At 37.2% G+C, this 57,671-nt stretch carries 48 protein-coding genes (2 of these 48 cut by a window edge); 31 read left to right on the forward strand and 17 right to left on the reverse strand.

Features of this window, described 5'->3' with window-relative positions:
• Window positions 1-891: the 3' portion of a homoserine dehydrogenase gene (locus B3D94_RS07255; protein WP_291756117.1), read on the forward strand. Its footprint begins 96 nt before the window's first position; 891 of the gene's 987 nt are visible here — the last part of the coding sequence; its start codon lies beyond the left edge, outside the window; it ends in the stop codon at window positions 889-891.
• 65 nt (window positions 892-956) lie between these two features.
• On the opposite strand, the gene B3D94_RS07260 is transcribed toward B3D94_RS07255, so the two are convergent.
• Window positions 957-1,187 (reverse strand): excisionase, encoded by a 231-nt coding sequence (locus B3D94_RS07260; RefSeq protein WP_069479871.1) that lies wholly within the window; start codon window positions 1,185-1,187, stop codon window positions 957-959.
• A gap of 145 nt (window positions 1,188-1,332) precedes the next feature.
• Here B3D94_RS07260 and B3D94_RS07265 point away from each other — a divergent pair, with 145 nt between their 5' ends.
• From B3D94_RS07265 to B3D94_RS07280, 4 genes are all read left to right on the forward strand, one after another.
• Window positions 1,333-2,211: a DMT family transporter gene (locus B3D94_RS07265; RefSeq protein WP_291756120.1), complete on the forward strand. Its 879-nt coding sequence runs from the start codon at window positions 1,333-1,335 to the stop codon at window positions 2,209-2,211.
• A 76-nt stretch (window positions 2,212-2,287) separates the two neighbouring features.
• Window positions 2,288-2,980 carry a response regulator transcription factor gene (locus B3D94_RS07270; protein ID WP_012292612.1) on the forward strand — a complete coding sequence of 231 codons (693 nt, stop codon included), beginning with the start codon at window positions 2,288-2,290 and terminating at the stop codon, window positions 2,978-2,980.
• Window positions 2,958-3,113, forward strand: a complete 156-nt coding sequence (locus B3D94_RS07275) for a hypothetical protein (protein WP_008176206.1) — start codon at window positions 2,958-2,960, stop codon at window positions 3,111-3,113. Before B3D94_RS07270 ends, B3D94_RS07275 begins: the two co-directional genes overlap by 23 nt.
• Window positions 3,114-3,128: 15 nt before the next feature.
• Complete coding sequence (locus B3D94_RS07280; protein ID WP_036122707.1) at window positions 3,129-5,333, forward strand: MFS domain-containing histidine kinase; 2,205 nt, start codon at window positions 3,129-3,131, stop codon at window positions 5,331-5,333.
• Between the two features lie 40 nt (window positions 5,334-5,373).
• On the opposite strand, the gene B3D94_RS07285 is transcribed toward B3D94_RS07280, so the two are convergent.
• Window positions 5,374-6,522: an acyl-CoA dehydrogenase family protein gene (locus B3D94_RS07285; RefSeq protein WP_069479874.1), complete on the reverse strand. Its 1,149-nt coding sequence runs from the start codon at window positions 6,520-6,522 to the stop codon at window positions 5,374-5,376.
• Between the two features lie 306 nt (window positions 6,523-6,828).
• Between B3D94_RS07285 and B3D94_RS07290 the strand changes: the two genes are divergently transcribed.
• The 4 genes from B3D94_RS07290 (at window position 6,829) to B3D94_RS07305 (ending at window position 11,610) form a co-directional block, all read left to right on the forward strand.
• Window positions 6,829-7,908 (forward strand): metallophosphoesterase, encoded by a 1,080-nt coding sequence (locus tag B3D94_RS07290; RefSeq protein WP_069479875.1) that lies wholly within the window; start codon window positions 6,829-6,831, stop codon window positions 7,906-7,908.
• Window positions 7,909-8,011: 103 nt separating this feature from the next.
• Window positions 8,012-8,845, forward strand: coding sequence for an undecaprenyl-diphosphate phosphatase (locus tag B3D94_RS07295; protein WP_012292617.1), 834 nt, complete (start codon window positions 8,012-8,014; stop codon window positions 8,843-8,845).
• Between the two features lie 291 nt (window positions 8,846-9,136).
• Window positions 9,137-10,429 carry a globin-coupled sensor protein gene (locus tag B3D94_RS07300; protein WP_291756136.1) on the forward strand — a complete coding sequence of 431 codons (1,293 nt, stop codon included), beginning with the start codon at window positions 9,137-9,139 and terminating at the stop codon, window positions 10,427-10,429.
• Window positions 10,430-10,647: 218 nt separating this feature from the next.
• Window positions 10,648-11,610 carry a 2-hydroxyacid dehydrogenase gene (locus B3D94_RS07305; RefSeq protein WP_291756138.1) on the forward strand — a complete coding sequence of 321 codons (963 nt, stop codon included), beginning with the start codon at window positions 10,648-10,650 and terminating at the stop codon, window positions 11,608-11,610.
• Window positions 11,611-12,182: 572 nt separating this feature from the next.
• On the opposite strand, the gene B3D94_RS07310 is transcribed toward B3D94_RS07305, so the two are convergent.
• Window positions 12,183-12,365, reverse strand: coding sequence for a hypothetical protein (locus B3D94_RS07310; protein WP_175422973.1), 183 nt, complete (start codon window positions 12,363-12,365; stop codon window positions 12,183-12,185).
• 198 nt (window positions 12,366-12,563) lie between these two features.
• Between B3D94_RS07310 and B3D94_RS07315 the strand changes: the two genes are divergently transcribed.
• Window positions 12,564-12,794, forward strand: coding sequence for a hypothetical protein (locus tag B3D94_RS07315; protein WP_291756140.1), 231 nt, complete (start codon window positions 12,564-12,566; stop codon window positions 12,792-12,794).
• Between the two features lie 533 nt (window positions 12,795-13,327).
• Here the strand turns inward: B3D94_RS07315 and B3D94_RS07320 are convergent.
• Complete coding sequence (locus tag B3D94_RS07320; protein WP_012292620.1) at window positions 13,328-14,128, reverse strand: TIGR00266 family protein; 801 nt, start codon at window positions 14,126-14,128, stop codon at window positions 13,328-13,330.
• A 413-nt stretch (window positions 14,129-14,541) separates the two neighbouring features.
• On the opposite strand from B3D94_RS07320, the gene B3D94_RS07325 reads away from it, so the two are divergent.
• From B3D94_RS07325 to B3D94_RS07340, 4 genes are all read left to right on the forward strand, one after another.
• A complete protein-coding gene (locus B3D94_RS07325) occupies window positions 14,542-16,020 on the forward strand; it encodes an aldehyde dehydrogenase family protein (protein ID WP_291756142.1) in 1,479 nt (492 codons plus the stop codon).
• 26 nt (window positions 16,021-16,046) lie between these two features.
• Window positions 16,047-17,219: a saccharopine dehydrogenase family protein gene (locus B3D94_RS07330; protein ID WP_069479880.1), complete on the forward strand. Its 1,173-nt coding sequence runs from the start codon at window positions 16,047-16,049 to the stop codon at window positions 17,217-17,219.
• A gap of 9 nt (window positions 17,220-17,228) precedes the next feature.
• Complete coding sequence (locus B3D94_RS07335) at window positions 17,229-18,422, forward strand: acyl-CoA dehydrogenase family protein (protein WP_069479881.1); 1,194 nt, start codon at window positions 17,229-17,231, stop codon at window positions 18,420-18,422.
• A 133-nt stretch (window positions 18,423-18,555) separates the two neighbouring features.
• The gene (locus B3D94_RS07340; RefSeq protein WP_291756147.1) at window positions 18,556-20,652 is read left to right on the forward strand and encodes a beta-propeller domain-containing protein; all 2,097 of its coding nucleotides are present in this window, start codon (window positions 18,556-18,558) and stop codon (window positions 20,650-20,652) included.
• A gap of 57 nt (window positions 20,653-20,709) precedes the next feature.
• Here B3D94_RS07340 and B3D94_RS07345 read toward each other — a convergent pair whose 3' ends face one another.
• Window positions 20,710-22,116: a polysaccharide deacetylase family protein gene (locus B3D94_RS07345; RefSeq protein WP_069479883.1), complete on the reverse strand. Its 1,407-nt coding sequence runs from the start codon at window positions 22,114-22,116 to the stop codon at window positions 20,710-20,712.
• Between the two features lie 326 nt (window positions 22,117-22,442).
• Between B3D94_RS07345 and B3D94_RS07350 the strand changes: the two genes are divergently transcribed.
• Together B3D94_RS07350 and B3D94_RS07355 are read left to right on the forward strand one after the other, a co-directional pair.
• Entirely contained in the window at window positions 22,443-23,195 is a 753-nt protein-coding gene (locus B3D94_RS07350; RefSeq protein WP_069479884.1) for a threonine/serine exporter family protein, read from the forward strand.
• 12 nt (window positions 23,196-23,207) lie between these two features.
• A complete protein-coding gene (locus B3D94_RS07355) occupies window positions 23,208-23,684 on the forward strand; it encodes a threonine/serine exporter family protein (RefSeq protein ID WP_036122739.1) in 477 nt (158 codons plus the stop codon).
• 53 nt (window positions 23,685-23,737) lie between these two features.
• On the opposite strand, the gene B3D94_RS07360 is transcribed toward B3D94_RS07355, so the two are convergent.
• Window positions 23,738-25,762, reverse strand: a complete 2,025-nt coding sequence (locus tag B3D94_RS07360; protein WP_258269785.1) for a GGDEF domain-containing phosphodiesterase — start codon at window positions 25,760-25,762, stop codon at window positions 23,738-23,740.
• Window positions 25,763-25,948: 186 nt separating this feature from the next.
• Here B3D94_RS07360 and B3D94_RS07365 point away from each other — a divergent pair, with 186 nt between their 5' ends.
• The 4 genes from B3D94_RS07365 to B3D94_RS07380 all read left to right on the forward strand — a co-directional run bounded on the left by B3D94_RS07365 (window position 25,949) and on the right by B3D94_RS07380 (window position 31,696).
• Window positions 25,949-26,842: a DMT family transporter gene (locus B3D94_RS07365; protein ID WP_291756154.1), complete on the forward strand. Its 894-nt coding sequence runs from the start codon at window positions 25,949-25,951 to the stop codon at window positions 26,840-26,842.
• Between the two features lie 66 nt (window positions 26,843-26,908).
• Window positions 26,909-28,630: an ABC transporter ATP-binding protein gene (locus B3D94_RS07370; RefSeq protein WP_291756156.1), complete on the forward strand. Its 1,722-nt coding sequence runs from the start codon at window positions 26,909-26,911 to the stop codon at window positions 28,628-28,630.
• On the forward strand, window positions 28,630-30,462 hold the full coding sequence (locus B3D94_RS07375) for an ABC transporter ATP-binding protein (protein WP_291756158.1): 1,833 nt from the start codon (window positions 28,630-28,632) through the stop codon (window positions 30,460-30,462). The genes B3D94_RS07370 and B3D94_RS07375 overlap by 1 nt, the downstream gene beginning before the upstream one ends.
• Before the next feature lie 367 nt (window positions 30,463-30,829).
• A complete protein-coding gene (locus tag B3D94_RS07380; protein ID WP_036122751.1) occupies window positions 30,830-31,696 on the forward strand; it encodes a GNAT family N-acetyltransferase in 867 nt (288 codons plus the stop codon).
• A gap of 257 nt (window positions 31,697-31,953) precedes the next feature.
• On the opposite strand, the gene helD is transcribed toward B3D94_RS07380, so the two are convergent.
• Window positions 31,954-34,182, reverse strand: coding sequence for an RNA polymerase recycling motor HelD (gene helD / locus B3D94_RS07385; protein WP_291756161.1), 2,229 nt, complete (start codon window positions 34,180-34,182; stop codon window positions 31,954-31,956).
• Window positions 34,183-34,334: 152 nt separating this feature from the next.
• Between helD and B3D94_RS07390 the strand changes: the two genes are divergently transcribed.
• Window positions 34,335-35,051: a glycerophosphodiester phosphodiesterase gene (locus tag B3D94_RS07390; protein WP_069479890.1), complete on the forward strand. Its 717-nt coding sequence runs from the start codon at window positions 34,335-34,337 to the stop codon at window positions 35,049-35,051.
• An 87-nt stretch (window positions 35,052-35,138) separates the two neighbouring features.
• On the opposite strand, the gene B3D94_RS07395 is transcribed toward B3D94_RS07390, so the two are convergent.
• Window positions 35,139-36,161 carry a DUF2804 domain-containing protein gene (locus tag B3D94_RS07395; protein ID WP_291756163.1) on the reverse strand — a complete coding sequence of 341 codons (1,023 nt, stop codon included), beginning with the start codon at window positions 36,159-36,161 and terminating at the stop codon, window positions 35,139-35,141.
• Window positions 36,162-36,342: 181 nt separating this feature from the next.
• On the opposite strand from B3D94_RS07395, the gene B3D94_RS07400 reads away from it, so the two are divergent.
• Together B3D94_RS07400 and B3D94_RS07405 are read left to right on the forward strand one after the other, a co-directional pair.
• Window positions 36,343-36,837, forward strand: coding sequence for an amidase domain-containing protein (locus B3D94_RS07400; protein ID WP_069479891.1), 495 nt, complete (start codon window positions 36,343-36,345; stop codon window positions 36,835-36,837).
• Window positions 36,838-36,932: 95 nt separating this feature from the next.
• The gene (locus tag B3D94_RS07405; protein WP_069479892.1) at window positions 36,933-37,505 is read left to right on the forward strand and encodes a nitroreductase family protein; all 573 of its coding nucleotides are present in this window, start codon (window positions 36,933-36,935) and stop codon (window positions 37,503-37,505) included.
• A gap of 67 nt (window positions 37,506-37,572) precedes the next feature.
• Here B3D94_RS07405 and B3D94_RS07410 read toward each other — a convergent pair whose 3' ends face one another.
• The 4 genes from B3D94_RS07410 to B3D94_RS07425 form a co-directional block, all read right to left on the reverse strand.
• Window positions 37,573-38,955 carry a dipeptidase gene (locus B3D94_RS07410; RefSeq protein ID WP_291756171.1) on the reverse strand — a complete coding sequence of 461 codons (1,383 nt, stop codon included), beginning with the start codon at window positions 38,953-38,955 and terminating at the stop codon, window positions 37,573-37,575.
• A gap of 256 nt (window positions 38,956-39,211) precedes the next feature.
• Window positions 39,212-40,138, reverse strand: a complete 927-nt coding sequence (gene epsC, locus B3D94_RS07415) for a serine O-acetyltransferase EpsC (protein WP_025115502.1) — start codon at window positions 40,136-40,138, stop codon at window positions 39,212-39,214.
• A gap of 292 nt (window positions 40,139-40,430) precedes the next feature.
• Window positions 40,431-41,174, reverse strand: coding sequence for an SDR family NAD(P)-dependent oxidoreductase (locus B3D94_RS07420; protein WP_025115501.1), 744 nt, complete (start codon window positions 41,172-41,174; stop codon window positions 40,431-40,433).
• Window positions 41,175-41,195: 21 nt separating this feature from the next.
• The gene (locus B3D94_RS07425; RefSeq protein ID WP_258269779.1) at window positions 41,196-41,951 is read right to left on the reverse strand and encodes an SDR family NAD(P)-dependent oxidoreductase; all 756 of its coding nucleotides are present in this window, start codon (window positions 41,949-41,951) and stop codon (window positions 41,196-41,198) included.
• Between the two features lie 193 nt (window positions 41,952-42,144).
• Here B3D94_RS07425 and B3D94_RS07430 point away from each other — a divergent pair, with 193 nt between their 5' ends.
• Window positions 42,145-43,278, forward strand: a complete 1,134-nt coding sequence (locus B3D94_RS07430; RefSeq protein ID WP_291756175.1) for a LuxR C-terminal-related transcriptional regulator — start codon at window positions 42,145-42,147, stop codon at window positions 43,276-43,278.
• 319 nt (window positions 43,279-43,597) lie between these two features.
• Complete coding sequence (locus tag B3D94_RS07435) at window positions 43,598-44,146, forward strand: RNA polymerase sigma factor (RefSeq protein WP_008176154.1); 549 nt, start codon at window positions 43,598-43,600, stop codon at window positions 44,144-44,146.
• Window positions 44,147-44,259: 113 nt separating this feature from the next.
• On the opposite strand, the gene B3D94_RS07440 is transcribed toward B3D94_RS07435, so the two are convergent.
• From B3D94_RS07440 to B3D94_RS07460, 5 genes are all read right to left on the reverse strand, one after another.
• A complete protein-coding gene (locus B3D94_RS07440) occupies window positions 44,260-44,706 on the reverse strand; it encodes a MarR family winged helix-turn-helix transcriptional regulator (protein WP_008176151.1) in 447 nt (148 codons plus the stop codon).
• Window positions 44,707-44,729: 23 nt separating this feature from the next.
• Window positions 44,730-45,134, reverse strand: coding sequence for a transcriptional regulator Spx (gene spx / locus B3D94_RS07445; protein ID WP_008176149.1), 405 nt, complete (start codon window positions 45,132-45,134; stop codon window positions 44,730-44,732).
• 409 nt (window positions 45,135-45,543) lie between these two features.
• The gene (locus B3D94_RS07450; RefSeq protein WP_025115498.1) at window positions 45,544-47,109 is read right to left on the reverse strand and encodes an ABC-F family ATP-binding cassette domain-containing protein; all 1,566 of its coding nucleotides are present in this window, start codon (window positions 47,107-47,109) and stop codon (window positions 45,544-45,546) included.
• A gap of 34 nt (window positions 47,110-47,143) precedes the next feature.
• The gene (locus B3D94_RS07455; RefSeq protein ID WP_008176146.1) at window positions 47,144-47,329 is read right to left on the reverse strand and encodes an SE1832 family protein; all 186 of its coding nucleotides are present in this window, start codon (window positions 47,327-47,329) and stop codon (window positions 47,144-47,146) included.
• A gap of 204 nt (window positions 47,330-47,533) precedes the next feature.
• Window positions 47,534-48,580: a PseG/SpsG family protein gene (locus B3D94_RS07460; RefSeq protein ID WP_291756184.1), complete on the reverse strand. Its 1,047-nt coding sequence runs from the start codon at window positions 48,578-48,580 to the stop codon at window positions 47,534-47,536.
• A 221-nt stretch (window positions 48,581-48,801) separates the two neighbouring features.
• On the opposite strand from B3D94_RS07460, the gene B3D94_RS07465 reads away from it, so the two are divergent.
• From B3D94_RS07465 to B3D94_RS07490, 6 genes are all read left to right on the forward strand, one after another.
• Window positions 48,802-49,647, forward strand: a complete 846-nt coding sequence (locus B3D94_RS07465) for an oxidoreductase (RefSeq protein WP_291756186.1) — start codon at window positions 48,802-48,804, stop codon at window positions 49,645-49,647.
• A gap of 120 nt (window positions 49,648-49,767) precedes the next feature.
• Window positions 49,768-50,322 carry an NADPH-dependent FMN reductase gene (locus B3D94_RS07470; RefSeq protein WP_069479900.1) on the forward strand — a complete coding sequence of 185 codons (555 nt, stop codon included), beginning with the start codon at window positions 49,768-49,770 and terminating at the stop codon, window positions 50,320-50,322.
• Between the two features lie 112 nt (window positions 50,323-50,434).
• Window positions 50,435-54,217: a DEAD/DEAH box helicase gene (locus B3D94_RS07475; RefSeq protein ID WP_291756189.1), complete on the forward strand. Its 3,783-nt coding sequence runs from the start codon at window positions 50,435-50,437 to the stop codon at window positions 54,215-54,217.
• Window position 54,218: 1 nt separating this feature from the next.
• Entirely contained in the window at window positions 54,219-54,968 is a 750-nt protein-coding gene (locus B3D94_RS07480) for a hypothetical protein (protein WP_193830823.1), read from the forward strand.
• Window positions 54,969-55,100: 132 nt separating this feature from the next.
• Complete coding sequence (locus B3D94_RS07485; RefSeq protein WP_291756193.1) at window positions 55,101-56,171, forward strand: glycosyltransferase family 2 protein; 1,071 nt, start codon at window positions 55,101-55,103, stop codon at window positions 56,169-56,171.
• Between the two features lie 491 nt (window positions 56,172-56,662).
• Window positions 56,663-57,671 carry the 5' portion of a DNA topoisomerase III gene (locus B3D94_RS07490; protein WP_069483230.1) on the forward strand. Its footprint extends 1,181 nt past the window's final position, so 1,009 of the gene's 2,190 nt are visible here — the first part of the coding sequence; the start codon lies at window positions 56,663-56,665; the stop codon falls past the right edge of the window.

Below are 57,671 nucleotides of genomic sequence, written 5' to 3' on the forward strand. Positions count from 1 at the left end.
TTAGGTATTGAGTTGGAAGTAGCGAAGATTCTTGTAACAGATGCTAGCCGTGAACGTGTGCCAGGCACAGCACATTTGATGACTACAAGCATGGATGATGTATTGGCTGAACCAGGCATGCAAGTTATATTTGAAGCAATTGTGAATGAAGAGCCTGCATATAGCTATTTAAAGAGAGCGGTAGAGCATAAATTTCATGTTATTACTGCCAATAAAGTAATGTTTGCAAAGCGTGGATTAGAGTTACAAGAACTTGCAAAAGCAAATGGTGTTTTTGTAGGCTTCGAGGCTACAACTGCTGGAGGAGTACCTGTTATTAAAACGATGAAAAATATATTACTTGTTAATGACGTTAGCCGTATACAAGGTGTTTTAAATGGTACTTGTAATTATATTTTAACTAAAATGCGAGCAGAGGGCTGGTCATTTGATACGGCTTTAAAAGAAGCGCAAAGTTTAGGCTACGCTGAGGCAGATCCGTATAATGATGTTTCTGGTCAGGATGCCTTTAAAAAGTTAATGATTTTAAGTGCCTTAGCATTTGGAGAACAACCTGATTGGGCGGATGTAGAAGTTATTGGCATAGATAGTATTTCAGCTTCGCAGGTCCATGAGGCATGTGAAAAAGGTTTACGTTACCGTCATGTAGCTGAGGTGGAAAAACTAGCTAATGGGAAAATTGTAGCAAAGGTTGGACCACAACTGGTTGATAAAGAACATCCACTTTATCCAGTCGATGATGTGTTCAATGCAGTTGCATTAGAAACAAATTATATTGGCACTTTAACCTTAGTAGGTCCTGGTGCTGGAATGTACCCAACAGCAAGTGTGATGGTAGAAGATTATGCTGAAATTATCGGGAAAAGGGCAGGATTTGTTGTAACGATTTAATCATTATTATTTTATAAAGTTAACCCGCCATTCAACAATGTTCTATTGTTCGAATGGGGGGCTTTTTAATCCTCGTCTTTTACGTCAATATCCTCTGGTATAGGGGTAGATCTCCATATTTCAATCTCCTCTTTAATACGTTCTAATTGATTAAAATACGTACTAAATTGTCCACTATTTATGAGTATCATATTTCCATCGAAAACGGAACGGATGCGTCCCTCATAGACTAGGCGTAATATTTGTTCTTCATGCATACCTAGTTCAATTGCTGTCTCTTCAATTGTTTTGTACATACAACTCGCTCCTTTAGCTGTATTCATTATAACGTCCATTTAACCGAATGCATACTGGAGTGAAAGAAAAAGTAAAAATGATAATTGTTTGATTTTGGATAAATATGTATGATTAGTATTGAAAGGAATAAGGTTGGGGGTCTATATGTTAAATCCATTATTTGTATTGTTGGCAGCTATTTTATGGGGGATGACAGGAACTGCCCAAACATTTTTAGATAATAATGTATCTCCAATTGCAGTCGCCACTATTCGTTCTGCCATTGGTGGCGGGCTTCTCTTAGCTATTACAATTTTTTTGAGAAAAATTAATTTTCTACATTGGTCGTGGAAATGGACGATTTTAGCTGCTGCTAGTATTGCCCTTTTCCAAGGTTTTTTCTTTTCATCAATACGTCTAACAGGTGTAGCAATTGGAACTGTCGCGACCATTGGAAGTGCACCGGTATTTTCAGGCATTATGGAATGGCTTATATGGAAAAAACGGCCGTCTGCTATTTGGGGAGTAGCTACAATGATAGCGATCATGGGCTGTCTTTTATTGTTTATCAATAATGGAGAAGAAGCTGTACAAATGGGTGGCTTTGGTTTAGCGCTTTGTGCAGGGTTATCTTTTGCCTTTTATACAAATATTAGTAAGAAATTAATGGCGCAAGAAGATGCTTTACCAGCAGTTGCTATGACATTTTCGCTTTGTACTTTATTTTTACTACCATTTTCACTGTCTACTGGTTTTGCTTGGTTAGAAAATGTGCAAAATTTATGGACGATCCTATTTATGGGAACTATGTGTACAAGCGTAGCTTATTTACTGTTCTTAAACGGTTTGCAAAATATAAATTCATCAACAGCTGTAACTCTATCTTTAGCTGAGCCATTAACAGCCGCAATACTGGGCGTTTTTCTAGTTGGAGAACAATTAAGTGGAGTGTCCTGGCTAGGTGTAGCAATGCTATTAGGCAGCATTGTTGTGTTAACGATAGGTGGGAGACAAAGAAGGCTTCATAATAAGCTGAAACCTTAAGAAATTCTTCATTTTTTTACTAGCTGGTTTTTAAGATTTGAAAGATACACTTATATTTGAGAGCGAGGTGTCTATCATGACGAAACTAACAGTTCTTGTTACAGACGACGATCAAGATATTCGTGATGGTATTGAAATTTATTTGAAAAATGAAGGCTACAATGTTATTAAAGCAGCAGATGGCTTAGAAGCATTAGACAAGCTAGAAAATAATGAAGTACATTTAATAATCTTAGATATAATGATGCCAAATATGGATGGGATTACTGCGACATTTAAAATTAGAGCAGAGCGCAATATTCCTATTATTATGCTTAGTGCAAAGGCAGAGGATGGCGATAAAATTCATGGACTATCGGTAGGCGCAGATGATTATGTAACAAAGCCCTTCCATCCATTAGAGCTATTAGCACGAGTAAAATCACAGCTTAGACGCTATGTACAACTAGGAACGTATAGTGAAGGTGCAACAAAAGTAGAAATTGACGGACTTATTCTTGATGAAGATGCTAAAGAGATTATATTAGAAGGAGAACCAGTTCGACTAACACCAATAGAATATAAAATTACAGAATTATTAATGAAAAATGCAGGGCGTGTTTTTTCGATTCGTGAAATTTATGAACGAGTTTGGAATGAGGAAGCCTACAATGCTGAAAATATTGTAGCCGTACACATTCGAAAAATTCGTGAAAAAATTGAAGCGGACCCAAAAAACCCACGCTATCTAAAGGTGGTATGGGGCGTTGGCTATAAAATGGAAAAATAAAATAGAGAAGTATATGACTATTGCAGGATTCATTGCAGGTGTTGTTGGACTTATTTATTTTGGCGTTTATGCTTATCAAATCGTCGATTCTCGCTCCTCAGAGGTTTTACAGTTACTAGAAAGAATTTTTTAGAGGAGTGTTAGAGGTATGATAAAAAAATGGAAATCCCTACTGGTGTTAATGAGTCTCATTTGGACTATTTTCGGCATCTTTACTTTTTGGCATGTGGGCTATCAGTATATTGGTAAGTCCTATTTCGAATCAGAAAATTTCCAACATGAAATCGATAATTTTACTTCAGAACTTGGGCCGTTAGTAATAAATTTACCGAAGGCTGAAGACTTAAAAGGGAAAATAGAGATTACGCAGTCTCAAATAGAAGAGCATCGTAATTATTATGGTACATTAGGACAGCAAATCGATAATATTAAACAACAATATGAACAGCGAATTCAGGAAGCAATGGATGCCAATGCGGGAGAATTACAATTAAAGTTAGAGACTGAACGAGATAATAAAATTAAAGACATTACGGCAAATTTTGAAAACGATGAACATGTACGAAAGAAGATTCTTGCTGGAGAAGAAGCACTCATCGATAAATATATAAAAGCAGCACAGAGTGAAGCTAAAAACTTTAAAAAGTCTTATGATTACTGGTCTTATGAGTTGACGAATACGGAAACAGGAGAAACATACCGTGCAGGTGATGTTTCAGAAAGTAGTGCCTATAAAATAAAGTATTCTGAGCGAAATCCATTGTATGTGGGGAATATTAGTAATAATGTAAGGGATATTTTTTACCGGACAGAAACTTATGTGGATGTCGATAATCTTTATGAAACAACTGAATATACAGGTGTCTTAACCATCTCTAAAAAAGCAGTTCAATCATTAGGTGTTATGCAGGATTATAATCGTTTTCACCGTAATCAATATACCTACTTCTTTATATGGCTCACTAGCATAATAACAGCAATTTTTGCTTGGAGAGGTCGTAAGGATGTACTGCAAACGGTTAGAGGAATGAAGGAAAAAGACGTTTTAAATAAGGTGAAATTTGATTTTCAAGTTGTTTTAGTGTTGATCACAGGGTTTATGTATCTTATTTCATCTCAAATTGTTTTTGAATCGATTGAATACACTTACGATTACAATTTCCAATATAATTATGTACGCTCTATACTAGATTTCGCCTTTAAATTAGGTGTGTTAATTATTATAGGAATTGCTTTCTTTATTCAATTAATTTGGCTTTATACAAGAATAGATACGTTGAAAAAGTTAGAGCAAAATGTGAAATCCAGTTATTTATGGTCACTCGGGGATTCGATTACGGATTTATTTATTAATCGCTCTATAGCGATGCACGCATTGTTCATGTTAGGGGCAGCCTTCTTTGGAGGAGGTAGCCTTGTCGCTTCTATGCTAAGAGGAGGAGCTTTCCCAGTACTTGTTCTAGGTGTATGTATGTTCGTAGGGTTTCCAACCTTGATTGTTTTCTTATCAAGAATGGGTTACTTAAACCGTATTATGAAGGATACGAAAGATATGGCCAATGGGCGACTGAATCGTGACGTGAAAGTGAAAGGGAAGTCCCCGCTCGCTAGTCATGCTGAAAATCTTAATCATTTACGAGAAGGCGTTCGAACATCTATGCATGAGCAGGCTAAAAGTGAACGATTAAAAACAGAGCTTATTACCAATGTGAGTCATGATTTACGAACTCCGTTAACTTCGATTATTACGTATACGGATCTTTTGAAAAAATCTAATCTTACAGAGGAAGAACGTCAACAATACATTCATATTCTCGATAAAAAATCAGAACGATTAAAAGTATTGATTGAAGATCTCTTTGAAGTATCGAAAATGGCTAGTGGTAATATCGAACTTCAACGAAGTCGTGTAGATTTGACCCAACTTATTCAGCAGGCAGTAGGGGAGCATAAGGAAGATTTATTACAGTCCCGTTTAGATTTACGAATGACGATGCCTCATGAGCCTATATATGCCTATGTGGATGGTCAAAAATGGTGGAGACTCATTGATAATTTAATTGTTAATGTATTGAAATATGCATTAGAGGGTACCCGCGTCTATGTGACGTTAAAACGAACAGCAGATGGTGATGCTGAATTAACGGTAAAAAATGTAGCGAAGTATGAAATTAATGAAGATGCTGAGGAGCTATTTGAACGTTTTAAACGTGCAGATGCTTCACGTCATACAGAGGGATCTGGACTTGGATTAGCCATTGCCCAATCCATTGTTGATTTGCATGGTGCTCGAATGACAATTGATGTGGATGGCGATTTATTTAAAGTGACTGTTCGAATTTCAGCAGTTTAAGGAGAAGATGGTGGCAGAGGATTGCCACCATCTTTTTTCATTATAAGCCTAAGTTCTTGGCGATGATTACTTTCATGACTTCATTCGTGCCTGCATAGATGGACATAACAGGAATGTCTCTGTACCTTCGTGCAATCTTATATTCCTCCATATAGCCATAGCCACCATGAAGTTGCATGCATTGCGTGGCTATCTCACGGGCATTTTCAGTTATCCAGTATTTTGCCATGGATACTTTCGTTACCACATCTTTTCCTGCAAGATGCTCTTCAATCAACGATTCCAAAAATGATTTACCAAGCTCCATTTTAGTAGCCATTTCAGCTATTTTAAATTGTGTATTTTGAAAGTCTCCAATGGACTTGCCAAACGCTTGGCGTGATTTTACATAGTCTAGTGTTAAGGCAAGCATATCCTCAGTTGCTGTTTGTGCAGCAATTGCCACAGCTAAGCGCTCTTGTTGAAGTTTTTCCATCATATAAACAAAGCCCTTACCTTCTTCACCAAGTAGGTTTTGCGTTGGCACACGGCAATCTTCAAAAAATAGCTCAGCTGTATCTTGAGCATGCATACCGACCTTTTCCAGCTTCCGCCCTTTTGTAAAGCCTGGTGTACCTTCTTCAATGACAAGTAGACTAATACCTTGGTGTTTTTTTTCAGCGGACGGATTTGTTTTCACGGCGACAACCGCTAAGTTGGTATGAATTCCGTTTGTAATAAAGGTCTTTTGGCCATTTACAATATAATGGTCTCCATCACGAATAGCTGTTGTTTGAATATTTGCTAAGTCTGAACCTGTACCTGGCTCAGTCATGGCGATCGCTGTAATATAGTCGCCTGAAATACATTTTGGCAGCCACCGTGATTTTTGTTCATGTGTACCGAAGGATTCAATATAAGGTACGACAATATCATTATGCAGACCGATCCCAATAAGACTTGAACCTATACGCTCAAGCTCTTCTTGAATAATAACACCGAAACTAAAATCAAGACCTAGTCCACCATATTGCTCTTCTACTTGAGGGCAAAGATAGCCCATATCACCAAGTCTTCGCCAAAATGTAAGCGGGATAAGATGATCTTTTTCCCATTGCGCATAATGTGGCTCGGCTTCTTCTGCTAAAAACTTACGAAAAGTTTTACGAAATAACTCATGCTCTGTTGTTTCAAATTTATAACGTGTCATTTGAATTAGCACCCCTTTTTGCTCGTAAATACGTAAATTTTCTCTATCATCTATTATGTTACTGGAATATTTGTGAAAATAATAGTAGCTTTTTATACTAAAATGACGAAATTGTCATTTATGTCCAGTGAAATGTCATGTAAAACAAAAGAATGATACGAAATAATAAGCTATGCTTACAATGTAGTGGTTAAAGCAGTTAGTCCTTATTTTCTTTAGAAGATTATTCAAGTACTTCATCCAATATGACTGTTACATATAAATGATATAATCAACTAAATATATAGGAAAGTAGAGGACGAAGTTATGCCAAAAGTAATCGGTGGTATACTTTTAATTAGTATTTATAGTGCGTTGACTTTCTATTTGGGGTGGGGAGTAAAGCAGTGGCTAGGGGCTATGGGATGGTTCCGTTACCCACTCTTATATTGGTTAGTATTGTACCTTGTCGCTTTCAGTATTGTTATAGGAAGATTACATGAGTCCTTACGATTCTTTTCAGTTATTGGTGATTACTGGATGTTTGTTTTTGAATACGGTTTATTGCTATGCTTAGCTGCACAATTGATTATTTGGCTAACACCCTTTAAAAATGTACAAATAATTGGTAGTATAGCAGTTGCTGTATTATTTATGCTAAGTATTATCGGTTCTTATTTAGCCTATTCTCCAGTCATTCGTCATTTAGAACTAACTGTTGATAAGAAGGATAGTGAACTGAAGTCATTGAGAGTTGTTATGGCATCTGATTTTCATTTAGGTGTTTTATCGCATAAAAGGCATTTACAACGTTTTGTTAACTTATCGAATGAAGCGCAGCCGGATATTGTGTTGCTAGCCGGAGATATTGTCGATGATGATCCAAAATGGTTTGTTCAAGGGGAAATGGCAGATGTCATGAAACAATTAACATCTACATATGGAACTTATGGCATATTGGGTAATCACGAATATTATGGTAAAAAAATTCCTGAGTTTATAAAAGAAATGAAAAATGCCAATGTAAATATACTACTTGATGAAACAATTCGTATAGATGATGCGTTTATATTAACAGGGCAAGAGGACAGGACGAATAATGATAGAAAGTCACTAGAAGAGTTAAAGTCTTCCGAAAGCTTACCATGGCTCGTAATGAATCATACGCCTGACGATTTGTTAACCCCTTCAAAACTAGGGGTGGATTTACATATGTCAGGTCATACGCATAAAGGTCAACTGTGGCCAAATCAGTATATTACCGCTCGAGTGTTTGAACTGGATTATGGTTATAAGTTGAAAGACCAGATGCATACACTTGTTTCATCAGGCTATGGCTTCTGGGGTCCGCCTATGAGGATCGGTAGTAGGTCAGAGCTTTGGATAGTGGATTTGAAATTTCGTTAATGGCTAGAGCTGTGGGTGACTTATAGGTGAAATAGCAGTAGTATATGAAAATGGAGTAATTTATAATAAGTGAGTATTTGATTAATAAAGGTAAGGTGACAAGGTGGAAATTATAGAGTTATTAAAAGCACTGATTTTAGGCTTTGTTGAAGGTATGACAGAATTTGCCCCGGTATCTTCAACTGGCCATATGATTATTGTTGACGATATGTGGTTAAAAACAGAGGAGTTTTTAGGTAAATATCCTGCCAACACATTTAAAATTGTTGTACAATTGGGCTCCATTTTAGCTGTTATCGTGGTGATGTGGAAGCGAATGTTAAGCCTAGTTGGCTTATACAAAATTGACGGTCAGTCTCAGTCCATTAATAGACGTTTTAACTTATTGCATGTTATTGTCGGTATGCTACCAGCAGTTGTCTTAGGGTTTGCATTTAAGGATTTTATTGACGATCATCTGTTTAAAGTAGAGCATGTTGTTTATGCACTAGTAGCAGGGGCAATCCTAATGATTGCAGCGGATAAATTAGCACCAAGAAAACCAAAAGTAGATTCTTTAGATAAGATTTCATATGGTTTAGCCTTTAAAGTTGGGCTAGTTCAATGTTTATCTTTATGGCCAGGATTTTCACGATCAGGTGCGACCATTTCTGGTGGGGTATTATTTGGTATGAGTCACCGTGTTGCAGCCGATTTTACATTCATCATGGCGGTACCTATCATGGCAGGAGCTAGTTTAGTATCTGTTTTGAAAAACTGGGATACATTATCGATGGATTATTTCGGATTCTACGCTGTCGGATTTATTAGTTCATTTATCTTTGCATTACTATCAATCAAGTTTTTCTTAGCACTTATTTCAAAAGTGAAATTAATGCCTTTCGCAATTTATCGTTTAGTTTTAGCAGCAGTTCTTTGCGTAATTATTTTCATGTAAACAAAAAGTCACTCTTCTTTCACAAGAAGCGGTGGCTTTTTTGTCTTAAATTTATTGGTTTTTCAATCCATCTTTCAATTAAAATGAATAAAAATAGGTACATAGTATTGTTTTTAGGGTAAATGTAATATTGTATTTAATAAATACAGACAAAATTTACCCATATATTGTTCATTTGGTAGGTTTGGGATTATAATTGATACATAAAGTATCTACTTATTTGTTGTTTTTTAATAGCATGTAGGATTATAGACTTAGTTCGGTATATGATTATAATATGAGGTGGATAAAATGTTTCAAATTGTAAGTAGATCTAAGATAAATACAATTGAAATAAGTAATGAAGCTAATATAGGCATTTTTATTAAAGATCCTGATCGTTTATTGCAATTGAATCTTGTGGAATTAAGCGTATATGATCTTCAATTAATTAATAGTTTAAAGCCATATGTGGAAAGAAACGTTGTGGGAGTTGTAGCGGCATTTTATCATGCAATTGAAAGTGTGCCAGCATTACGTGAAGTTATTCAAAGGCATAGTTCCAGTGAGCGCCTACGTCAAACATTACGCCATCATATTATTGAAATGTTCGAGGGGAGAATAGATGAAGCTTTCCTTGAAAAGCGTAGACGCGTGGCAAAAATGCATGTGAAGATCAACTTATATCCGAAATGGTATTTAGCAGCCTTTCAAATTCTAGAAAAATCTTTACGTAAGATAATTTTTGAACTTCGTTTATCTAAAGGGGAGGAAGAAAAATTTTGCGATGCAATCAGTAAAATATGTAATTTTGAACAACAAATTGTTTTAGAGGAATACGATAACTATGCAAATACATTAATTGAGGAACAACGCAATAACGTTCGAGAGCATGTAAAGGATGTAATAGGTGGGATTTCTACTGACATAGAGGCTCAATCACAAAATACATCGGATACAGTAACAGAGCTCGTTAATAGTGCCCAAAAGGTGAACGATTCATTGAAGGATAGCATTCATGAGGCAGAATCGATGCAAAAGGTTTCAAGTGAAGGCTATGCCAAGATTGTTTCTATTAATGAACAAACAGGGAAAATTCATCATAAGACATTTGAAATGGCTAATATGGTGGAGCAGCTGGACGAATCCTCTTCAAAAATCAATGCTGTGGTTGAAATGGTTAAAAGTATTTCGGGTCAAACAAACTTATTGGCATTAAACTCGGCAATTGAGGCGGCGCGTGCTGGGGAGCATGGCAAAGGTTTTGCGGTTGTTGCCAATGAAGTACGTAAGCTAGCGGATCAGACGAAAAGCTCAGTTGAGCAGATCGCTGATTTAATTCAGATGTCGAATGGTATTACAACACAAGTAGTTCAAGCTATACAGGATATACAAGAGCTCGTAAATAATAGTATTGAACGGAATGCCGAGTCCTTAAAGGCATTTGATGCAATATCTACCTCCGTGGAGGATTCCATTTCAAATTTCCAAAACGTAGGAAAGCAAATATCAGATTTAGCAAATATTATTGAGACAATTGGTGAATCCTCTGAGGAATTAGAGAGAGTTGCCAATCGTTTAAATACGACCATTAGAGAATTTTAAATGAGATGTAACTATGCATACAGCTTATGCATAGTTTTTTTATGCTTGTAAAGTGGATAAAATGATTGATTTCACGGATAAACAAAGTCTTTAGGCTGATGAAAAGGGAAATTACCGATTAATATAGAAGGTTGCAAACTAGAAACCTCTAGAAAATGCTTCCCTTAAGTGTTACGCTATAGGCGAATTAGGGAAATGAGTAGAGAGGTGTTTGGAACATGAAAAAGAAATTATTTATTACACGTAAGTTTCCTGCACATATTGTTGAGCCATTAAAAGAGTTTTATGAAGTTTCTCAGTGGGAAGAGGAGGAGATTGTCATCCCCCGCGATAAACTACTTGCATCTGTTGCTGATTGCGAAGTGTTGTGGGTAACAATTGCAGATCAAGTGGATGAGGAATTACTTTCGCAAGCACCAAACCTAAAACTAGTAACAAATTTAGCAGTTGGTTTTAACAATATAGATGTGAAGGCTTTACGAAAAAGAGGTATTATGGCGACAAATACGCCTGGTGTCTTAACGAATACAACGGCTGATTTAGTATTTGGCTTACTGCTTGCAACTGCTCGTAGAATTCCAGAAAGTGAGAGATATTTACGAGAGGGGAAATGGAAAAGCTGGTACCCGATGCAGCTGGTTGGTAAAGACGTATCAGGGGCGACGATTGGAATAATAGGGATGGGCCGAATTGGTCAGGCTGTTGCTAGACGAGCAAAAGGTTTTGAAATGAAAATTTTATATAATAATCGAAGACGTCGACATGAGGCGGAAGAAATGTATGGCTTTCGGTATGTGTCATTAGAGGACCTCTTACAACAATCTGATTTTGTTGTAATTATGACACCTTACAATAGTGATACTGAGGGTCTCATTGGCGTACATGAATTAGCGTTAATGAAAGAGGATGCTGTCTTAATAAATGCATCACGCGGTGGAATTATTGATGAGGCAGCTCTATACGATGTCTTGAAAAGTGGCAAGTTATGGGCAGCAGGGCTAGATGTCTTTGAACAGGAGCCTGTTGCTATGAATCATCCATTGTTGACACTCCCGAATGTAGTGGCACTGCCGCATATCGGTAGTGCGTCCTTAGAAACAAGAACAGCTATGCTCATGTTAAATGTGAAAGCATTGGCTGCTTATGGACAGGGCAAGGCCATTTCAAATCGAATTGATTAAAAAATGGAGCATATTGTAGATTTAAAATAAAGTTGTACCGTTTATAAAAAAGATGTATGGTTTAAAATAAAGTTCTACTGTTTTTAAAAAAGTTGCACCATTTTGTCCCTTTTTGATGTAAGAATTCTAAGTGAGTTTTAATCAAACTTTTTTATAAAAAATAACTCCTTCACAAAATTAAATCCATCCATTGTGATTAATCTTTTTTCAAAATGGATGGGTTTCTTCTATTGTAAAATCAGCATTTGTAGCACGGTTTTAATTAAACTTTATTTTAAACCAACACAAAATGGATTCTTCTTATTTACCGTAAAATACGGGTTTGTAAGGTGTTTTTAATTAAACTTTATTTCAAAGTAACAAAAAGCTTTTATAATTGCCAACAAAAAAACCGATCTATCCACGGAAAAGCTCGGAATAGTTCGGTTTTTCTATTTATTGTGTTTTGGTAATTTAGAGATTATTCGGCTTTATGAAGGAACTAATTAGTTATGTCCCAGCCTCACTTCTTTTTCTTACATTCAAATTTATATCCACCTGCTTTAGTTGCAGCTCCACCATCAGTGGTTCCTTTAGCTAGCTCCTGCTTTGTCCTTTGAATCAATTTCTGGATAACCACCGTTAGCGTAACACTTATCAATTAGGGTCATTTTTTCTTTATGAGAAAAGTAAAGGGCAGAAAAGATAATACCACCAGCAACAATAATTGCACCAACTACTATTGGAACAAACCAAACGATGTTTGCGTTTATCACCGTTTTCTTTAGAGTAGTTTTCAACATTCTGAATCTTTAAATTCCAACTATCCTTGTTTTCATTGTTAGTACAAGCATTTAAGAAAAATAAACTAATAAAACACATGAGAAATAATTTTGATTTTATAGAGATTCCTTCCTTTAATACAATATTTTGGATAAAATCTAATTAGTTATAGCTTAAAGGGGGAGATTTATGTGAAGAATGTTAATGGGGATTATAATTGTATTCAAATTGCCATAATAATTGTTTTTACTTTGTTACTGGTATTTGCAATATTAATTGCTGTAAAAAGTTATTTTAATAACAAAGAAATAGGCTTGCTTTCTTCAGGGTGTTTAAAAAAAGATGGAGAGTACGAATTAGTAATTACTAATAAGTTAACTCAGAGTTATGAGTTTTCTTGTAATGAGAAAGAGGAACAGTAAAGTTTCTAAGAGTAGCGTTAACCATTCTTTTTCATTTTTTGTCGGAGTTGTGTGAGGGGGAAATACAGGGGAAGTGACAACTATAAATGCAAATAATTTATTGGTGAAGCAGACCATAAGAACCTTGCTAAAGGGTGAGAGCAAGATTTGTTAAAATATTGATGTTGCATTAATTTACGTGAATGATGTGCCTGTGATGTACTATGAGAAATCTCCATGTCCTAACAGTCCGTAGAAAAAGGGCAAAATCTACTCAATTGAAGATTAGCCCTTTGTTTTATTTAAATTTTTAGGGATCAAATAATAAAATAGGTCATCTTTGTTTATGCCTTGTTTAATTGAATATTCGCATCCCGAAATAGTCAAACTTTTTTATAAAAACTAAACTAGTTAAATAAAGAACCAACTGATTTGATCAAAATTTGTTTCAAAACAGTTGGTTTCTTTCTGTATAAAATCAGCGTTTGCAATTTACTTTTAATCGAACTTTATTAAAAAGCTACACATATCACTGATGGATATGCTCCTTCTTTTTATCTATTGAATAAATCGAATAAACCACCAATACCGCCTTCACCCTTTGACTGACCGCCACCGCCTTGTGAAATTGGTGCCGCTGCAAAGACGCGACTTGCTAAACGGCTGAATGGTAATGATTGTACCCAGACAGTTCCTGGTCCACGTAATGTAGCGAAGAAAATTCCTTCACCGCCAAATAGTGCCGTTTTTACACCGCCTACAAGTTCAATATCGTAATCTACATTTGAAGTCATTGCAACTAAACATCCTGTATCTACACGTAAAACTTCCCCAGGCTGCAATGTTTTTTCATGAATGGCTCCTCCTGCATGTACAAATGCCATACCATCGCCTTCAAGCTTTTGCATTATGAAGCCTTCTCCACCGAAGAAGCCTACACCGATTTTTTTCTGGAATTCTACGCCCACAGAAACACCTTTAGCTGCAGCTAAGAACGCATCTTTTTGACAAATAATTTTCCCGTTTAATTGACTTAAATCCATCGGAATAATCTTACCTGGGTACGGGGAGGCGAAATAAACATGCTTCTTACCTGAGCCAACATTTGTGAATGTCGTCATGAATAAGCTTTCACCTGTTACTAAACGTTTACCAGCACCTAATAATTTGCCCATTAGACCACTTTGTGAGCCGCCTTTTGAACCATCGCCAAAAATAGTTTCCATATGGATGGAGTCATCCATCATCATTAAAGCGCCTGCTTCTGCCACAACTGTTTCTTGTGGATCAAGCTCAACTTGCACATATTGCATGTCGTCACCAAATAACTTGTAGTCAATTTCATGATTATTCATAAAGGGATTCCTCCAAAAGTAAATTTATTGATATTCTATACGATTATAAAACACTTTGGTTTCAATAAGAAATTAAATAATTTAGAAAAAAAGGGAATTAAATAGAAAATGGCGAATATAAAAAACTAGAATGTGTATTATTTATTTTCATATAACTAAGGGTGTTATGAATATACATAACCTTAAGCGATTCCTCCTTTTGGAATATTCTCTAATAGAGGGAAAGCAGTTAAGTGAAAATAAAGCCTCTGGCAATTGTCACTGATAATCATAGTATGACAGGGTATATCACATCTTGAAAATTCGGAATATTGAAGTATTTTATTCTATTAAGATTCATAGATTTTGTACCTGAGGAATACAACTGGTAACAAAAGCTGAGGCATCATAGAGTATTTCAGGGGGTGTATGGAGTGGAGATTAAAAACTATATTGGTGGTAAATGGAGCACACATTCACATTTACAAAGTATAGCAGTGACGAACCCTGCAAATGGTGAGCAACTTGCTACCATACCATTATCTACTTCTAATGAGGTAGATGAGGCTGTAGTAGCAGCCAAACAAGCACAAAAGAGCTGGGCACTTGTGCCTGCGCCAAAGCGTGCAGAATTTTTATATGCCATCGGTCAAAAAATGAAAGAAAAAAAGGAATATTTGGCGACCGTTTTAACAAAAGAGATGGGTAAGGTAATTGAAGAAGCAAGAGGAGAAGTACAAGAAGGAATTGACATGGCCTATTATATGGCAGGAGAGGGTCGTAGGTTGTTTGGCGAAACTACTCCGTCTGAATTGGCCAATAAGTTTGCAATGAGTGTAAGGGCACCAATTGGAGTCGTAGCACTTATTACGCCGTGGAACTTCCCTGTTGCAATCGCTACATGGAAATCATTCCCGGCAATTGTGGCGGGTAATACATTCATTTGGAAACCATCAAATGAGACACCTATGATGGCTTATGAAATGGGTAAAATTTTTGAAGAAGTAGGTTTACCTGATGGAGTAGCAAATATTGTGTTTGGTACAGGACCGACAGTAGGGACTGCGCTCATTGAACACCCTGATGTTAAGGTCATTTCCTTTACTGGGTCGACGACAACAGGCAGTAAAGTAGCGGAGCTTGGCGGTAAGCATTTGAAAAAGATTTCCTTGGAGATGGGTGGAAAAAATGCTGTCATTGTTATGGATGACGCAGATCTTCAACTGGCTACAGAGGGTATACTTTGGAGTGCCTTTGGTACCGCTGGTCAAAGATGTACAGCATGTAGCCGAGTAATTGTGCATAAAGATGTTAAAGAGCAATTAGAAAATCGTCTCCTAGATGAAATGCAAAAACTCACAATTGGGAATGGTCTAGACGAAGGAGTTAAAATTGGGCCGGTGATTAATAAAGCTGCATTGGAAAAAATTAATCACTATGTACAAATAGGCAAGCAGGAAGGTGCCGCGTTACTAGCTGGGGGTAGAATTTTAAATGAGCCACCATATGACAATGGGTTTTATTACGAGCCTACATTGTTTACGAACGTGAAGCCGGACATGATTATTGCCCAAGAAGAGATTTTTGGTCCTGTCGTTTCTCTAATTGAGGTAGCAAGCTTAGAGGAAGCAATTGAAGTAAATAATGGCGTGAAATTTGGCTTATCAAGCTCAATTTTCTCACAAAATGTTAATACTATTTTCTGCGCACAGCGTGAATTAGATACGGGTATTGTTTATATAAATGCCGGCACAACAGGTGCTGAAATCCATTTACCATTTGGCGGTACAAAAGGAACTGGCAATGGACATCGAGATTCAGGTGTTGCAGCCCTAGATGTATATACGGAGTGGAAGAGCATTTACGTAGACTACAGTGGTAAATTACAAAGAGCACAAATCGATACAGAGTAACAGATCAACGAAAGGGGATGTTCTTGATGAAAGTTGTTGTATTAGGTGCAGGTTTAATGGGTAAAGAGGTAGCTCGTGATTTAATAAAAAATGATAAAGTCGATCGTGTATTTTTAGGTGATATCGATGTAAAAGTGGCACAGGACTTTGTGGATACTTTAAATACAGATAGGGTTGAAGTTGTAGAGCTCCATGCAGAGCACGATGATTCGTTAATGAAGGTCATCTCAAAAGGTGATGTTGTCATCAATGCATTATTTTATTCCTTCAACGAGCGAGTTGCGAGAGCGGCCATTGAAGCGGGTGTACATTCTGTAGATTTAGGTGGCCATATAGGTGGTGTTACCGAAAATATATTAGATCTTCATGAGGAAGCAAAAGCAAAAGGTGTCACAATTATCCCTGACTTAGGTGTTGCTCCAGGTATGATCAATATTCTAGCGGGCTATGGTGCCTCAAAATTAGATGATGTGGAGTCTATTAAACTATTTGTGGGCGGCATTCCAACTGAACCAAAGCCTCCGCTTTATTATACACGTGTATTTTCTTTAGATGGTGTTTTTGATCATTATACTGAGCCTTCAAAAACGATTCAAAAGGGCAAATTACAAGAGGTCCCTTCCCTTTCAGGTGTTGAGCCTATTTATTTTGATGATTTCGGTGTGCTTGAGGCATTTTATACATCTGGAGGCATTTCCACATTGTATAAAACATTCCCAAATGTCCGCACATTAGAGTATAAAACTATTCGTTATAAGGGACATGCAGAGAAGTTTAAGCTATTAGCAGATTTAGGCTTCCTTGATTCAGCGAATAAGGTAGAGGTTGATAATCAAGAGGTGCCTGTTCGTTCTGTAGTCCGTGAGGCGCTTAAAAAGAAACTGGAGTTGGGAACAAAACCAGATGCGGTTCTATTACGTGTCATTGTTGCTGGTGAAAAAGCACAACAACAAGTGACATATGAATATGAAATGGTTGTGCGTAAGGATATGACTATCAATGAAACAGCGATGGCTCGTGCTACAGCTAATACTATTTCGGTTGTAGCTCAGATGATAGGTGCGGGTGTTATTAAAGAGCACGGTGTTTTCCCGCCTGAATCAGTAGTCCCTGGCGCTACGTATATTGAAGAAATGGCCAAACGTGGTGTAGTAATAAAAGAGACGTCTCATAAGTCTGCTATGATTGTGAAATGGTAGGTGCTGACCATGAATTTTGACATGTCCACTGAGCATGAAATGCTACGAAAAACGGTAAGGCAATTTGTTGATGAAGAAATTATTCCCTATATTGCAAAGTGGGATGCCGAAGGGGGCTTTGATGCTAAAATTTGGTCGAGGCTCGCGGAGCTTGGGCTAATGGGCGTTTGTGTGCCAGAGCAGTATGGTGGGAGTGGAATGGATTATAATTCCCTTGCTATTGTGTGCGAGGAGCTGGAGCGTGGAGATACAGCATTCCGAACAGCGGTATCCGTTCACATTGGTCTGAATAGTATGACATTAATGCAATGGGGCACGGAAGACCAAAAGCAGCGCTATCTTATTCCACAGGCAAAAGGAGTACGAATCGGTGCATTTGGTCTTACTGAGCCGGGTGCTGGCTCAGATGTAGCAGCTATGTCTACTACAGCTGTTCGTGATGGGGATCATTATGTCATCAATGGACAGAAAACATGGATTTCCTTATGTGATATAGCTGATCACTTTATCGTTTTTGCCTATACAGATAAGTCCAAGAGCCATCATGGTATTAGTGCATTTATTGTTGAACGTTCAATGGCAGGCTTTACATCAAAGGCTATTAAAGGGAAATACGGGATTCGTGCAGGCAATACAGGTGAGCTCTTCTTTGAAGATTTACGTGTACCAGTAGAAAACCGTCTCGGTGCAGAGGGAGAAGGCTTTAAAATCGCCATGTCTGCCCTAGATAATGGACGTTTCACTGTAGCTGCGGGGGCTGTCGGTTTGATCCAAGCGTGTCTAGAGGCAAGCGTGAAATATTGTCATGAACGTGAAACCTTTGGTAAGCCTATAGGAGAGCATCAACTTGTCGGACAAATGATTGCTAATATGGAGGCTGGTTACCAGATGAGCCGTCTATTGGTCTATCGTGTAGGTGAATTGAAAAATAAAGGTATTCGTAATACTAGAGAAACATCTTTAGCGAAATGGCAGGCGTGCGATTTTGCCAATAAGGCTGCTGATGATGCGGTACAAATTCATGGTGCATATGGCTATTCAGATGAATATCCAGTTGCGCGCTATCTGCGGAATTCGAAAGCACCTGTTATTTATGAAGGTACTCGAGAAATTCATACCATTATGCAGGCAGATTATGTATTAGGTAGACGCCAAGATAAGCCATTAGCTAATAAGCTACCGAAATGGCCGTTTGCAGAATAAACGAGGGGGAAATTATTCCCTTTCGTTTTTTTGTGTAGGGGTAACTACTCCTTAAAAAATTTCAGAATAATGTAACTTTCCATCTTTTTCTTAGTCTAATGGATAAACAAGTATATGAAGGAGAGGTAAAATAATGAAAAGTAAATGGCTGGCATTCATGTTGATAGCTGTTATAGCGATCGTGCCTGGTATTTTCACATGGGCAATGAATACAGAGGTCACTGCAAAGGCTGCTAGTGTGGGTATGGCTACCCAAAGTTGGCAGGCATCATTCTCTGTAAGCTTAAAGAAAAGTAAAATTACTGAAGACAATGTGTATGTAACGACAAAAAAAGGAGGAAAAGTACCAGCAACGATTGTATTGTTAGAAGATCAAAAAACACTAGTTGTAAAGGAACTTGTACCAGGCAGTTATCAATTACATGTAAAAAAAGAAGCCTTTGCACAGGGAGGACTTAATGTAGCTTCGCAAGTTATTCCATTTACAATTATTGAAACGTTAACAACCGTTCAATCAGAAAAAGAATTAGAACAATATTTTAAGAATTTGTTAAAGGCTCCAAGAGGTGGAATTGGAGAAGAAGAGATGTCTCTAAGTGCGAAAAGTGAAGATAAAGCAACAGCGAATAACGAGTCTACAACTAATAATCAAGTGGAAGGTGTAGAAGAAGGCGATATTGTTGTTGTCAAAGACGGCTTTATTTTTACTGCAAAAGATCAAAGCATTACAGTTGTGAACGCTAAAGATCCTCAGCATTTAAAACAGGCTGCAAATATTAAGCTGAAAGAGTCGCAATATATTTCAAAGCTTGCGCTATATGATAATTTATTAATAGCGATTGGAGATCAATATATTGAAAAAGCAGGCACGGGAATGGTCACAGCTTCATTTTATGACATTTCTAATCCAAATAATCCAAAACATATACGTGATGTGGGGCAAGAAGGATATCTAAAGGATATCCGGATTGCAAAAGACACACTCTATTTAATTGGTAATATGTATCCGAACTATTGGGTATTACAACAAGAGCAAAAAGCAGATTTAAAACCAAAAACATATGATAGTTTGACAGGAGAAAAGTTCAAAAGCTTACCTTTAGAAAAAATTTCGATTTTGCCTAATACAATGGATGGTACCTATAGTTTAATTACAGCTATCGATTTAAAAAATGGTGCCAAAACAACGGCTAATACAAAAGGATACTTGGGCGGCAGTAGTGGACTTTATATGTCAGAGAATGCACTATATTTAACAACGCCAATTTATGAAGGTACTAACGCTATACCATTAGAGAAACGCGCTATGGATATGATATGGATGCCGAGAGCAGCTGACACGCAAATTTTCAAATGGAATATAGATGGAACAACATTGAATTTCACTGGTAGTACTGAAGTAAAGGGGACTGTATTAAATCAATATTCTATGGATGAATATAAGGGCAACTTACGAATCTTTACAACAGAAGGTAATACGTGGGATGAGAAGAGTACCTCCTATAACCATCTCTTTATTTTAGATGAACATTTAAAAGCACTAGGTACAGTGAAAGATATGGCACCTGGGGAAAAGATTTATTCTGCTCGTTTTATGGGAGATAAGGCATATGTGGTGACATTTAAGGAAGTCGATCCACTGTTTGTCATTGATGTAGCAAATCCGAAAAAACCAGCAATCCTTGGGGAGTTAAAAATTCCGGGCTTTAGTAATTACTTGCATCCATTAGATGACACACATTTAATTGGAATTGGCTATGATACAGAACAACGCTATGATTCGTATACGAAGCGTAATTTTACAGTAACGACTAATATGAAAATGTCATTATTTGATGTATCAGACTTCAAAAATCCAAAAGAACAATCCACCGTGAAAATTGGCGGAAAGGGTTCCTATTCTGAAGTTCAATACAATCCAAAAGCGCTATTCCGAAATAAGGAATACAATTACTTTGGCTTCCCAGTTGTCCAATACGAAGCGGGTAAAGGAGACAACATTGTTTATAAAGGTCAGGGTGCTCAAATTTATGAAATTACTGCAGATAAAGGAATTGCTCTAAAAGGGAATATTATGAATGCTACGAACGGTGAGCCATATGAAAATTGGGAGCAGGTCGTACAAAGGGTTGTTTATATAGAGGACGCTCTTTATACAGTAGCGCGTAATGAAGTGAAGAGCTATCAGTTAAAAGACTTTAAACCTCTAGATACATTAATCATTAAATGACAAAAAAAGTCCGATGAATTCAATTAGAATTCATTGGACTTTTCTTTATGGTAGATCTTACTTTTGACGGTAGGGCAAAATCTCAGAAACTGTTACAAATTCATAGCCTTGACCTTGTAAATAAGCAAGAACAGCATCGAGCCCATCTGCAGTAGATTGATGGATATCATGCATTAGTACTATTGCATTATTGTGTAGATTATTTTTTACATTTGGCAATAATTGCTGTGCATTACGATGCTTCCAATCTAATGTATCAATTGTCCAAAGCACGACTGGAACAGGAATCTCAGCGTCAATCGTGTCATTAGTTGCTCCATAAGGTGGTCTGAAAACAGTGGCACCGTGATTAATAGCCTTCTCTATTTCAGAGGCTGTTGTATTATACTCTTTCATCACTTGTTCTTGCGTAAGTTTCGTTAAAACCGGGTGATTCCATGAGTGATTTCCGATTTCATGCCCACGTGCAAGTACATCTCTTGCAATATCAGGATAATATTGTACACGACTACCAAGCATAAAGAAGGTTGCTTTTGCGTGATATTTATCGAGAATGTTTAATATCTGCTCCGTCACTTTTGGGTGTGGACCATCATCAAAAGTCAGCGCAATTCGTTTTTTATTTGGATCACCAGTAGGTGGTGGTGTAATTGGTTTTACATTTTCCATAGCAATTTGAAAATCAGAGGCTAACAATGGGTTAATGAGCGAAAGTGGTAGTTTCACTATTGGGGCACCTGCTGACCCGCTAGCAATCTCATATTCATCGAAATAGAATTGTAACGAATCGTCTGCAATTGCAAAGCGAGTGAAGTTGGACCATTTTGGTTCAGTAGCTTTTAATAATTCATCCTTTAAAAGCTCATCCTTTATTTGGAGATTCTTCTGCAAATCTTTTCGCACATTTGCGGCTAACGTCGATAAATTATTCTCGTCATTTTGTAATAATGTTTGAATAGTTATTTGCTCGCCAGTTTCGTTATTAATAAAGAATGTTTTCGTTGTGACCTCATGGTTAGCTCCACCTACGTAAAGCATCTTTGTTAGCACAAATGAATAGTAATGCTCTCGGTACGGAAATGTTTCAAGACTAATATTTAATTCACCCATAACTTCTTTATCTTTTTTCATAGAGGCTAGATAGTTTTCTTTTGAATCCGTTATGTAGTGTAATACGGTATCATTAAAAACTTCGTTATCTGTTTGTGGGTAATGAATGGCAAAAGGTGTACGTTTATCATTAGAAACATCTGTTACAATTCGTATCCCTGGAAACGCAGAACTTTCCGTTGATATATTACTATTAACCGATTCTGTATCGGTTTCTTTTGAAGCACTAATTTTTTGAAACTTAAATTCATCCTTTGATAGGATAATAACGAGTATAATAGTTGTTAAAGCTACAATGAGGCCAAGTAATAAAAAATCTATTAGTGGGCCGCGTTTTTTTCTGCGTTCCTGCATGGTGTTGGATACGCTCCCCTCATTTTTATTTTCTATACAATCAGACGTGCCAATCATGAAAAAAGTTATACAAATCTATAAACTTTTATTGTTAATTTATAGAAATTAATGCTAGCCATTTTTCCTTCTTGAAGTAGTATATCGAACGTGGTTATACTACTGTATTAGTGGATAAAAAATCCTTACTAAAAATAGAACAACCAAAGATCAATTATGTAAAATTAAATTGAAAAAAACCCAATCTTTTGCTGAAATTTTCAGTTGTGTTTTTAATGGCAGTTCGATACTATTGGCAAGGAACATTTTGAAGGAGGCAGATAGCTGCAATGGTCTTACAAGAAGCGGATAATGAACTTACGATTGACTGTTTGTTGCTTGCAGGGCGTATTATGATTGAAAGTGGTGCAGAAACATACCGTGTGGAGGATACGATGCTGAGGATGGCACATTCTCAAAATATGCCGAATGCTCAATGTTATGCCACACCGACTGGAATCATTTTTTCGTTAGGCAAGACACAGCCAACGAGAATTTCATCAATTTCCAGCAGGGTTACAGATTTACAAAAAATAGCCTTGGTAAATTCAGTATCTCGGAGACTCACATCTCACATGATAACATTAGAAGAAGCTTATGACGAGCTAAAGTCGATACAAAAAACAAATTATTTTTTACCAACCTATTTACAAGTTATTGCGGCTGCTTTTGCAAGTGGTTGCTTCCTTATTATGTTTAAGGGTGGGTGGTCCGATTTTCCTATCGCTGTTTTAGCAGGGGGGGCAGGTTTCCTCGTGCTTGTAATAACGAATCATTTAACAAAAGTTAAATTTTTCTCTGAATTTACAGCATCACTTGTTCTCGGCTTTGTTGCCTTCTTTGCAGTAAAGTATGGGTACGGGACAGAGCTAGATAAAATCATAATTAGTTCTGTTATGCCGCTTGTACCTGGAATTTTGATTACGAATGCAGTTCGTGATTTAATGGCAGGTCATTTTATGTCAGGGATGGCAAAAGGAGCAGAAGCCTTTTTAACTGCCTTTGCCATAGGGGCAGCTATTGCCGTCACCCTAGGATTTTAGGAGGCGACTAGTATGCACATAATGGACATTATCATACAATTAGTTGTTAGTTTTTTCGCTACAGCTGGAATTGCCATTATTTTTAATGTACCTAGAAAGACGCTACTTCATTGCGGGCTTGTTGGGGTAATTGGCTGGATTATTTATTATATTTTAACAGAGCAAGGAATGGATGTTGTTAAAGCCTCTTTCTTCGGTTCGTTTGTCATTGCCATCGTGGCTCATCTATATGCGCGGCGCTTTAAAATACCGATGATTATTTTTATTGTTGGTGGAATCATTCCGTTAGTGCCAGGAGGCATGGCCTATAATGCCATGAGAAATGTTGTAGAGGATGATTACTTACAAGGCTTACAATATGGTTTAAAGGCATTTCTAATAACAGGGGCTATTGTTATTGGACTGGTTTTTGCAGAAGTAATTATTCAACTCATTTTCCGTTCAGTCCGTTCAAGTAAAGTGAAATTCCAAAAGGTCTATAAAAAATGAAAATAAAAGGAGGGTGCGTGTATGCTATGATACGCAGCCTCCTTTATATCGTATTATTTTTTTACAAGCAATGCCTCGATTTCATCCGATGTTACAGGCTTACTAATATAGTAGCCTTGAATAGCATCGCAACCATAAGTAATTAACAAATCAGCCTGTTCTGCCGTTTCGACACCTTCAGCTACAACTTTAAGTTCCATAGATTTACCTAACTGTACCATACCGTTCATAAGCTTTTGGCTCTTTTCGGATTTTAACAGAGAATTCGTAAACGTTTTATCGATTTTTACTGTATCGATTGGCAAAATTTGCATATATCTAAATGATCCATAGCCCGTACCGAAATCATCTAATATAAAGGAAATGCCTTCGTTTTCTAATTTGCGCATTTGCTGAGCAATAGATGTTGCAGCTTCTGCCTCTAACGCAAATTTTTCAGTGATTTCAATTTGTAGAAGGTTTGCTGGACAGCCTGTTTTAGCAATCATTTCTAGAATGGACTTAGCCATGTTTTTATCTCGGAACTCTCGTACAGAAGAGTTGATAGATACTTTTAAATCATGGCCAGCTTTTTTCCAAATTAACGCCTGTTCACAAGCTCTCTCAAGCATAAAGGAACCGATATTATTAATTAATCCTGTTTCTTCCGCGATTGGAATTAATTCATCAGGTGAAACCACACCAATCACTTCATCTTCCCAACGTACAAGTGCCTCAACAGCTGTAATTTTTCCAGAATAAACATCGATTTGAGGCTGATATAAGACCTTTAAATTCTTTTGATCAAGTGCTTGTAGTAATCGCTTTTCAATTAATGCTTTACGATTTAAAGCTTTATGTGTCGCTGTTGATAGTGACACAATTTTATCTCCGCCAGCTTCACGCACAGTTGAAATAGTAGCAATAGAAGCTTTCATAAGCTGAGAAAATGTTGTTTGATCTTCAGGATATCTAGTGATACCACCACTAATAGAGATTGGTACAGCAATATTGCCACTATAAATAGGGTGCTGTTGTAAGTATGATAAAAAGCCTTGAATAAACCATTCACTTAAAGGTGTGATAACTACAAAATCATTTTCATTGATACGCGCCATCGTGCTATCTTGGAAATACATCTTAATGCGATTTGTAAATTCAATAATTAGGCTTTGATCGATTTGTTGATCGTGTAGTTCTTTTAAAGTATAAAATTTATCTATACTTAAATAAACAAATGAAAAGTGTCTGTCATCCTCAATCATATTGCTAATGACCTTTTCAAGTCGGTGGGCATTCATTAGCCCAGTTTCCGTGTCGATATAAGCTATTTTCTCAAGTTGGTGTTGGATAGTTTTTGATTTAGTAATATCCTTTTCAATTAAGAAAAATTGTTGTTCACCTGTTTCCAGATTAAAGGTTGGGATAGCCGTTAGTAATACCCAATAGGATTGTCCCGCTTTGGTGATTTTTTCAACTTCACCTTGCCATGTGTGCCCGTTGTTTAAATTACGCCAGATAATATTTGTCACTTTTTCACTACTGTCATTATCTGGAAACAACTGCCAAAATGTTTTGCCGATAACACGCTTTGGCGTCCATTGGCTTGTTTTTAGAAATTCATTATTACATTCTAAGATGAAACCATCGTGGTCAAGTGTTACAGTCATAAATGTAGCATCCAATCCTTGTTTAAGGTCTACAAATGTACTGCAGTGAGAGACGGTATTAGTCATTAATTCTGGCAGCATAAAAATCATGAGAATCAAACGTTCTCCTTGCTCTGTATAAGGTTTTGCAAGCAGTGCTGTCGACATTTCTGTTTTTAAAGAGGTGTGAATTTGAATTTTTTCTATATACGTACTTTCCTCGCTTCGTAGGATAGCTTGAAAAGTTTCTACTGGAAGCTGACGTAGTAGATTTTCGTGTATAGATGGAGTAGTATTTCCTGTAATATCATTAGTTGATAAACCAATCAGATGTTCAGCACTCTTTCCCCAGATAGTGGCTTGTCCATCTTGATTTAAGATAATTGCAGGAAAAGGAAGTGAATTTAAATAATGTTCATCAATCGTAAATGATTTATGCATATGACTCATGAGTTTTCGATCTCCTTGGGTAATCAATATATACTAATATTATAGATAATTATATGGAATTAGTCATTATGAATATATTTGTAAATATTTGATAATGAAAAGAATTAGGACTTTTCTAATGATGTTCAAGAAAAGATTTGAAGAAAAGTAACATTTTTTAGTACGTATATAGGAAGCAGGATTGGTATGCAACGTTTAAAAGGAATAATATTTATCGTCTCGGGTGCTATATTATGGGGAGCGACTGGCCCCTTGATGGAGTGGTTACTGAACCATACATCATTGACTGTTTCCTTTATGTTAACAATCCGTTTATCGGTTGCAGGTATGATACTACTTACATATTTATTGTTAACTGGAAAAAATATTTTTGGTATTTGGCAGCACAAACTATGGGGTAGACAGCTCATTGTCTTTGGTATTGTAGGTATGCTAGGTGTTCAATTTGCATTTGTAGCAGCGATTCATGAAAGTAATGCAGTGCTAGCGACCTTACTACAGTTTCTAGCGCCAATATTTGTTGTGGCATATGTCTCTCTTAGTTTAATGAAATGGCCACCAAAATATCAAGTAATAGGAATTATTGGTACCCTTATGGGGTTATTTCTACTACTAACGAACGCTTCATTTGATAGTTTGCTCATTAGTCCAAAAGCATTGCTATGGGGTGTAGCAGTAGGTTTAACCTTTGCCTTTTACACATTATATCCTGCGCGTTTAATGAGAGAGTGGAATGTGTTGTTAGTAGTTGGCTGGGGGATGCTAATAGGTGGGCTCACATTAGGTATAGTGAGTCGAGTATGGCTGTCCAACCAATGGGTCGTTTTCAATGATTTTAAGACATTACTTTTAATGATTGCTTTAATATTTTTTGGAACAGTCGCTTTCATATTGTTTTTAAGTAGTATGAAATATATAACAGCTGTAGAGACGAGTATCCTCTCCAGCATTGAACCATTAACGGCCATGATTATTTCAGTTATTGTCTTTGGTACTTCTTTAGGATTCTGGCAATTAGTAGGGGTATTCGTTATGCTTGTGTGTGTAACATGGCTTTCGATCGCGGGTGAGAAAGCATAAATATACTATTGTGGTAGTAATTTTTAACTAGCTATAAATTTCATCTTAGGACAAGGGGGAAAGAATGTGAAAGAAATTTTTTCCTATGTAAGACCTTATAAATGGACAGCTATTTTTGCTTTATGTTTAATGTTATTAGAGTTGTTTGTAGAGCTTGTACAGCCGCTTATTATGGCCAAAATCATTGATGACGGGGTAAGAGCTCAAAATCACGAAATGATTATGCAATGGGGTGCTGTTTTACTCGTACTTTCATTCGTTGCCTTTATGGCGGGAATCATTAATTCTTATTTTTCATCCCATACTGCTCAAAGCTTTTCTTATGATCTACGAAATGCCATGTTTGATAAAATCCAATCCTTTACACTAGCTACCTATCAAAAATTTTCTACGGCATCACTCATTACAAGATTAACTAATGATGTCACACAGGTACAAACGGTGCTGTTTATGAGTTTACGTATTATGCTTCGGGCTCCTCTTGCCGTGATAGGAAGTATAGTAATGGCTTTTATTGTGAATGCAAATTTAGCCTTATTTTTAGTCATAGGTGCACCTATCATTTTAATTTTTCTTATTTTTATGGTCGCAAAGGGCGTATCTTATTTTGGACGGGTGCAGAAAAGAGTAGACCGTTTAAATAGGGTTTTACAGGAGAATTTACAGGCCATACGTTTAGTGAAAGCATACTTACGTGGGACATATGAGGCTTCACGCTTTGATGAAGTTGCATCTCGTTTGAAATTCGATACTGTCAAGGCTTTACGCATAATGGAATACATTATGCCAGCTCTTTTATTCATTATGAATATGAGTCTGCTCGCTGTCCTATGGTTTGGTACAAAACAAGTTGCGGCAGGGACAACACCACTTGGAGATATTGTAGCGATTGTTAACTATGCGATGCGTATGACAGGCTCGTTTTCAATGTTCGCATTTATTATTATTTTTTATGCGCGTGCAAAGGCCTCAGCTGAGCGTATGGCTGAAGTTCTTTCTATGGAAAATGAGGTTGAGGATGTTTCGTTTTCAGAGGAAATCAGCCATGGTAAACACTATGGTGAATTAACGTTTGAACATGTTAGTTTTACGTATCCAGGCGGAGAGGTGCCAGTCCTATCAGACATCAATTTCAAAGTTAAATCGGGTGAAAAATTAGCGATTATGGGGGCAACCGGTGCTGGTAAATCCACTTTGTTACAGCTTATTCCGCGTTTTTATGAAGTAACAGAAGGAAGAATATTAGTAGAAGGACAGGATGTTCAACAGTGGGATTTACAAGAATTACGTGAAGTCATTGGGTATGTCCCTCAGCAGTCCTTGTTATTTACAGGCAGTATTGCCGATAATGTGCGTTGGGGAGATACGCATGCTGAAATGGACGCTGTATTACAGGCTACAATGCAGGCTCAAATCCATGCATCTGTTGAGGATTTTCCAAATGGTTATGATACAAAGGTTGGGCAAAAAGGTGTCAACTTATCAGGAGGGCAAAAACAAAGGCTATCCATTGCGAGAGCACTCTTGAGAAAGGGACATATATTAATGCTCGATGATAGTACAAGTGCATTGGATGTTAAAACAGAACAGGCACTTTGGGAGGCACTAAGCGAAGAACATGCTACGATGCTTGTGGTCACGCAAAAAATTCGTACAGCTAAAGGTGCAGACCGTATTTTACTTATTGATGCTGGAAAAGTAGTTGCCTATGGAACCCATGAAGAGCTTTTACACTCTTCGACACTTTATAAAAGAATTGCAGTCTCTCAACAGGAGGTGGAGGAATAATGGGATTTTTCCAAAAACCTTTTGGCTATGAGCCGATTTTGACTAAAGATGATCTTCAGCAGGCTGTGAAGAAAAAGAAAGGGCCACGAGCAAGTGATTGGAAAAGTACATTGCTACGGTTATGGAAAATTGTCGATGAGCAACGAGCACTTCTTATCGTAGTCCTTTTACTAGTGATGACTAGTTCGATTTTGGCTTTAATAGGCCCATATGTAATTGGCCAAATGATTGATCACTATGTTATGCATGGACAGCTAGTTGGCTTAGGTAAGGGGATTGTCTTATTGATCGGCATTTATTTGTTGCTAGCCGTCTCCCTGTTCCTACAAAATTATTGGATGATTGGTATTGCTCAGCAAACAATTTATAGACTAAGAACAAATGTATTTGATCATTTTCAACGACTGCCGATTGCCTTCTTTGATCGTCGTCAGCATGGCGAATTAATGAGCCGTATGACGAATGATATAGAAGCTGTCAGCTCAACGCTGAATAGTTCCTTTATTCAGGTGTTTTCAAGTGTATTAACGCTTGGAGGAACCATTATTATTATGCTGAGCTTAAGTCCATTGCTAACCATTTTAACTATGACCATTATTCCCATTATGTTTTGGGCGATGCGTTGGATTACACGTCGAACTGCTCCTTTATTTAAGGAGCAACAAGCAGCTATTGGGGCCCTGAACGGCATGATAGAAGAAACCATATCTGGACAGCGCATTGTGAAAGCTTTTTCCCAAGAGGAACGAATGAAGGCAGAGTTTCAGGAAAAAAGCTTGCGGTTAAGAAGAACAGGATTTTGGGCACAGACATATTCTGGTTATATTCCAAAGGTCATGAACTTTTTAAATAATATGAGCTTTACTATTGTCGCGGGTATAGGGGGCGTACTTGCTTTATATGGGCATGTGTCAATAGGGGTTATCGTTATATTTACAGAATATGCTCGGCAATTTACACGGCCGTTAAATGATTTAGCAAACCAATTTAATACAGTGCTATCAGCTATTGCTGGTGCAGAGAGAGTATTTGCGTTACTAGACGAACAACCGGAAGTAGAATCTACCTCAGCGAAAAATCATCAACTATTGGGACATGTAGCTTTTAAGCAAGTGTATTTTAAATATGAACAAGACCAGGAATCTTACACATTAAAAAATGTTGATTTTAAAGTAGAGTCTGGGCAGACGGTAGCGCTTGTAGGAGCTACAGGAGCAGGGAAAACGACAATTCTTCAACTTATTGCAAGATTCTATGAAGTGACAAAGGGCGAAGTGTTATTTGATGGCATTAATGTTCAGGACATTGATCGTCCATCCTTGCGTTCCCAAATGGCTTTTGTATTGCAGGATCCATTTTTATTTGAGGCAACTGTTCGTGAAAATATCCGATATGGTCAATTAGATGCAAGTGATGCTGATATTGAAGAAGCAGCTAAGCGTGCTAATGCACATGATTTTATCATGAAGCTTAAGGATGGATACAATACAATTCTTGCTGCAGATGGACGAGAAATTTCACAAGGCCAAAAACAATTACTATCAATAGCACGTGCACTTATTGCGGATCCGAAAATTTTATTGTTAGATGAAGCGACAAGTAGTATCGACACAGTAACAGAAATGGCGATTCAAGAGGCACTTGATACATTAATGAAAGGCCGCACAAGCTTTGTTATTGCACACCGATTAAATACAGTGCATAATGCCGACATGGTATTAGTTATGCATAAAGGTGAGCTAGTGGAAGCTGGTCCACAGCAAAAACTAATTGAATCGGGAGGTCTATATTCTCAAATGCTCCATTCATCCCCCCATCATTTAGAAGAATAGCCATTGACAACTATCAAAAGAGTAATTTCATTTGAAATTGCTCTTTTTTAGTCATATTAATAAATGTAATTAATTTGAATAAATAGTATAATTAATATAAAAAAGTAGGGAATAGTATATAGTTTGAAAGTAACTAGATGAAAAGAGTTAATAGTGACAGTTTTATGAGTTTGTTTGGTTATTATATATCTAGAATTCATAGTAAATTATAGTTGTTTTTGTGAACTTTTATAGTAAAAATCCTTTTATTATTGGATTATTTGAAGTAAAATTCTGATTAATAGAGGGTGATAATATATTTAGTTGCCAGCTTATTTTCATTCTTGCTACAATAGGGCAATAGTCTGATACAGGAACGGAGTAAACAATGAATATTTCAGTGATGACAGTGTCTTTCCCATTGGATGGAGAAACATTGAAGGAAGTAAAATTATTATGTGAAGAAGCGACAATTCATGATTATCGAGTATACGAAACAATTTTGAATGTGCCAATGGCTAGCTCTTTTGAATCGAAGGGCTTTATGGTATTAGCGTATGAGGATGATCAAGATTTGTTAGTTGGTGTTGCAAGTGCCATTGATTTGATGGGACTCCATACGTATGAGTGGTCACTAGTGGTGACACCTGCATATCGCCAAAAGGGGATTGGGACTGCATTAGTTGAAGGCATACAAGTTGGGCTAAAAGAGCGAGGGGCAGAGGGTCAGTTAGCTGTTGTTATTGACGGTTCCCCACATGGACACACATTTATTGAAAATAAAGATTATGTTTACAGCTTCTCAGAAGCAACCTTAGAAACAAAGGCGGAACCTGTAGCATTACGAAGCGATATTACTATTCTTCCCTATAATGGCGAACAGGCTGAGCTAATTGCTATTTATAGTGAAGCATTTGGTGATTTACCAGAAGAATCAACAGAGCTCATCGCCTTTAATACGTCCACTAATGGAAGAAAGCTATGGATTGCTTATCGAGATGGAGGAGTTGTTGGCACGGTGACGACAGCTCAGGAAAATGAAATTCAGTGGGTGACAGCCCTTGCAGTCCACCCAAATTGTGAAGGACAAGGTATTGGGACGGCTTTATTGTCCTTTTCAAAGGATTATGCAAGTAAAACGGGTGCCACTTTCGTCATGTTAGATGTTGAAATAGACAATAAAAAAGCAATATCTGTCTATGAAAAGGCTGGTTTTATGAAGGCGCAACAAATTGATTATTATGTAAAACAATAGCAAAAAGGGCGAGGAGTGATATTAACTCATCGTCCTTTTTAGCATAATTGCGTACTATCTTCATATAGTACTAATAAGCCTTATGAAAGGAGTCATGATTATGCGCATGCCAGCACTGCCTAAAAAGAAGTCTCCTCCGAAGGAAGCACCTAGTTCGTGGTGGAAAGTGGTTAAGGCCTATCTATCGAAAGGGAAGTTCTATCGATTACCACCGAGAAATTGATGAGGAATAAAAAAAGTCGCCTTATAGCGACTTTTTAATTTTCTAATAAAAATATACTTTTAGAGGGACCTATTAAGTAAAGTTCATGCATTGCCCGTGTGAGTGCTACATAGAGTAGCTTTCGATCAATGGGCGTGTCGTGAAAGGGCGTATCAAACGCAGCTACTATAACGGCATCAAATTCAAGACCTTTTGCTAGATGGCTTGGAACAACGAGCAACATTTCCTGATTAATAGAATCATTTTCAGTTAGTAGCTGTGCAGGTAGTTGGTGAGCTTTTAAATCTTTTTGCATCATCATTGCTTCAGCAGTTGTTTTGCATATTAAAGCAATGGATCGATGTCCATGCTGACGAATCATTTCAAAAATTTCTTTAATTTGTAAGGCGTCGAATTGATCCGCTTGAATAAAGCTTGGCTCGTTGCCATGACGAACAACTGGCTCCACTAACGGAAGTTGTTCATCCATTTGCGCTAAAATTTCATTAGCGACTTCCATAATTTCAATGGTTGTACGATAGCTTTTTTGCAAAGTTCGAAAGCTTGCTCGTGGGAATAAACTTTGGACAGGCTCCCAAGCAGTTAATGAACGATAGCTATGAATTCCTTGAGCTAAGTCACCAACCATTGTAAACATATCAGTATCCAAACCTGTTTTTAAAGCGGCAAGCTGAAATAGACTATAATCTTGAACCTCATCGATAAAGACAACGCGCATTTTCCATTCATCAGGGATGCCTTTTAAGCGCGCCTGTAAATAATAAAGTGCAGCTAAATCTTCAAGTGCCCATTGTTCCTTGCGATGTGATTGTAAAAATCGCTGTTGTTCGAGATAATGCCATTCAGGAGCCAGTTCTGCTAACAGTTCTGCATTGGTGAGAAGTGAACGATAAAGAGTTTTAATATTGTGTTTGGTAAAGCGGCGCATATAAGAAGCTGCTGTTGATTTGGCTTCTTTTTCAATGGCAGGAATTCGCTCATCGCGTTCATCGATAAATTTTGTTACGACACGTCGCCGTTTTTCATCATCTCGAATACCATTTAATGCCTTTCCAAGTGCTTCATCATATTTTTTATGGAGTGTAGCTAAAACAGACTGCTTCTTCTGACGAACATGGCTAGCTAACACCTTTTTAATATGTGCCAGTCGTTTTTCGATTGGCATATAAGAAAATTCATATAAAAATAGCTTCTTAAGGTGAGAAGCCCGCATTATACAGTATCTTTCAATATAAACATCTTCAAATTGCTCTGCAATATCTTGCTCCAGTTTTTGAATATAGCGTTCGATAACATCACGATAATAAAGAGAGCCTTTCATTTCAGCAATCCAAGCAGATGGCTGAGAATTTCCTCCGTCCACAAGCGATTCTAATTGCTCATTTGGATTTTGAAGCTTTAATTTTAATTTAGTGGCGGATAGTACGTAATCGGTAAAAGTAGTTTGGCATATTTTATCGACGCCTAGTTCTGGTAAGACATCACCAATATAATCAATAAATAACTTATTCGGTGCTAAAATCATGAGCTGCTCAGGATTAAAATGTTCACCCATTGTGTAGAGGAAATAGGATATTCGGTGTAGGGCGATGGTGGTTTTTCCACTGCCTGCTGCTCCTTGGACAATTATTGGTTGACGAAGATGCGCGCGAATAATTTCATTCTGCTCTTTTTGGATTGTCGAGACAATTTCGGTTAGACGAACATCAGCTTTACCAGCCAATGCTTCTTGTAACAGTTCATCGTTCGTAGTTAAGTCAATATCCCGTATGTCGAGCAAATTGCCATTTTCAATTTTATATTGTCGCTTAGCAAATAGATGCCCTTTATGAATTTCTCCGCGGACATCGTACTCCATATCACCAAGACGGCCATCATAATAGACATTCGCTACTGGTGAGCGCCAATCGACAATAATCGGCTCATGTGTTTCACGATGAAATAACGAGGTTTTTCCAATGTAAAGAAGTTCTTCAGGGTCACCTGTCTTTTGAAAATGGATTCTGGCAAAATAAGGCTTCTTTTGAACGGCTTCTAGCCCTTCCTTTTGATTACGGGCCATTTCAAAGAATCGGGCATTGGTTAAGATGTTTAAATAACTCAAACTCGAATCTAAGTAATCAAGATCTGCCATCGACTTCCGAATATTTTCTTGAGCGGATTTTAAATCTCTTTGTGACTCATTTAAAATTTGCTGCATATAACTTTGGGTATACGCTAATCGCTCTACTTCAGTCTGAAAATCTGGATGTTTTACAGTCATTTTTTAGCACCTCCTAGGTACTTACAATTTCAAAGTAGATTATCATACTACTATATATAATATTTACCATCAAGTGAAAGCTTAAAAGCTGAATATGTTACTATTACGTAGAGGTTTTGAATGAATGTTACTAAAAGAGGAGGTTCATTATTTTGGATATTTTTGCACACAGAGGTGTTTCTGCAAGCTACCCGGAAAATACAATTGCTGCATTCCAAGCAGCATCTAAGCTTCCTATCACTGGAATTGAGCTAGATGTTCATTTAACAGCAGATAAAGAGGTAGTTGTTATTCATGATGAAACCATTAACCGTACCTCCAATGGTTCAGGCTATGTAAAGGATTTTACATTACAGCAATTACGTACATTTGATTTTGGCTCATGGTACTCATTGGATTATAGTGGAGAAGTGATTCCGACATTAGGGGAAGTTTTAGAACTATTTGCAGGTACAAACCATCGCATTAACATTGAGCTAAAAACAGATGTGTTTGCCTATGAAGGGATCGAGGCATTAGTTCTAAAGGAAGTAGCAGCCCAACAAATGACAGAGAGAGTTATTATCTCTTCTTTTAATCATGAATCTTTGCAAACAGTCGCACAAATCGCACCCTATATTGAAAGTGCTGCATTGTTTGCCGAAGTTTTAGTAGACTTTCCGACTTATGTTGCGCTTATTCCTGCTAAAGGTTTGCATGTTAGTTTGCCTACAGCGTATCGCAAATCAGTAAAACTAGCGCTCGCTGAAGGGGCAATTGTACGTGTTTATACAGTCAACGAGGAGCGGGATGCTCGATATTTACAGCAGCTTGGAATACAAGCAATATTTACTGATGACCCAGAGAAAATATTAAAAGCCCTTACTTAGAGCAATGTGAGGGGGGGTGGCGCTCGAATTCCGTGGAATGATTAATGAAGTAATGCCCACGGAACGCGGCGTCTTTTATAAGATTCGTTACCACTTTGCCTGATGCTCCTCAATGCATCCAAGCATTTGTCGAATAACTAATGTTTCACCATTGTCGAGCAAAATGGAACCGTCATAATAACCAAATAATTGATGTACTTCTGATTTTACTAGTTTTGCATTTGTATAGGCTACACGTTCAAAAAACGGAGAGAAGGTTAGTGACACTTGATGAGAGAATTTTGATTTTACTTTCCAACGTTGCATATAATCTTCGGAATCATAATCAAATAATAAATCCTCGTGTATTTTTGTCATTTTGCCATCAACGAAAACAGCATTTTCGGTCATACCTGTGCCATCTGTCCATTTTCCTCCTAAATTAAGTCCAATTCTTCTTCCACGGACCCGTTGAGACGCCATTCCCCAATTCCATACTGCTTCACGCGGCCATACACCTCGACCGTAATCTAAGACAGCAAAATTTTCTTCTGCCGAGAAATTATAACGACGAGTACCAATTGTGACCACACCTGAAGTAGGGAGTGTATGATGCTTACCTGTAAATTGAAATGTTTTACGATTCCAAGGGATGACAACATTTAAGGTTTCGTCTGTAGCGGGATGTTGAATGATGAGCTTTGCACGTAAAATATCACCATCAAAATTGGGTATAGAAACGGATAGATGTGTTTCATTTTGTACATATAGTATATCAACCATCATTTCACTATTTTTAAACGATACGGACTCTAAAACCTGTGTAGGCATTTTCAGTTTGCCGCCGAAGGGAATGGTAATCGATTTTTCGAAATAGCGCTGCGTTTCATATTCCAGGAAATAGACGAAGCAGACTGCTGCATAATCTAGATGACTAATCGTAGCGGAAAATAAGATTTCATCACCGTAGACACACCAATAGTTCCATTTCTTTTTGCGCATGAGATGGCCGCTTAAATTGCTGTTGATAAGTGGTTTGCGTGCAAATCCGATGGCTGCTGGATTTAAATTTCCCTTTTTATCGCATAAAAGAGTAGGCTGTAAAATTTCTTTCTCAGCATGCTGCTTCACATTTAACATCCCTTCTGGTCATAAAATAAAATCATACATTTCTTTAATCTTATTGTAGCAAAAATGATCTTAAAAATGGAAAGGAACATACTGATTATACCTATTTTCGACAATAATATGAGTAAGGACCTAACTAATAGAAATACTTGAAGAGACATATGATGGCATGAGGAGGGGATGTATGGCAAAGATGTATAATAGGCAAGCTGCTGTACAGTATGCCAATTTATGGTGGAATAGACGCAATCCAGCTTTTCCTAACTTTGATGTAGACTGTACAAACTATATATCTCAATGTTTATTAGCTGGTGGGGCACCAATGCGAGGGGCACCAAGTAGAGATAAGGGCTGGTGGATTCAACAAGGAAATTGGAGCTTTAGCTGGTCTGTTGCACATTCTTTAAGATGGTATTTAGAGGGCTCAACGACAGGGTTGAAGGGTACACGTGTGCAAACCGCCGAAGAGTTAGAGCTGGGTGACGTTATTTTTTATGATTTTCAAGGGAATGGGAGAATCGATCACTCTGTTATTGTTACAAGTATTCAAAACGGCATTCCTTATGTAAATGCTCATACATCGGATAGTATTAATCGACCGTATTTCTATGAGGACTCCACTGCTTATACGCCGAGCATGACTTACTTTTTCTATCATATAGAGGATAGCTTTGCATAAGATGAGGTAGTTTTAATGCATATCATTTTATGATAATGTGAAGGTAGAAGAGATAAACTTAAAAGGTTGTCTTGTGGTAGAAGGAGAATGGATATATGAGCGAACAATTTTTATCGGTTAGAGATGCAATTATTCAACGTCGTTCCATTAAAAAATTTAATGGTCAGCCTGTAGATCGTGATGATTTATTGGCCATTATCGACGATGCAGTTTGGGCACCCAACCACGGTAACCGTGAGCCTTGGCGTTTAGTAGTAGCCTGTGGTAAGGAATTAGAAAATCTACATCATTTATTACGCGACCTGACGATTCCAAAATGGCAAGAGCTTTTAAGTGAAGACTTGGCAAAGCAGATGTTGAAATTTACATTACCTGGCGGCTATGCCTTTGTTATCGTACCAGAGGATGCACGTCAAAAAGAACGTTTAGAGGATTATGGAGCAGCGAGTATCTTTATTCAGAATATGCAACTGTTAGCATGGGATAGAGGGATAGGCTCTTGCTGGAAAACACCGGGATTTTTAGATAATCCAAAGTTCCGCGAAGCCTTAAAGGTACAGCCTGGTGAACGTGTTATTGCGATGCTACAAGTCGGTTATTTTGATGAAGTGCCAAAAGGAAAAGAACGAAAAAAATCAGCTGAAATTGTGACAGTTTTTGGCGAGTAATTGCATAAAGAAGCAATGAAAATCCCCTCACTGAAGTAGGTGAGGGGGTTTGTTATGGAATAGGAAATTATTTTTGTAATTCCGAAACTTCATATAAGTAATCACTTAAAACGCGTAGACCTTTATCAAAGTTTTCTAAATGGAAATGCTCATTTGGTGCATGGAAGTTTTCACTAGATAAACCGAAGCCCATTAATACTACAGGGATTTCTAAAATTTCATCAAATGCAGCGACGATAGGGATAGATCCGCCACCACGTGTGTAAGCAGTAGGTACATTATAAACCTTTTCATAAGAACGTCCAGCTGCCTGAATGAATGGATGATCAAATGGTGTTAAGAATGCAGGGCCTTTATCGAACTCCGAAATGTTAATTTCCACTCCAGCAGGCTTATGCTTTTCAACGTGGGCTTTTAATAGGGCTACGATTTCGTCCGGCTCTTGATTTGGAACGAGACGACATGTGATTTTAGCGCCTGCTTCAGCAGGTAATACCGTTTTGATGCCTTCTCCAGAGAAACCACCAAAGACCCCATTAACCTCTAATGTTGGACGAGCCCAAGTACGTTCTAGGTAGGTAAACCCTTGCTCACCAAATAGTTCTTTTACACCGACCTCTTGTTTAACTGACTCCTCATCAAAACCAAGCGCACGATAAGCTTCACGTTCTTCCTCTGTTAAAGGTAATACATTGTCATAGAAACCTTCCACTTGAATTGTGCCATGCTCGTCACGGAAGGATGCTAATATTTCAGCTAATGCGTGGATGGCATTTTGCACGCCTCCACCATAGAGACCTGAGTGTAAATCTCCTTTAGCTCCTCGCACATCAATTTGAATACCTGCCAATCCACGTAAGCCATAGCATACTGCAGGTTTACCAGGACCATAAAGTCCAGTATCAGAAATTAAAATTAAATCCGAAGCTAATTTTTCCTTATATTCTTCAACAAAGGAAGGTAGGTGTGGACTACCAATTTCTTCTTCACCTTCATAAATAAATTTAACGTTCACGGGTAAAGTTCCTGTTGTTGCAAATAAGGCTTCAATCATTTTTAAGTGCATAAATACTTGCCCTTTATCATCACTAGCACCACGAGCGAATAATTTATTGTCGCGAATGGTAGGAGTGAACGGTTCGCTCTCCCATAAATTTAACGGATCAACAGGTTGTACATCGTAGTGACCATAAAACAATATTGTTGGTTTGCCTTCTGCATGTAACCAATCAGCATAGACAACTGGGTGACCTGCAGTTTGTGTAATTGAGATATTCTCAAGATTTAATTTTTTAAATGCATTGGCAAGCCATTGTGCAGCATGCTGGATATCTTCCTTATGCTCAGATAAAGAACTAATACTTGGAATTCGTAAAAATTCTTTTAATTCGTTTAAATGAGTCTCACGATGTTCCGCAAAATAAGCATCGATTTGCTGTAAATTGGTCATCTAGCATCCCTCTTTCTAATATATTTCGATAATAGAAATAGTATAGCATATCAAAACTAGAAAGTATTAACATGGGTTCTAATAAATAAGCTCTAATAGGGGAAACGTCAACCATTTTTATAACAAGGCCAATGGTTGTATTTGAATGTCTTTAGTTTTGTACAATGAAAGACACTGTAGAAAAAATTCTTTACAGTGTCTTTCGATAGTCGTCTATAGGTGAGTGCAATTTTTATCTACTTAAAGAGAGTGTGTATTAAACATTTTTCGATTTACTACTACTGATGTTAGGTGTTGGTGGTGAGTTGTACACACGGGAATATGGTGGTATTGAATTCATTAGCCAAATGTTACTGCCTAGCACCGAATCGTGACCAATTGTCGTTTCGCCACCTAAAATGGTTGCACCTGCATAAATAACAACATTATCTTCAATATTTGGATGACGTTTAATTCCTTTAATTGGATTACCATTTTCATCAAGAGGGAAGCTTAATGCCCCTAATGTTACACTTTGGTATATTTTAACATTATTGCCAATTATACATGTCTCACCGATTACGACACCTGTGCCGTGATCGATAAAGAAGGATTCACCAATTGTCGCTCCTGGGTGAATATCAATTCCTGTTAAACTATGTGCATACTCAGACATAATACGTGGGACAATTGGTACGCCCACTTCATATAATTCATGTGCAATACGGTGAATGTATACCGCAACAATTGATGGATAACTTAGTAAAATTTCTTCTGTAGAAAGGGCAGCAGGATCTCCGTTGTATGCTGCCTGAATATCTGTTTGCAAGGTTTTACGAATTTTTGGGAATTGTGAAATTAAATCCATCACAATACGATCTGCATCCGCTTGACAAGTACAGTTTTCAAGATTGCTGTTGTACTCCAAATTGTAAATTAAAACTTTTTCGATAATATCACGTAAATCCAATGCCGTTTCACGCAGTTTATTACTACTTACAATATTGACGCGTGTAGTATCGATCGGCGGAGCAGTATGGATACCTGGGAACAGTACTTCATGAAAATTATCTAAGATTTTATAAATTTGATTGCGCCCAACAAAGCCAATTGAATTTTCAATATCAACATACTGTCGGTTAATATCACTTAATGAACTTGTAATTTCTGGGACCTTTTCATTTAGCCAATCATTTAAACTCATTGTAAAACACCCCTCAATTTCATAATAACTGATGTAATAAAAGTACAAAGCATTTCATGTAATAGCAACTCTTTTAGCTTTAAAATATATTAATATTTAAATTATAGAAAAAATACCTGCATGTGGAGTTGCAATTAAATAATCTTATATTGTTTTACCATAAAATACGACTGGTTTTAAAGCTTACTGCTTCTTGGTATGATCTAGACCGATTTGCACTGGGAGAATTTTAATCAAATAAAAAGAGTCTGATTCCGGAACAATACCGAATTCAGACCCGTAAATTTTTATATTAGTGAGCAGTATAGCCACCATCAACAAGGAGTGTTGTACCATTAACAAAGCTTGCATCATCGCTTGCTAAGAATAAAACTGCTTTAGCAATTTCTTCTGGTTTACCAAGTCGGCCTTGTGGATGAAGGGAAGCTAAATATTCTTTCTTTTGAGCGTCTACTTCAGCCAATAAAGGTGTGTCGATATAGCCAGGACATACAGCATTTACGCGAATGCCTTGTTTTGCATAAGCTGTGCAAAGGTTTTGTGTTAATAGTTTTACACCACCTTTTGCAGATGAATAGGCTGTTGGATTTGGTAAGGCAACAAAACTATGGATAGAGCCAGCATTAACAATGACGCCACCTGTTCCTTGCGCAAGAAATTGTTCGATGGCATATTTATCAGAAAGAAATACACCAGATAAATTAATATCGATTGTTCTTTTCCATTTTTCAAAAGATAACTCGTGAGCGGGGGCATCGTCAGCTACACCTGCATTCGCATACATAATATCAAGTTTTCCGTATTTATTAATAGTTTCTTTTATCATGTTTTTAATATCTTCTTCGCTTGTTACATCTGTTTTTACGAAGAGCGTATCATAACCATCGTTATTTAATTGCTCAGAGATGTTTTGTCCGCGCTCTGAAAAATCGGCAATGACTACTTGTGCACCTTCTTGGGCGAAGAGGCGAACTGTTGCTTCACCGATACCACTAGCGCCACCTGTGACAATTGCTACTTTATCTTTTAATTTCATTTCTAATGACCACCTTAATATTTATTTTGCTGTTGCTCCACCATCAATAACAAATTCTGCACCTGTTGAGAAGGAAGATTCATCAGAAGCTAAGAAAAGTACGGTTTGAGCCACTTCTTTTACAGAACCTAAACGTCCTAATGGGAATAAGTTTTTTCCCAATTCATCTTTAGAGCTTCCAGTTGTTGCAGATGCATAATCGGCCATTCCTGTATCGATATAGCCGGGGTGAATAGAGTTTACGCGTACGCCATATGGGGCATATTCCATTGCTGCATCTTTTGTCATAATGCGCACGGCGCCTTTACTAGCGCCATATAATACATGTCCAGCAGCACCTGTTAAGCCTGCAATGGAAGAAGCATTAATGACAGAGCCTTTACTTTGTTTAGCCATCAGCGGCATGATATGTTTCATACCAAGGAAAACACCAGTTACATTGATGGACATTAAGCGATTCCAGTCTGAAAGTTCAATTTCGGCAAGTGGTTTAATTATATAAATACCTGCATTGTTGAAAAGAATATCGACTTTATTAAATGTATGAATCGTTTCATCTGCAACTTTTCTCCAATCGTCTTCATTGCTAACATCATGACGGACAAATAATGCTTCGCCTCCAATTGCTTGGATGTGGCTAACTGTTTCATTTCCAGATTGTTCATTTATATCAGTAATGACTATTTTTGCCCCTTCTTTCGCAAATAATAGTGCAGTTTCTTTCCCGATGCCTGTACCTCCGCCTGTAATAATGGCTACTTTATTTTCTAATCTCATTTCAAGCACGCACCTTCCATTATTTCTGGTTATATGGTTACCTTAGGATTCAAAAGTATTCTCTTTATTTTAGCGATACCTTCATCTTACTCCTTTCAATTTGAAATACTATCCTATAAGATGCTGTATAATATAGTGAGTGAGTATCCTCCATTTATAGGGGTATTTTTAGTATGAAGGAGAGGAATTTCCTATGACGCACTCATTTCAATCCATTGAAGAAATGACACTTCAAGAATTTGTGTTATTCATCAAAATTCATAGTAAACAAATTGAAGAGAATACGAATATTTACCTTAATCTAGAACCATCTATTGCTGAAGCCGATCGAGAAAGAGTGGCAATGCTACTGGATTCGTTTCTACGTTTAATGACGCATACGAATATCGAAGAGCTTAATGATGATTTTAGAAGTTTTTTTAAGACATGGCTTCAATCACAGTTATCCATTATCGATACGAGAAGCTTTCATCTATTCCAATTGATTTTAGAGAAATCGTTGATCACTTTTTTGATTCAGCAGAAAATTAGTCGAATGAATGCGATACTAATGTATGTATTATCGATTTTTATATTTTTAGTACAGCTTTACTGTGATGCCGAAGTAGATCATAAAAATAGTTGTAGAACTACCCCTGAAAATGAGGAGTTGAGGCGGCTGCAATTGTTGGATAAACTTGATAAATTGCTCATTAGTTCCTCTGGTTATCAGGATTTAGCCTATATTTTAAAGAAATGTGAAGAGTATTTTAGTTATAAAAGATGTGTATTTTATGCCTATGTGCCATGGTCCAATCAATTTTACGGAGTTATTGGTGCAGAGCTTCCAAAGGTTCAAAGCATGAAAGGGGAGTTGAGTGGTGAAAATACAGTTCTGGGCTCAAGAAAACCTATCTATTTAAAAAACCCTAAAAATTATGTGAAAGAAGAACATATACAATTATTTAATTTATCGTCGATTATATTTATCCCGATTATTCAACAGGATCAATTATTTGGCTGGCTGACATTTGATCAGCTAGGTGAAGAATTTGATTGTACAAAGGACGAATTATTGTTACTTGAAGAAGTAGGGAAGCGGTTAGGATTATTTTTATCACGTAAGGGTGAAAAGGTTGAAAAGAATACAGAACTTCACTTAACAGAAAGGGAGTCCATGATTTTGGGTCTGCTTGCAGAGGGATATGACAATAAAAAAATTGGGGGATTACTATTTCTAAGTGAGCATACAGTAAGAGATTATGTAAGTAGTTTAATGACAAAGCTCAAAGCTAAAAATCGAACACAGGTCGTTGCTTCCGCTTTTCGTTTAGGGCTATTAAGTTAGCCAATGGAAACAATTTGTGTAATACATTATATGAAATACATCTGCTTACTTTACAAGTCATTGATAAAGTGGCAGATTTTTAATTTTCAGATAAAAATTATTATTTAAAATATAGTAATTAAAATAAGGGTTTAATGTTATAGAGCCGTATTTTATAGGCTGAGTAATATAGTAGTAAAACATTTTTTACGAATATTACAAGCAAAAGCGTTTAAGCTTACACGATTGTAATGAAATTGAAAGCCAATACGATAGAGTGTAATACATTATTTTGCGAGAATGTGTATAGAAGCAAGAACAAGAAGCGGAGGCATACACAATGAATGAAAAATTAGAAGGCGTATACGAGGAATACAATCGTTATATATATCACTTATGTTTAAAACTAACTCGCAATAATGTAGAGGCTGAAGATTTAATGCAAGAAGTTTGGGTAAAGGTTGTGCGCTATGAAGACAGCGTAGCTGAAGTAGAGCATATTAAGGCTTGGCTTACAACTATTACAATGAATACTTTCAGAGATCGCTATCGTAAAAAGGTTCGTCGCAGTAAATATATGATGAACCAACCTGAAACATTAGACGTACCGATATTAGATTTGGTTCCCAATAATGAAATTTCGACAGAAGAAAAGGTTGAAAAGGATATTGTCACAAAACTAGTACAAGATAAAATGGAGCAATTAGATGGCATTTATAGAAAGACTTTATGGTATTTCTACATAGACCAATATTCACTTGCAGAAATTTCTACAATTATGAAAGTTTCCATTGGTACTGTGAAATCTCGTTTATTCCGTGCAAAGGCTCGATTAAAAGAAATGCTTATGTCTGATACGGCCATTGTAGAATCTGTGCTACCAGCGTAATGAAAGCTGATTGGTCGCACATCATACGTACTTAGACGGAAGTATTCAGTCGACTAATCTAAAAAAAGATGCATTCGCATATAATTGCGATGCATCTTTTTGTTTTTAAGACATTATTCTGGCCGATTGGATTCAACATCCAATAGACATTTTGAAAAAATAGTGCGCAATGTTTGCAGTTCTTCAGCAGTGAGCATTCCAAACATATTGTTGATAATTTCACTAACTTGTTGGCGAGACTCTTTTAAAATGCTCTCTCCCTCAGAAGTAATAACGAGCTGTGACGCTCGACGATCTGTAGCGTGCTGTGTTTTTTCAATAAAGCCAGCATTGATAAGCTTCGTTGTTAAAACGGTGACGCCACCTGTCGTTACCTTTAACCGCTCAGCAATAGCAGAAGGGCGTTTCGGGCCCTCCTGCGATAAGTAGTCTAAAATTAAAATATGGGATTTTGAAAAGCCGAGCGCATTATGATTATTCCACTCGTTCGCCCACTTACGCTCAATAGATGAAACAACTTCAAACAACGAGGTAATGGCTTTTTGTTTTTCTTGATCCATAGAAGGTCAACTCCAAAACTGTTTTAACTTTCTTGTGCCAATCTTGTCATCGCATTTAATTCGTAAGCACGTACTTTGCGCGGGATAAAACGGCGGATGTCCATCTCATTGTAACCAACTTGAATACGTTTTTCATCTATTAAAATAGGGCTACGTAACATTCTTGGATGTGCTTGAATAATAGCAAATAGCTCCTGAATAGAAAGTTGGTCGATATCGATATTTAAGTTTTTAAAATCATTCGAATTTGTTGCAATAATTTCATCTGTTCCATCTTCAGTCATGCTTAAAATTTCTTTAAACTCTGCAAGTGTAAGTGGATGAGAAGTGATACGTTTTTCTTTATATTCAATATTGTGATCTTTTAACCATTTAAGTGCTTTTCTGGATGAAGAACAGCTCGCTTGTGAGTAAATTGTAACTGTCATTCTTCATTCCTCGCTTTCTTTTTTAGATTATATTTTATAAATATCTTATTAGTAAGGTAAATTGTTTATATATATATCTTACTAGTAAGCTATATATAAATCAATAGCTATTTTAAAAAATATCTATAACACCATGATTTTTTTCAGGTATATTAACATATACGAAGATCATTATAAAAAGTTTCATGTTCACAGCTTACAATGATGTAAGTTTAGGAAAATTGAATAGGGACTACATGAAGTAAGGCTTGTCCACCAGAGGAGAATGGCAAGCTGAAAAATATCAGTCCACTGATAATAGTATGTTTAAATGAGGAGAATTATACATAGAAACTAAAAATTATTTGTGGAATTGCACAAATAGAAAAAAGGGTGGCCCCAAATGATTTTTGAGACTACCCTTTTAGATTTAGCCTTGTTGTCCAGAAGTGAACCAATCTTGGACATCCCAGACCTTCGTAGCGAGACCATCATAGAAATCAGGTTCGTGACTTACGAGTACAATAGTGCCTTTAAATTCTTTCATCGCACGTTTTAATTCATTTTTTGCATCCACATCTAAATGGTTCGTTGGTTCGTCAAAAAGAAGCCAGTTTGCCTCTTCCATCATTAATTTACATAACCGAACTTTTGCTTGCTCTCCACCGGATAATGAATTCAGTGGACGTGTAATGTGATCTGTCTTTAAGCCAGCTTTCGCTAAGGCAGCACGTACTTGTGCTTGCTCCATTGAAGGGAAGGCATTCCATACATCATCAATGGGTGTGATTTTTTCCGCTTTTACTTCTTGTTCGAAGTAAGATGGGTAAAGGTAATCTCCTCGAATCACTTTGCCATTTAGAGGATTAATTTTACCAAGCATTGTTTTTAATAAAGTTGATTTACCTACACCATTCATGCCGACTAAAGCGATCTTCTCTCCTCGTTCAATAGCAAAAGTGAGTGGGGGAAGTAATGGCTTGTCTTTATCATAACCAATCACCAAATTTTCAGCTTCTACAACATAGCGACTGGATGAGCGTGCTTCTTTAAAACCGAACTCAGGCTTTACAGCAGTCTCTGGGCGATCAATTCGCTCTAAACGGTCTAGCTGTTTGGCACGAGATTTGGCACGGCCAGTAGTGGAGTATCGCGCTTTATTTTTGGCAATAAAATCTTCTTGCTTCTTGATGAATTCTTGTTGTTTTTCATATGCGTCAATATGCTGACGCTTATTGATTTCAGCAAGCTCTAAGAATTTTTCGTATGTTGCTGTATAACGAGTTAGCTTTGAAAATTCAAGTTGGAAGATGACATCCACCGTCTCGTTCATAAATTCTGTATCATGCGAAATTAATAAGAAGGCATATGGATAGTTCTTTAAATAGTTTTTTAACCATGTAATATGTTCTTCATCAAGATAGTTTGTAGGCTCGTCTAATAATAGAACTTTTGGTTTTTCTAATAACAGCTTAGCTAGTAAAACCTTTGTACGTTGACCACCAGAAAGAGCAGCTACATCTCGCTCCAAGCCGATTGCATCGAGCCCAAGTCCGCGCGCAACTTCCTCAATTTTCATATCGAGTGAATAGAAGTCACCTGCATCTAACGCATCTTGAACTTCAGCCATTTGCTCTAATAGAACTTCTAATTCTTCAGGTGTAGCTTCAGCCATCTTACCTGTAATTTCATTGAGTTCCTCTTCTTTTTTATACAAGGGTAGAAAAGCGTCACGCAAAACATCGCGCATCGTTCTACCAGCTGTGAGTACGGTATGTTGATCTAAATAACCATAATGTGTACCAGGGAGCCATTCCACTTTTCCCTCATCATGAATTGTTTGACCAGTGATAATGCCCATTAAAGTTGATTTACCTACACCATTTGCCCCAACGAGTCCAATATGATCACCTTCTACTAAACGAAACGATACATCTTTAAAAAGTGTACGATCTCCGAAAGAATGACCTAAATTTTCTACTGTTAAAATTGCCATATATGTTCCTCCAACTGTCTTTCAAGTTTACATTTTATAGTTCTGCAAGTTGCTTATTCAGCTCTGCAAGCTTCGATTCCATATTTGCAAGACGTTGCTCTGCCTGTGCTACTTGATCGTTGTGTCCTGTAGACTCAAGTTTTTCAATATCGCCTTGTAAATTGATATAGTCCATTTTTAATTCTTTAATTTGATATTCTAAATCATTTTTGGTTGGCATGATGTTTGCTCCTTTTTTAAGAATATTTGTATAGCGAATGCGTGTAAAAAGCGATGGGGGTTTTATTGATCCCCCACCGCTTAGTCATTAAAATCAATCGGGAACTGAAAAACTTAGAACTTACATAAGCCCCAGCTTTTATAAGATGAGATGCTAAAGTGAAAATTTCTTATATATTGTATCATAATCGTCTTTGAAGTAGCACTAAGTAGAAGCGATATTATGACGATCATAAGCAAAGTCTAAAAGTAGTTCTAAGAGTGTTTCATTATTACTAACGAGATTGAGCTGGCGTTGTTTTTTTACGGCACGTTCACTGCGTGCTTCATGTAAAAGAAACTCCATAACAGCATTTTGTATTTGTGATTGTTTCATTTTACGACCTAGCCCTAGATGAATAAAACCGTTCTGTTCTCTTGGAAAAGCATGTAATAGCTCTGCTTCTGATTGTGCAAGGGTAATGCATGGCACACCGTAAGAGGCGATTTTATAAGGCGTATAATTGGCATTACAAATAATAACATCTGCTTTTGGTAAAAGTTTGAGAAGCGCGTTTTTATCACGAAGGATAGCTGTGTTGCGACGACTTAAAACCATCATTTGCAAGTCGTCGGTAGCATGGCGGTAGCTGTCGTCAATCATAACTGTAATTTGTAGTGGAATTTGGAGCTGTGTTAAGTGTCGAAGTGTACGATAGGTTAAATTATGCTCGTCCCCATCTTCAAAAGCTACAACGATATGGGGAGGATTTTCAGGTGTTTTGCTTACAGGTCTATCGCTAAAGTTTTGATAGTCTTCGGGTAGTGCAAAAACAAAGCTCCCGCTAATATAATGAGACGGTAAATAATCTTTTACCTCGTGATAGAGTGCTAGTAGTACACAGTCACAGGCTTGACCACCTTCACCAAAATCATCAAAGTGAATAATCGTTTTGCAGAAAGGTCGTAAATCCTGTACTTGCAAAGCCTCAGAATTGCGGCCATCTCTGACAATTAAATCTGGCTGAATGGATTTAATTTGCTTAGGAAGTTCATTAAAATGATCAAATAAAACGGGGGTTAGACCCTCATTCATTAAAATTTGAACCCCGTCATTTGAAGGAGTTTTTACAAATATAAAAACTTTCTCATTTGTCAGTAGTTTAGCTAATGTTGAAACCCGTTCAAAAGGATACAGCCCTTTATCAATACAGCTTTCAATAATGAAAACAATCGTTTTTTTCGGTACTATTGCTTGCGTTTCGTTTTGCAAATGTATCCCACCCTTTCTCTGTCTCTTTAAATTATGGCGAAGAAAGGGCAAGTATGTGTAAAATTTAGGATTTGATAAATGATCTTTTTAAATAAATCTTTCAAATAGCTATCTTATAGGTACGATAAATAACTTTTAATCCTAAAAAAAGTGGTCGATATATATAGTGAGTTTATTAAGATACATAACAAAGATGGTGATGATGAAAGGAGGAAAGAAGTATGGGTATGCGTGCTGCAATCGTGGTTGGAGCAACAGGATTGACGGGCTCCTCTCTAGTAGAGCAATTATGTGAAAATGATGAATATGTATCCGTGACAGTAATCGCGAGAAGAAAACCAACTTTTACGCATCCTAAGCTAGAAGTGAAAATTCGCGATTTTGATAGGTTAGAGGAACAAGATATAGAATTTGCGCATGAACTATATTGCTGTTTAGGCACAACTATAAAAAAAGCAGGTTCTCGAAAGGTGTTCGAAAAGGTAGACTTTGAATATCCTTTAGCGATTGCTTCATTGGCGAAAAAGCGTGGGATTCCCCATTTTCTTGTCATTACTGCAATGGGTGCTAATGAGAGTTCTCCTTTTTACTATAACCGGGTTAAAGGAAAGCTAGAACATGATTTAATGGAGTTGGGCTTACAGCAGCTTTCTATTATTCGACCTTCACTCTTATTAGGAGAACGGAATGAATTTCGTTTAGGGGAAAAGATAGGAGAAAAGGTATTAAAACTAGCCAAGCCTTTTTTAATGGGACCACTAAAGCGCTCTAGAGCCATTGAAGCCACTCAAGTAGCAAAGGCAATGATGATTATTGCGCTACACGGTAAGCGACAACCAGTGACAATTTATCCTTCTCATGAATTAGCGATATTGGCATTTCCGGAAACGGCAGAAAAAGATGTTTCGAGGGAGACATTATTTAATTGGGATAAAATTAAAAAAGCAGATTCGCTTCATGAAGAAGACAAGGTTAATCGCGATGTAGTGATTGACCGTGAGAAATATAATATCCACGATAAGGTTGTCGATAAGGAAGTTCATTTCCGACCATATGATAAAGAGTAATTTTTCTTGCTTTCCGCCTAAAGACTGAATTTCTTGCTTTCCTCATTCCTATTCTTTCCGAGCCACTTTTCATTTGTTACAATATTATTGTAGAAGATGAATGGTGGAGGCAAAGTGAAGATGAAAATTTTACTCGTTGATGGCACAATGTTTGGTCGAAAAACTGGTGCTATTTTAGAGCAAGTGGAACAATATATTAAAGAATTAGATGCTAGTTTCGATTTAGAAATGATGCATTTTAGTGAATATAAACATCAAATTGTTGATGGCTCACCATTAAATGATGATATGAAGAAAATGATCCAACAATTTGAGGAAGCGGATGCTTATATTATTGCAACGCCTATTTTCCAAGCATCAATTCCTGGCGTTTTGAAGAATGCATTTGACTTCTTGCACCCTAAAACAATGCGCTATAAACCTGTATCTATAGTTGCAAATGGCGGGACGTATCAACACCACCTTGTAGTAGAAAATCAATTAAAACCTATTTTAGACTACTTCCGTGCTCTTGTTACACCAAACTATGTGTATACACATACATCTCATTTTGATGCAGATAATCATATTGTGGATGAGGATGTTCATAGCCGTTTACGTGAATTAGCGCGTGTATTTGTTCAATACTGTGAGATGAGCAAGAACTTGCCGAAGGAAACGATCGATCAACATTAATAGTACCCTTGCACGGTGGTAAGAAATCACTGTGCAGGGGATTTTTCTTTGTAAGTATTCTTTTAGTATGTGATAAAATAAAACTTTAGTGACACTGGAAGGAGGGCTGCTCATGCAGGACATCGCTTTACTAGAAAAACAACGCTGTTGTCTTATTTTGACTAATAAGGCAAAGGAAGCGGTAGAGGAATGCTCAGCAAACGAGCATGCCTTTTTTGCGTTACAAAGATCTTTTACGGTCTACATTGAAAAACGCAAAGCAAAAACAGTGGGTGAAATATTTTTATCTATCTATTTTAATGCTGAAGACAATGAAAAATTAAGTGATATTATTTCCGAGAAAACTGTGATTATGGACTGTGTATTAAAGCTAGAAGGGTTACTAGCGACAAATATTCGTTTTGTGCATATGCGAGGGCCGATTAACACAAATCGTCGTTTAGCAGCAGCACTGCAGTTTGTTACAAAGCCTAACAACGGAGCAGGCGTTCCAATTGAGCTTCATACGAAGATTAGACAGTTACCAATTGCGGAAGAACGGACTGAATATGTAAAAAAACGTATTGCTAGCTGGGAAGGTTATTTAAAAATACAAGAGCGCGATGCGACTATTGACGATATTTATAGTGAATTTAAGCAAAGCTATTTCAATGAAGACTTTACACGCTTAACGCTTGTATGTCCCTACATAAAGAATAAGGAATGGAAGCAATTAGAAGGCTTGAGTGTTAGTATTCAAGGTGTCCGTGGTGAAATAGGACAAGTGTTGAAGACTCATGCTGGAAAGCAAACAGTTGAAATTGATTTAAAACCTTTTACACAAGAATTGGCTCGTAAGGATCAGCTTAATCTTCGTTCAAAACAAGCGAGCTTCAGTAACTTTGCAACATTAAGTCAAATTAGAAGATTACGTAATGGCTTTACCAAGTTAGAAAAGGGTGAGGCTGTTAATCCTAATTTAGAGACGATCCTATTTGAAAAACGTCCTTCTGTACGAGCATCGAAGCTTCAAGAGGATATTGAATTTCATAATAATTTAAACGAATATCAAAGACGAGCGGTTTTAGGCGCTTTATCTGTTGAAGATTTATTTGTCATACAAGGTCCACCTGGTACAGGGAAAACAACTGTCATTTCAGAGATTTGTCAGCAAAATGTGAAAGCTGGTTTAAAAACACTTGTTGCATCTCAGTCAAATCTAGCGGTAGATAATGCATTAGGACGGCTTCTTTCTAATCAGGAAATTCGGATTTTACGCTATGGTAGAACGGAAAGTATTGAGGAAGAGGGAAAAAAATTTATTGAAGAAAATGTAGCTCAGCAGTGGCGTGAGCAAACATTGGCAGCAATTGAAGAGGCAATCTTGGTCTTTCCTGAACGTGAGCAGACGTTCAAGGACAATTTGTCCAAAGCAAAAGCTGAGCTTGAAAAATTAGAGTTATGGCTGGAGGAATTGACGCAGGAAATGGCCGCTAAAGAGCAAGCGGCTATTGAAGAACCAATTTTACAGCAGGAAATTCAAGCGTTAAAAAAAGACTTAAAAGCTGCGAAAACAGAGCAACAGACATATGAATCTCAAAAAGAACATTATGAGAAGCAGCTCGCACAAATAGAGCCGATTATACAGCAACTTGAACAGACACTTGTGGACCATCCTTCCATTGAAAATCTACAGCTTACCATTCAGGAGACTTCACAAAAAGTGGAGCAATTAGAGGCAGCTGCTCAATATAAAGAATTGCTGGAGCAAAAACAGCAATTAACAGTTCAATTCCAGGATGTTCAAGAAAAATATGAAACAGAACATAATCGTCTCATCATCATGAAGGAAGCACAAAAGTATGTCCATACATTGACTTCCTATGAGCGGATCCAACGATATTTACAGCATTATCAAATTCGTCCTTCTCATGTCCTTTCGCAGCAAATGAATCGAATACAACATCTAGAAGATGCAAAAGATTTAGAGGCATGGTCTACCATTAATAGTCGTCTCCAAAAGGCCATTGCAAAGCTAGAGGCGTTAGTGACGGATGAGGTGAAGGAGCAAGCGCAAGCAAAAAGTAGATTACAGCCTGTGCAATCATTTTCTTTACAAAACCTTACGGGTGTTTTTGCTCAGTTAAACAAGGTATTTCAAGACGATCAAACGCCAGCCACTCATGAAATTGAAAGCTATTTGCTGGGACTCTATATGCGTCGTGATTTTGTATGGCAAAAAGGGATGGCACTTAAGCAGCAACAAGAGCATAAAGACGAAGAATACGAGTCATTTCGAAAAAATCTTGTTAGTTTACTGCATCAAGAGTGTGCAATTACAAGCTTTGATGTACAAAGCATACAGCGGCAATTGCAGCCATTTATACAGCATACAGAGCGATTACAACAGCTAGCAAGCAACTTCCTATTAGAAGAAGTGCCAGAGGAATCCGTTGAATATTTAAAAATTCTTACGGGACAATTACAAGAATCTCTTCAGGAAGCCAATCAGCAACTAGAACAAGTCGAAAAGGCTATAGTTCAATTAGTACCAAAACAAGCTTCACTTCAAACCGTACAAACTAACTTGCAGGAAGTAGACCTACTGCTATCACAAATGGAAGAACGGTTAAAGGAGATAAATGTTGCGGGATTGAAAAAGGAAAAGCAACTGGCCACATACACGAAGCTATTACAGTCGACACCAGAGCGGACAGCAGAAGAGGTAAGGGAAGCTATTCAAACTTCAAAGCAAGCTATTGAAGATTTACAACGTCAGGAAAGACAACTACCGCTTCGAAAAAAATTGCAAGAGCAATGGAGAGAAAAACTACAAAACGCTACCGAATATGATCTAGATGAAATTAGAAAATTGTATGTACGACATGCAAATGTTATTGGGACTACATGTGTAGCTTCGGCAAGTAAAGAGTTTATGGAAAATTACCCAACCTTTGATGTTGTCATTATTGATGAAGTTTCAAAGGCAACACCCCCAGAATTATTATTACCAATGCTGAAGGGGAAAAAGGTTATTTTGGTAGGGGATCATCACCAGCTACCACCCCTACTTGGTGACGATACATTGGAGGAAACATTGAAGGCGATGTTAGAAGAAAATCCGAATTTTGAAGGCGCACAGGAATTGAAAAATTTACTACGTGAATCATTATTTGAACGCTTATTCAATAATCTGCCTCAAACGCATAAACAAATGCTAGCTCTTCAATACCGCATGCATGAAAAAATTATGCAAAGTATTACGCCATTTTACGCGCAAGAAGAAAATGGCTTGCAATGTGGCTTGCCAGACTCAGATTCGGCGAGAGACCATGGCTTAGACGGGCAATTTGTAAAACGTGATGACCATTTATTATGGATCGACATTCCAACCGAAAAACCTTATTTAGAGGAGCAGGTAAAGGGTGGCACAAGCCGTTATAATGAAGGGGAATTACAAACAATTCGTCATATTTTACTAGACCTAAATGATGCAGTGAAGGCAGCAAAAGAAGCAGGGCGTATGCCGCAGGATGCCTTGAAAAGCGTTGGAGTCATTAGCTTCTACGGTGAGCAGGTGAAGAAAATAAATCGTCTTCTTCAGCAGGAGCTAAAGTTACCACATTTACAATTTAGAACAGGGACAGTTGATAAATTCCAAGGTATGGAGATGGACGTGATTCTTGTCAGTATGGTTCGTAATACACCAAAGGGAGGAGACATTGGCTTTGCAAGAGATTATCGTCGCTTAAATGTCGCTCTATCCCGTGCTCGGGAGTTACTACTACTTGTAGGAAGTGCAGACATGTTTGCGAAACGTGCAAAACATCAAGATACAAGAGATATGTATACCAATTTATTAAATACAGTAAAATCCTACGAAGGCTTGCGTAATCATGAAGGATTGGTGATTTAGAGTGTCAAAATTACAGCAACGATTAATGCGGGAGCTGCAACAAAATCGCAATATTAAAATTGTCAAAACTGCAGAATGGTGTATTCCAATTCGTACAGTGGATGTAACTTACGAGCCAGTTCGGCGTTCCACGATGGATGTCTTAATGACAATGCTGCTACTGAGCATTCAAGAGGCGGATTTCGGAAATGTGGAAGAATTGAGTGAATTATTGCTTGTAGATCCGTTATTTATCGAAGACCTGATTTCTTTAATGATACGCGTAGGTCTTATGAAAAATGAGGAAGGCTTCTTTAAGCTAACAGAAAAGGGGCAGCAACAGCTTGAACAAGGTATCTTTGAAGAGGAGCTTGAGGTAGAAGCATCCACTCTTTACTTTAGTCCTTGCCATCAATCATTTCTGACTAGTGATGTAAATAATGATGAATACGATGAGTTACCAGAGCTTTATCGTTATGTAGATAAGGAAGCCGAACAACAGGAGCAATTTGATGAATCGCTGATTATAGCTGCCTTACAAGAAATGAATAAAGAAGACACAGGCAACTCACAAAGAATGATCGCAAGAGTGGTTGAAGTAGAAGCCCAACAAATTAATGATAGTCCATGCTTAGAATTTGTCCTTTACGATAAGGAGCAAGATATACTATTTATTCGGGTGTGGAATATGTTATTAAATCAATGGGATTACCATCTAGAACAACAACTTACTGATAAAGAACAATTGATGTGGCGTGAGCAATATTTATAGAACGAAAGACGAGCGTGTATAGCGTTCGTTTTTTTTACGATGTCAGCCCTAAAAGTGAGATGATATCGAAAAATTGTTTCGATAAATGGATGAACTAGCATAGTATATTACTACATGATAAGGAGGGGACAGATGGTATCGATTAGTTTATGTATGATTGTTAAAAATGCACAATGTACGATTGAAAGATGCTTAGATTCGGTTCAGCGTATAGTGGATGAGATGAATATTATTGATATAGGCTCAACTGATTGTACAAAGGATATTGTCCAAAATTATACCTCTCGCATTTTTGATTTTCCATGGTGCGATCATTTTGCAAATGCACGCAATTTTTCCTTTCAGCAGGCAACAAAAGATTATATTTTATGGCTAGATGCAGACGATATTATGACAAAGGAAAACCAACATAAATTATTGCTACTAAAGCAATCATTGTATCCAACTGTTGATACCGTCACTATGGATCATTACCTAGTACTAGATGACGATGGGGTGGTGGAGTGCAGTGAGCGAAAGTATCGTCTAGTAAAAAGAGGCAATCACTTTCAATGGCAGGGCGCTGTCCATGAGTATTTAAAGGTATCTGGTCAGCACCTTCACAGTGATATAGCTGTCACACATTTACCGTTAACAAAGGATATTCATCGCAACTTATGTATCTATGAAGGTTTAATTCAAAAGGGACATACTCTTTCAGCGAGGGATTCATTTCATTATGCAAATGAATTAAAGCTGCATAAACGTTATTTAGAAGCCATAAATCAATACAATACATTTCTAGATAGCGAATTAGGCGCTACAGATGATCGCATTGAAGCATGTTTGCATCTAGGGGAATGCTATCGATTGTTACAGGATGATAATCACGCTCAACAAGCTATTTTACATTCTTTTTTGTATGATCGACCAAAGCCAGAAGCATGTTGCCGAATGGGCCAATTTTTTATGGAGCAAGCGAAACATAAAGAGGCTATCTATTGGTACTCCCAAGCTTTGCAACAAGCTTCCGTCGATTCAATGACTATTCAAAAACGAGCTTACTCAACATGGATACCTCATTTACAACTAAGTCTGTTATATAGGGAGTTACGGTTATTTGAAAATGCCTATCAACATAACCTAGAGGCACGAAAATGGAAACCGAATCATTTGGAAATCAAAGAAAATGAAAAATATCTACTCAGTCGCTTAAAGATATAAATCTCTATTAAGGGAATGGTACATCAATAAACAAGACATAAATAGCTTGACCAATTAACACAGATACACCAACAACAATCGTCATAAAAATCACATTACGAGGCCTAAAATTTTTTGCATCCATTAAAAACCTCCTTTTATATCTAGAATATTCAGTTAATTAAAGATATGTTTAGAGGATTTGAGTATGCATAATAAAAAAGCAAGTTCACATTCGGTGTGAATTTGCTCTTTATCGTTAATCTAACTTTAAACCTTTTAAGGCTCCGCAAGTGCTTTGTTTACAGGTTCCTCATTATTTTGCTGCTTTAAGTATTTTTGTACGGAACGTGTATCGACCTTGCCTTCGCCGCGAAGCTCTAATAATCGTTGTATAGCATCTAAAAGAGAACTCCTGTTAATTTCCAGTTGATTTCTGTTTTGCTTAAAAGAAGTTTAAGTATAAAGCATGTGCTATATTAAACATTAGGAAGTACGAAAGGATGTTATATATGGCTAAAAGTTTAGTGTTAGCAGAAAAACCTTCAGTTGCACGTGATATAGCAAACGTGCTGAAGTGTCATAAAAAAGGAAATGGTTATATTGAAGGAGATAAATATATTGTTACATGGGCTTTAGGCCACTTAGTCACTTTAGCCGACCCAGAGAGCTACGATGAAAAATATAAAAAGTGGAACTTAGAAGATTTACCAATGCTACCAGAGCGTTTGAAATTAACAACAATTAAACAAACAAGTAAGCAATATAATGCAGTTAAATCTCAACTTACACGTAATGATGTGAATGAAATTATCATCGCAACAGATGCCGGACGTGAAGGGGAATTAGTGGCTCGTTGGATTATTGATCGTGCGAAAGTGAATAAACCAATCAAGCGTCTATGGATTTCATCTGTTACTGATAAGGCAATTAAAGATGGTTTTGCAAACTTAAAACCTGGAAAGAATTACGACAATCTCTATCAAGCTGCAGTAGCTCGTAGTGAAGCAGACTGGTATTTGGGGTTGAACTCAAGTAGAGCGCTATCTACTAAATTTAATGCTCAGTTAAATACAGGGCGAGTGCAGACTCCTGTAGTAGCAATGGTTGCTGCTCGTGAAGATGAAATCAAAAACTTCAAGGCACAAACGTTTTATGGAATTGAGGCACAAACAAAAGAATTAAAATTAACATGGCAAGATGCGAATGGTAATTCACGCAGCTTTAGTAAAGAAAAAGTGGATGCTGTTGTTAATTCATTAGATAAACAAGATGCAAAAGTAATCGAGATTGAACGTAGGCCGAAAAAATCTTTCTCTCCAGGGTTATATGATTTAACAGAGCTACAGCGTGATGCAAACAAAATATTTGGATACTCAGCCAAAGAAACATTAAATATCATGCAAAAACTATATGAATCTCATAAAGTGCTTACTTATCCTCGTACTGATTCGAGATATTTATCTTCAGACATCGTTAGCACCCTTCCAGAACGATTAAAAACATGCGGTATAGGAGAAT

This window comes from Lysinibacillus sp. UBA5990 (genome assembly GCF_002429815.1).
Taxonomy (GTDB): Bacteria; Bacillota; Bacilli; order Bacillales_A; family Planococcaceae; genus Lysinibacillus; species Lysinibacillus fusiformis.

What these genes read in the sequence shown, in the direction of transcription:
- B3D94_RS07440 (WP_008176151.1), bottom strand. Translation starts at nt 44,706, where the DNA reads ATGGATCAAGAAAAACAAAAAGCCATTACCTCGTTGTTTGAAGTTGTT.
- B3D94_RS07355 (WP_036122739.1), top strand. Translation starts at nt 23,208, where the DNA reads ATGCACATAATGGACATTATCATACAATTAGTTGTTAGTTTTTTCGCT.
- B3D94_RS07475 (WP_291756189.1), top strand. Translation starts at nt 50,435, where the DNA reads ATGCAGGACATCGCTTTACTAGAAAAACAACGCTGTTGTCTTATTTTG.
- B3D94_RS07345 (WP_069479883.1), bottom strand. Translation starts at nt 22,116, where the DNA reads ATGCAGGAACGCAGAAAAAAACGCGGCCCACTAATAGATTTTTTATTA.
- B3D94_RS07455 (WP_008176146.1), bottom strand. Translation starts at nt 47,329, where the DNA reads ATGCCAACCAAAAATGATTTAGAATATCAAATTAAAGAATTAAAAATG.
- B3D94_RS07465 (WP_291756186.1), top strand. Translation starts at nt 48,802, where the DNA reads ATGGGTATGCGTGCTGCAATCGTGGTTGGAGCAACAGGATTGACGGGC.
- B3D94_RS07400 (WP_069479891.1), top strand. Translation starts at nt 36,343, where the DNA reads ATGGCAAAGATGTATAATAGGCAAGCTGCTGTACAGTATGCCAATTTA.
- B3D94_RS07420 (WP_025115501.1), bottom strand. Translation starts at nt 41,174, where the DNA reads ATGAAATTAAAAGATAAAGTAGCAATTGTCACAGGTGGCGCTAGTGGT.
- B3D94_RS07380 (WP_036122751.1), top strand. Translation starts at nt 30,830, where the DNA reads ATGAATATTTCAGTGATGACAGTGTCTTTCCCATTGGATGGAGAAACA.
- spx (WP_008176149.1), bottom strand. Translation starts at nt 45,134, where the DNA reads ATGACAGTTACAATTTACTCACAAGCGAGCTGTTCTTCATCCAGAAAA.
- B3D94_RS07430 (WP_291756175.1), top strand. Translation starts at nt 42,145, where the DNA reads ATGACGCACTCATTTCAATCCATTGAAGAAATGACACTTCAAGAATTT.
- B3D94_RS07300 (WP_291756136.1), top strand. Translation starts at nt 9,137, where the DNA reads ATGTTTCAAATTGTAAGTAGATCTAAGATAAATACAATTGAAATAAGT.
- B3D94_RS07485 (WP_291756193.1), top strand. Translation starts at nt 55,101, where the DNA reads ATGGTATCGATTAGTTTATGTATGATTGTTAAAAATGCACAATGTACG.
- B3D94_RS07410 (WP_291756171.1), bottom strand. Translation starts at nt 38,955, where the DNA reads ATGACCAATTTACAGCAAATCGATGCTTATTTTGCGGAACATCGTGAG.
- B3D94_RS07330 (WP_069479880.1), top strand. Translation starts at nt 16,047, where the DNA reads ATGAAAGTTGTTGTATTAGGTGCAGGTTTAATGGGTAAAGAGGTAGCT.
- B3D94_RS07260 (WP_069479871.1), bottom strand. Translation starts at nt 1,187, where the DNA reads ATGTACAAAACAATTGAAGAGACAGCAATTGAACTAGGTATGCATGAA.
- B3D94_RS07270 (WP_012292612.1), top strand. Translation starts at nt 2,288, where the DNA reads ATGACGAAACTAACAGTTCTTGTTACAGACGACGATCAAGATATTCGT.
- B3D94_RS07435 (WP_008176154.1), top strand. Translation starts at nt 43,598, where the DNA reads ATGAATGAAAAATTAGAAGGCGTATACGAGGAATACAATCGTTATATA.
- B3D94_RS07360 (WP_258269785.1), bottom strand. Translation starts at nt 25,762, where the DNA reads ATGAGTCATATGCATAAATCATTTACGATTGATGAACATTATTTAAAT.
- helD (WP_291756161.1), bottom strand. Translation starts at nt 34,182, where the DNA reads ATGACTGTAAAACATCCAGATTTTCAGACTGAAGTAGAGCGATTAGCG.
- B3D94_RS07335 (WP_069479881.1), top strand. Translation starts at nt 17,229, where the DNA reads ATGAATTTTGACATGTCCACTGAGCATGAAATGCTACGAAAAACGGTA.
- B3D94_RS07280 (WP_036122707.1), top strand. Translation starts at nt 3,129, where the DNA reads ATGATAAAAAAATGGAAATCCCTACTGGTGTTAATGAGTCTCATTTGG.
- B3D94_RS07375 (WP_291756158.1), top strand. Translation starts at nt 28,630, where the DNA reads ATGGGATTTTTCCAAAAACCTTTTGGCTATGAGCCGATTTTGACTAAA.
- B3D94_RS07290 (WP_069479875.1), top strand. Translation starts at nt 6,829, where the DNA reads ATGCCAAAAGTAATCGGTGGTATACTTTTAATTAGTATTTATAGTGCG.
- B3D94_RS07365 (WP_291756154.1), top strand. Translation starts at nt 25,949, where the DNA reads ATGCAACGTTTAAAAGGAATAATATTTATCGTCTCGGGTGCTATATTA.
- B3D94_RS07305 (WP_291756138.1), top strand. Translation starts at nt 10,648, where the DNA reads ATGAAAAAGAAATTATTTATTACACGTAAGTTTCCTGCACATATTGTT.
- B3D94_RS07450 (WP_025115498.1), bottom strand. Translation starts at nt 47,109, where the DNA reads ATGGCAATTTTAACAGTAGAAAATTTAGGTCATTCTTTCGGAGATCGT.
- B3D94_RS07340 (WP_291756147.1), top strand. Translation starts at nt 18,556, where the DNA reads ATGAAAAGTAAATGGCTGGCATTCATGTTGATAGCTGTTATAGCGATC.
- B3D94_RS07405 (WP_069479892.1), top strand. Translation starts at nt 36,933, where the DNA reads ATGAGCGAACAATTTTTATCGGTTAGAGATGCAATTATTCAACGTCGT.
- B3D94_RS07265 (WP_291756120.1), top strand. Translation starts at nt 1,333, where the DNA reads ATGTTAAATCCATTATTTGTATTGTTGGCAGCTATTTTATGGGGGATG.
- B3D94_RS07350 (WP_069479884.1), top strand. Translation starts at nt 22,443, where the DNA reads ATGGTCTTACAAGAAGCGGATAATGAACTTACGATTGACTGTTTGTTG.
- B3D94_RS07425 (WP_258269779.1), bottom strand. Translation starts at nt 41,951, where the DNA reads ATGAGATTAGAAAATAAAGTAGCCATTATTACAGGCGGAGGTACAGGC.
- B3D94_RS07470 (WP_069479900.1), top strand. Translation starts at nt 49,768, where the DNA reads ATGAAAATTTTACTCGTTGATGGCACAATGTTTGGTCGAAAAACTGGT.
- B3D94_RS07320 (WP_012292620.1), bottom strand. Translation starts at nt 14,128, where the DNA reads ATGAATAATCATGAAATTGACTACAAGTTATTTGGTGACGACATGCAA.
- B3D94_RS07285 (WP_069479874.1), bottom strand. Translation starts at nt 6,522, where the DNA reads ATGACACGTTATAAATTTGAAACAACAGAGCATGAGTTATTTCGTAAA.
- epsC (WP_025115502.1), bottom strand. Translation starts at nt 40,138, where the DNA reads ATGAGTTTAAATGATTGGCTAAATGAAAAGGTCCCAGAAATTACAAGT.